The organism is Gluconobacter sp. P5B12, from assembly GCF_018812035.1.
In the GTDB taxonomy this organism is placed as follows: domain Bacteria; phylum Pseudomonadota; class Alphaproteobacteria; order Acetobacterales; family Acetobacteraceae; genus Gluconobacter.
Genome location: NZ_JACRVV010000002.1, coordinates 1 through 57,671 on the forward strand (window position 1 = coordinate 1; position 57,671 = coordinate 57,671).

Here is a 57,671-nt window from a genome sequence, read left to right on the forward strand (position 1 = left end):
GCCCCAACCGACGAAGCGCGGGCCACCCCATCCACCGCCCCAGCCACCATATCCAGGACGAAAGCCCCAACCGGGGCCTCCACGATAGCCGTAGCCACCACCCGGACCACCCCGGAAGCCACCTATCCCAGGGCCGCCACGGAAGCCACCTCCCGGGCCACCACCGTAACCGCCACCACCACGAAATCCGCCCATCCCGCCACCTCCACCATGGAAGCCACCACCGCCCGGACCACCCCCACGCTGCGCCATTGCCGAAAACGGTGCAGCGCCGATCAACGCAGCAAGAACCAAGGCTCCAGCAGATTTTTTCGTGATGTTCATGGCTTGTCTCCTTGGAAATAGCCGCTTTCAGCTTTCCATATCGTCAGAACTCTGGTCCCTGAAAAGGGCTCTTTCAGGGCATGAAACAAGTCGTTTCACGTGAAACACTTCTGTCACCGACGCCTGCGGCCACCCCGCGCTCCGATATGGCCACCAAGGCGTTGCAGGGCATCCCGCAACTCGTCATCTTCAATCTCAGGAACATCAACCTGAACGGGCTTGGGCCTTGGCGGCTTCGGCCTCTCAAATGCTGTCATGTCCTGAACAATCTTCAACCGAAGAATGAGATGCTCTCCCCGCAGACCACAGGCTGTATTGATCCGTTCAATGATCTGAGGTGCGAGATGCTGCAGTTCCATGGCGATCGGCCCCGAACATGCCAGCGTCAGAGACCCTGCCGACAGTCGGCGCGGCTCAGTCACACGAGACAGACGTGGACCGATAAAATCTTCCCAGTCCATGGAAAGCCGAACCAGAAGCGGAGACTTCTTCTTGAACGCCGGTTTGGTAATTCCCGGCACCAGAGCGCCGATCTGCCGCGCTCCTCCACGCTTGGGAATCCATGCGGGCTTTTGGTCCATGCCCGCTGCCCGACCACGAAGGTTCTTGTCCGGACCGTGATCCTTCGTCATATCCCTCTCCGTGACTCCTGATGCTTCCGACCTGCTCCGCTGGTACGACACTCACCGCCGCACCCTTCCCTGGCGCAGCCTCCCGGGGCAGCGGCCTAACCCCTATGCCGTATGGCTGAGCGAAATCATGCTTCAGCAGACGACCGTAAAGGCTGTCATAGCCTATTACGAACGCTTTCTCACGCATTACCCGACCGTGCAGGAACTGGCCGCAGCCCCACAGGAAGACGTTCTCTATCTTTGGGCCGGGCTCGGCTACTACGCCCGTGCCCGTAATCTCCACGCCTGCGCCAAACGCGTTGCAGAACTCGGGCAATTCCCGGACACAGTCGAAGACCTCCTGAAGCTTCCAGGCATCGGGGCCTATACCGCACGCGCCATCGCCGCAATTGCCTTCGGCCGCCCCGTCGTACCGGTCGATGGAAATGTCGAGCGCGTGACATCACGCCTTTTCGGCATAGAAAACCCTCTCCCCGCCTCGCGCCCGCTTCTGGCCAAACAGGCAGCGCTCCTCAACCAGTCAGCAGAAGCACAGGATCGTCCATCAGACTTTGCCCAAGCCCTGTTCGATCTTGGGGCCACAATCTGCACACCCCGCAACCCATCTTGTCTGACATGCCCCTGGCGTCCATCCTGCCTTGGCCATACCAAAGGAATAGCGTCCACCCTTCCCCGCAAAGCGCCCAAACAGGCACGTCCCACGCGTTACGGCGTGCACTTTGTCCTTCTGGATACAAGTGGGCAGGTTTTGATGAGAACGCGCCCTGAAAAAGGTCTTCTCGGCGGCATGGACGAATTTCCGGGGACGGAGTGGCGCGAGACCCCCTGGACTGAAGCTGATGCCATGAACCATGCCCCAACACTCGGGCCGTGGGCTCTACGGGGAGAGGTCACTCATGTCTTTACCCATTTCACACTTAAGCTCATGGTTTACGCAAAGACCCTCCCTGCGGGACATAATGCAGGGATCGACCCATCCTTTGGCGCGTTTCGGTCAACAACACGCGCAGCATTGCCAGGCGTTATGAAGAAATGCCTCGCCCTTGCAGTTACTGATATGGAGAAAAAATGAGCCAGACTTTTCCCAAAACCCAGGTGTGGTTCATGGACTGGCACAGCCGCGTTCTGGATCATGACCCGATCAGCGACTATTTTTCTCCGACGCCCTTCCAGCCTGGCGTCTATCCCGGCATATCCGCAAAGATTGCCCCTCCCCTAAATCTTCCTTGCGACATCACTTTTGAAAAGCGCGTTTCAATGCCGCGGCCGTTGCCCGTACTTGAAGCTCTGGACGCGGGAAACGGTCTGATTATTTTTCAGGAGAAAGAACTTAAAACTTTCCTGATAAGTGCCCCTGTTCCCGGCAAAGGCAGAATTGGCACAGACTCTACGAACCCTGGGGAATGGGAACGTTTCCTGCCCATGACGGAAGACACCATGCGTGGCCTGTCCACTCTCTTGGTTTCTCAAGCCGCAAGCCTGATCGACGTGGAAACAGGCAAGGTTCTTTCCACCATCAGGCCCGGCGAAGGCTTCCTTTGGATGCTGGGAGACACGTCTATTCCCCTCACAGCCAACATCCAGAATATTGAACAGATCGGGAGGCTGCCAGCACGGCATGAAGCCGAAATCTCGTTTATTCGAAACGATGATCAGCCTCCTCTCCGGGTTCACGTCAGACGACCTGGCTGACACATCAAGACACGGATTTCACGATTGTCGTGAGGTTTTAGGATTTTGCAGACCTTTCAGGGCTGAACCTGCGTTGCTTTTCCTGAACACCCTTCAGGGAAAGCAGCGACAATGCCTCAGACTCCGTCCTCTGACCTCAAACATCTCCTCCCTTCCGAACTGGATACGGGAACAGTCGAAAAGGGCCAGATCACCTTCGGTAACTGGCGCGGAGACGCCGACGTCCCTGAAGCACAGCCCCCTCATGCACTCCCCCCGTCCGAGCGGGTTGGGTTCGCCGTTATGGGACTGGGACGGCTGACTCTTGGAGAAATTCTTCCATCCTTCCTTCAATGCCGCCTCGCCAAACCTGTAGCGCTTATTTCCGGTCGCAAGGAAAAGGCCAGATCCGCGGGACATGATTATGGCATCAGGGAAGAGTCACTTTTCACCTATGATGAAATCCACAAGCTGGCAGACAGGCCCGATATTCAGGCCGTTTATGTCGTCACCCCCAACGCACTCCACGCTGGCCAGGTCGAAGCCCTCGCAACAGCAGGCAAACATGTCCTGTGCGAGAAGCCCATGGCCAACTCAAGCGAGGACGCCAGACGCATGATTGAAGCCTGCCATGCCGCAGGTGTGAAACTCATGATTGCCTATCGCTGCCATTATGAACCCTTCAACCAGCTTGTCAGAAAACTGGTTCAAAGCGGGGAGCTCGGCCGGCCCAAACTCGTCGAAGCCATCAACACACAGATGCAGGGAGACGCCGATCAGTGGCGCCTCAAACCTGAACTGGCTGGCGGAGGAGCCCTTCCGGATATCGGCCTCTATTGCCTCAACGGCACGCGCGCGGTGCTCGGAGAAGAACCTGAGAGTCTGTTCGCACAAATGGTCAGCCCTCCCGATGATCCACGCTACAGAAACCTGGATGAAACATTCTCTTTCATGCTCCGCTTCCCGTCAGGCGTCATTGCCAACTGCGCGACCAGCTATGGCGCACACGAAAGCAAAGACCTTCGTATCCAACTGGAGAAAGGGTGGATCACTCTGGAAAACGCCTTCGCCTATACAGGCCACCGCCTGCGGATCGGACGACGCCAGGGCGACCATAAAGCCGTCAGCGAATGGCACATCCCGGCCGGAAACCAGTTTGCTCTGGAAATCGACCATTTTTCCGAATGCATTCTCAAGAACCAGACACCCCGGACGCCCGGTGAAGAAGGCCTGCGGGACCAGAAACTGATGGAAGCGCTCTACCATTCCGCCAGAACCGGTCAGATGATCCATCTGCCTAAAAACGCGTTGTAAACTCACTCCCAACCACGCTCACCCCTGGCATGAGATGGAACCCCTCGCCGCTCAGGCAGTTAGGATATCTGCTATGTTCAAACTTTCTTCTGCCCTTTCCGTCCCGACAGCCCTGTGCCTTGCAGCATTTGGCCTTGCTGGCTGTGTCTCTGAACCGATGAGTCCGCCGGAACAGCAACTCGCTTCTGCGGGGTTTGTTAGACACCCAGCCAATTCCCCATCACGCCGGGCCGAGCTTCAGCTCATGCCACAGCATGTCTTTCTGACCCGGACTACACCGGAAGGCCTGCGTTACATCTACGCAGACCGGGACATCTGTGACTGCGCTTATATCGGCACGCAGGAAGCCTTCGAGAAATATGCAGCCCAGCAGCCTCATGGCGTTCCCACACTGGGCAAAACTGCCTCAACGGCTGCAGAACAGACGCCCCTCAAGGCGGCCACTCACTGATCATGGCTCCTGAAGCGCGGAAGACATGATTTTCACCGTCGGACATTACCTTGCGGAACGTCTCACCCAGATTGGCCTGAAGCATCATTTCGCCGTAACGGGAGACTGCAATCTCGTCCTGCTGGATCAGCTTCTCGCGCACGGTGGCATGAAGCAGATTTATAGCTGCAATGAGCTGACTTGCAGCCTCTCAGCGGAGGGCTATGCCCGCGTCAACGGTGCAGCAGCCGCAATCATCACCTTTGGCGCTGACGCCATTTCTGCCCTGAATGGCATTCGCGAAGCCTATGCCGAAAATCTGCCGGTCATTCTGATTTCAGGAACACCCAACACGCGTGACCCGAGGTCAGATCTTGCCCCCCTCCGCCAGATCGGGATGGTCCGCCACATTACCGTAGCCGCAGAAATCATCACTTCGGCTGAAACGGCGCCGGCACAGATCGATCACGTTATTCGAACGGCACTGCATGAGAAAAAACCCGCATATCTGGAAATTGCCTGTCATATCGCAGACCAGCCGTGCGTAAGACCCAGTCCGGTTTCCTCACTCTGCTCCCATCCGGCGCCAGATTTGGAAAGCCTGAATGAAGCTGTAGATGAAAGTCTCTGCTTCCTCGAAAAACGGAATAGAATCGTTATTCTTGTCGGCAGCAAGCTTCCGGCAGCTGAGGCACTTGAAAACACAACAGAACTCGCTGACGGCCTTGGGTGCAGCATTACGGTTGTGAGTGCTGCCAAAAGCCTCTTCCCCGAAGAGCATCCGGCTTTCCAGAGCATTTACTGGGACGAAGTCAGCAATCCAAGGACAGAAAAGATCATTCATGAGGCGGATGGAATCATCACGCTCGCCCCAGTCTGGAATGATTATTCCTCCGTAGGCTGGCAGAACCTTATTCACGGCGAGAACGTTCTGGAGATCAACCCAGATCGTGTCACGGTCAATAATCGCACTTTCAACGGCTTCTGCCTTAAGGACTTCGTAAGGGAAATTGCCCATCGCTCTCAGGGCAGGCCGGCCTCTTCAAAGGAGGACTATCAACCCTGGTTTTTTCCTTTAACGACCCCGATGACCAACGATGAAACAACACGTCAGAGCAACATACGTCGCAGATCTTTTCCAAGAGGAACGCAAGCCGAGGACGAAATGCCGTGGCAGCCCCAACGTCTAATGGCCACCACGTCCTCATAGTCGATCCGTACCGGAAGTCCTCTGGGTATAGCGCGCATCATTATTGCTCTCGCAACGCTCTACGTCATCAAAACCGAAATTCACGCGACGGCTTATATAACCAGAGCTACACGCGGACCCTGCCCAAACCTGCAGAAGCCATCAGAACCGTCCGGCCTACTCTGCATTGTTAATTAGCTGAGACAGGCGCGCTGCTTCCACAAATTCACCCCATCACGGGAAAGCTGATCCGCCTTCCCATCCCGAAATCACCACCAACAGACCGCTACAGATTTAGTCCGAGGGTAGAATCTTTATATCTTCGACCCCGCCGATAAAAACCTGCGTCTGATAATAAATGCTACCAACGGTGCCATCTGCCTTGAGCCGTCCGACAGGGACTTTTTTGGCCAGACCTGAGGCCCGAACCCGACGGTGCATGAAATACTGCTCTGCCGTCTGGGACGTCCCCTGTAGCAAGTCGTTTGCCGTGCTTTCGTGAATGGCGATGATGAGCGTCGTTGGATCCCGATAATTATCGGCAGAATCTAGATAGACCATATTGTCTTGTCGGCCGACGCGCTGGACAGTCATCTCAAATGTGCCAACAACACCCGTCGGGTCTGCCGCTGCCGCCGCAATAGCCGTTTTGGGTGTGTACACATCCGGTGAACACGCAGCCAGACTGACACCCAAGACGCCAAGAGCAATGGTCTTTTGAAAACGCGCTATCACTGTCCAGTCCCCATCATCAAGCACAGCCAAAATAACTGTATCTTTTCGTAACAGATACACAGACTAACCGCTTAAGCGACAAGGCCAAGACCTTATCCCGCGAAATTTCCAAGAATTTTAACGCTGCGAAGCCTTCAGAGAAGACGTGCGAATTTCATGAACAAAAACGTCACACTCATAAAAACGAAGCAGACAAAACCGGCCTCAACAGTTCCCCACGCTCCCTGAGCCAGAAACATTCCCCCGGTATTCATTCCGAAAAAACCCGTCACGAACGTAGCGGGAAGCATCAATGTCGTTCCCACGGAAACGATATAGAGCCGTCGGTTGGTTTCTTCCGCCTGATTAGAGCCCAGTTCGTCCTGCAATGACCGGGCACGATCCTGAAGCGCGATAAGATCGTCCAGAGCAGCGTGAACCTGACGTTCCGCACGATCCCGCAGTTCATCTTCCGCCCAGTCTGGGAGATCCAGATCTTCGTCTTTCAGAACGCGATCAATTGGCGTCACAACACGACGCAGCTCCGTCGCCCGACGCCGCACCTTACCAACAATACCGCCCAGATGACCAAGATCAGAACGATGCTCGATCAGTAGAAGAGCATCTTCCGCACGATCCAGATCATCATCAAGCTGGCCAAGCTGGCGCCTGACTGTTCCCGTGAACTCGCGCAGAGCACGGTCAATGATTCCTGCAGGCGTCGGCGGAATATGGTCGGCTTTCAAAGACCGGTAAGCAGCGCCAAGAACCGGGATCGGATTACGCCGGGTTGTAATCAGGAGATCCGGCCGCATCGCAAAGCGCCATGCACAAATCTCCCTGTCATCTTCCGACAAGGCATCATCAAAAGCTGGCAGTGCGCCCCAGATCAGGTCATCCGCTGCTTCAAGCGCAATCCCATATTCCGTTTCTGCCAGCATCCCGCACACGTCTTCAGGCAGATCTGGCAGATGTGCGACGAACGACCGTGCTGAGCTGTGGACCGTATCAAAGTGAAGCCAGAACCAGCCCTGAGACGTCAGCTCATGGCCGGGCGTCAGAAGATCTTCAACTTCTTCCTGCCCCAGAGGTCGCAGGTCTTGTCCAGGCACAGCATGGACAGCCCATACCAGCCCATTCGCAAACGCAGGCTTCCCCGTCTCCTGATATGCAGGATCGATCACCGTGAAAGGAAAATTGTAGGTGGAGTTCTCTGACACGGCATCCTCCTGTTCTTCAGGGGGTATTCTGGACCTTCGTCGGCACTGAGCAACACGACAGAAGGTGATCTGCCGTTCTCTGACATGGCCGCACAGCAGACGCAATATGCTCTTTATGGCAACTGTTACGCTGGCCGGGAGTTAACAGATTATTCCTGGAAGAGCCAGCTCTTCACCATCAAAGGAAATATCATCATGACTTTTCGCCTCAAAGCTTCCCTGCTTGCCACTGCTGTTCTGATGGCCGCTCCTGCCGTGTCCTCAACAGCATTCGCACAGGCCATCAGCAGCCCAAGTAACGACCAGACGCAAACGGCCAACACCGCAGCGCAGAAGGCCCAGAACTCTACCATCGATCAGCCGTCCAATCATCTGCCAACCAATCCCAACACGATTGAAGAGCAACCGGATCAGCCCGCGCCCAAGGCTCCCCATGCCATGTCGGACACCACCAAGCAGGGCAAGACGGAATACAAGCACCACCTGAAGCGGACACATCAGCCGCACCTGACGGTAAAAACCAAGCCTGACACCACACAGCCGAACTGACACAGGTCAGGTGCGACGGAGCCACACTTTGCGTGGCTCCGCCAAATCTCTATACCTGCTGCCATCAAAGACGGGCAGTAAGGGCCAATCATGACCACGCAGGACTACAAGGTACACGACATCTCCCTGGCAGACTGGGGCCGTAAGGAAATTTCCATCGCTGAAGGCGAAATGCCCGGCCTGATGGCACTTCGCGAAGAATACAAGGACTCCCAGCCGCTTAAGGGCGCCCGCATCGCTGGCTGCCTGCACATGACCATCCAGACCGCCGTTCTGATTGAGACGCTGACGGCCCTTGGTGCCACGGTCCGCTGGTCGTCCTGCAACATCTTCTCCACGCAGGATCACGCCGCAGCGGCCATCGCCGCCGCTGGTATTCCGGTTTTCGCCTGGAAGGGCCTGACGGAAGAAGAATTCAACTGGTGCATTGAACAGACCATCACGGGTCCGGACGGCTGGACGCCGAACATGATCCTCGATGACGGCGGCGACCTCACGGTCATGATGCACGACAAGTTCCCGGAACTCCTGAAGGACGTTCGCGGTCTTTCTGAAGAAACGACGACGGGCGTGCATCGCCTCTGGCAGATGGCCAAGGCTGGCACGCTGAAGGTTCCGGCCATCAACGTGAACGACAGCGTCACCAAGTCCAAGTTCGACAACCTGTATGGCTGCCGTGAGAGCCTCGTGGACGCGATCCGTCGCGGCACAGACGTCATGATGGCTGGCAAGGTTGCCGTAGTTGCCGGTTATGGCGACGTGGGCAAGGGTTCCGCTGCTTCCCTGCGCAACGCAGGCTGCCGCGTTCTCGTGACCGAAGTCGACCCGATCTGCGCCCTGCAGGCCGCCATGGAAGGCTATGAAGTCGTCACCATGGAAAACGCAGCTCCGCGCGGCGACATTTTCGTCACCTGCACGGGCAATGTGGACATCATTACGATCGACCACATGCGCGAAATGAAGGACCGTGCGATCGTCTGCAACATCGGTCACTTCGATAGCGAAATCCAGGTTGAAGCCCTGCGCAACTATCGCTGGAACAACATCAAGCCGCAGGTTGACGAAGTCGAGCTGGCCGAAGGCCGCCGCATCATCCTGCTCTCCGAAGGCCGTCTCGTGAACCTTGGCAACGCCACAGGTCACCCGTCCTTCGTGATGTCCGCTTCCTTCACCAACCAGACGCTGGCCCAGATCGAACTCTGGACCGCCAAGCCGGGCCAGTACGAGGTGAAGGTTTACACTCTGCCAAAGGCTCTGGACGAAAAGGTTGCTGCCCTGCACCTCGCAAAGGTCGGCGCCGAGCTCTCCAAGATGTCCACGAAGCAGGCTGACTACATTGGCGTTCCGGTTGCCGGTCCGTTCAAGCACGAAGAATATCGTTACTGAGCGGAACAGGTGACACGGGGTAGGCGTTGTCTACCCCGACACTGTTTTTCAAACCGTCAGGAGAATTTCCTATGGGTCTTTTCAGCTCGATCATGTCCAAGATTTTCGGACATGCAGAAGCAGCCACGCCGACAACTTCCGGCACGGCTGATGCACAGGCTTCCGCTGGCGCTCCGGCTGCCGCAGCCCCAGCGACACCTGCAACTCCAGCTGCACCAGTAGATGTGGATGCCGTTCTTTCGGATCTGGCATCCAAGGCTGGCCAGCCGCTGAACTACAAGACCTCGATTGTGGATCTTCTGAAGCTGCTCGGCCTCGACAGTTCCCTGGAATCACGCAAGCAGCTTGCAGGCGAACTGCACTACACGGGCAGCACGGATGACTCAGCAACGATGAACGTCTGGCTCATCAAGCAGGTCTATGCCGAGCTGGCCAAGAACGGTGGTAAGGTTCCTGAAGGCTGGGCTCACTAAGCCTTTCCAACAGGATCAGTTACGAAAAAGCCCGGATGTTCTCATCCGGGCTTTTTTTATTTTTCACTGCGTAGAAAAAAAATGGGCCGCGAAGGGGACAGTGTTAAGGCAGACGTCTCGATATCAGGCGCCCTCCCCTGACGCAGCTCTGCCAGAGACTGGTGGAAAACCCTGATCCTGACATCCCGTGAGCCATCTGCGTGACGCCAGCGTTCGAACGCCAGAACGGTATTCGGGGCCGTAGAATCCGGTTGATCGGGAAAAGACCAGTCCAGCCCGAACAGGGCCATCATGGCAGCCAGATTGGTATCGTGGCCGGCCAGAACAAGCACCTTCGTGGAAGGCGATATCCCGGGGATAGACCGAACCGGGCGATCAGACAAAAACGCACGAATACTTTCCGCCATCACCCCGTTTCTGGCGCGGGCATATTCGGGCAGACGCCTCAGAAGATGATTTTCTGCCTCATGCGCGGGCATAACAGCTTCCAGAACGTGCGGCGCATCTTTGTCAGCCACCTCGAAGTCAGCCAGAGACAAACCTTCTGCATAAGTCAGCAACAGACTTTCTGCGGCCATGCCTGCCGTTACGAAGCCACCCTGAAGATTTGGTGCTCCTTTTTTCCACTCATTCTTCGTTGCACCTAAAAAGCATTGCGGCGACGAATTACTCTCCGAGCATGCTTCCGGCGCCATGAGCGACTGAACGGCTTTCAGAGCGTTATGAGAGGCCGGTTCGGGCAATGTCTTCGTGGCGGCTGCAAATTCTTGCTCCAAAACTCCACGATCAATCTTGCCTGCCTGAGTGCCAAGCGCATTAAAAACCGGATCGACACCTGTCGTCGCCCAATGGGCCTTTATGGCGCATCCTGGGGCTATTTCTTTGGCCCAGACGTCCCCCGTCTGTCGCGTCCGATGATCAGCCGTATCAGCCCAGACAACAGTCTCCTGCTCCAGGATCTGACACGTCTCGGCGCCCTGAAACAGAGCGCTTGCGCTATAGTTTCTCTGAACAGCCTGCACCATCGCTGCCAACGCTGCGGCACCGTGCTGTGTCATTTCTCCAGGCGCTACAGACCATACCTGCCAAGTATGACCCGTCCGATGCTGCATTTCCTGCGGTGAAAGTGTCGGACTGCGGATCCCGTGTCGGCCGAGAAAAACGGTTTTTTCGAGAACGTCTGGCTGCGCCTGAGAGGCACAGCCCCCCAAGGCGAACAGAAGAGCAAGCGAAGACAGTCGCCGCATCATGGCATCGTTGCCGTCATGTTGAAGAACACGCTCCGGCCAGCAATACGCCAGAACAGTGGGGCATCGCCATAAGACTGATTACCCGCAAAGTCGCTAATGGCACGGTTGTTGAACAGGTTGGCAATTTTGATGCTTGGGGTCACGTTACTGAAAAACGAGCCAATATGATGAATACGCCAGCCCATGGCGAGATCCGCCGTCACAGTGCTTCCAATTTTATACTGATTTTTGAAGACCGTATTGTCTGCCTCATCAGTCGTGCTGTCCAAGCCCCAATGCGTTCCGGCATATTTCCCCATGATTGAGAAATAGGGCCCGTGCTCACTCTCATAGAGCAGCCCGAAAGACGCCAAAGCGTTTGGACTTTTAGCAACGCGAACATTGCTGTGCTTATATTTTGCGTCATTGACGCTGTAATTTCCATAAAGGGAAAAACCGTAACCAATGACATATTGCCCTTCGAGCTCAATTCCTTGGTAAACTGCACCACCGCTATTCACATATGTCGATGTCGTACCGATATTGGGAACCTGAATCTGCGCCGAGGCAATATAATTCGAGAAATTGATGTAATATCCATCCAGAGAAAGCATCCAGTTGCGGCCATGATATACCGATCCCACCTGATAATTCATGGTGGTTTCAGGCTTTACATTTCCAACGGAACTAACCTGAAAAACAGACAGTGGTGGCGCGAGAAAGCCCCGTGCAACCTGAGCATAAGCACTCCAGTTTTTCATAATACGTTGATTAATTGCAATGGATGGTTGCCATGATCCATAGCTTTGCGTGTCTTTCAGTGGGAGCTTTGTCCCCTTATTAAGGCCTGCATCATAATCTCTTTTGAAAATGGAATATTTTACACCCGGCTTAATTGTCGCTCCTGCCCACGGATGAAAATTCAGCTCCAGATAAGGTTGAATTGTCGTGTTCAGGTCTGAAATATCATAGCTATATGCTGAACCATTTTTACCAAGAACCGGAACGGAATTCTGGCTCAGCTCAATGGCATACGTGTAGCGACGATCTTTTTGAACGTCAGCCCAAACTCCCAGAAGAATATCGCCGTAAGACGTATGCCCTTTCAGACGAAGGGTATCGCCATATGTCCGATACGCCGCATCTGCGTATTTTCCAGGAATATCGTTTTTATAGGTCGCCACCTTTTTTCCGGCGGCACTATAAAATGTCACACCGTTTGCTGCGGTATCACCCTGACTTGCGTCTGTGCTTTCAGAATAATCATGCTCAAAGCCACTGGTGTAAATCTGATTTTCTAATGTGAGCCAGGACAGAAGCTTTGTTTCAAGGGAGATATAATCAAAATCAGATGTATAAACGCTTGGCTGATACCCGTAATAACACTGCTTCGATGGGTCATTGCATAACCCGTAGTTCTTTCCATATTTTTTATAATCGTCCAGCGTGGCGCCCTAGGTCGTGTACTGCCATTCCTTGTTATACGTCGTTTCAATCGTAAGCGTTGTTTCTGGCGCCAGATCGATAACATCCTTGAACATCAGGTTGCTGCGACGCTCAGAAGAATTGGTCAGATAACCATTGGTTTCCTCGTGCTGCATATCGATAAAAGCACGGCCCATTCTGGTTTTGCCTGTATCGAACTCAATACCACCTGCGCGAGTATTGAAACTACCGTATGTCCCGTAAAGCGTTGTCCCCATCCGCGCCGCTGGATTTTTGGACGTAAATCCCATGGTTCCGCCGAACGTCGCATTTCCAATCGTTGACGCTGTGCCAGGCCCACGATCAATCTGCGCCTCCCCCAAAAAGTGAGAGATAAACAGTGAGGACGTCGTATGGCCCATATCGGAAGCGTTTCCGAAAGGAATGCCGTCGAATGTCATATTATATTGGCCGTCCTGAAAACCACGCAGACTCATGGTTTCAGCTTTTCCCATTCCCGGCCCATTCGGGTTCTGAGAAAATACGCTTGGCTGGAATTGAATAATATCATCAACGCTTGCGAGCGGAATAATATTATTTGCTAAAAAACCCGACCGAATTTTTGATGTCGGCTGCGTAATGTCCAGTGAAACCGTTGCGGGAGCGATACATTCAGCATACCCAAGAACTGTGAGCTTTTCGACCTTCGGCTTTTCTTTGGAAGCATTCTTTTCGGTGTCAGCCTGCTTGAGCTCTGCCGCGTTGGTCGTTGAACCAAAAAAATATCGCCGCAGCCATAACGCCTGCCTGCAGGACGAATTTTTTTCTGGTACTGATCATTGGAATTGTGCGCTCCCGTGGAATAGAGAACGCTCATTACTGTTACTACCCAGCGCTGAGAACAGTAATTACCAACCTGTAATATAAACTTCATACGAAGTACCAAAATCTGTCATAAACATGATGAAACATTTTGGTGTTGGAATGTATCAGGGTAGCGGTCGCTTGTCCGCGATGGGGTCAATCTTCGGCTCCGTCAATGGGCCGGAATCCACTACAACAACCAGATCTCCCGCGATCGGGGTCGCCTCCCGGTCCTTGGGCAGGAGTGCCGCAAAGCGTGGATCATAGCTGGCCGCCTGTTCGTAAAGCGCATCTATCAGACCATAATGATCCATGAAGCGGTTCATCGTCGCTGGAATTCGGATACACCCTTCAGACGCAGAGTGACCAAGTCTCCACTCGAGAAACTGTGGGTCCGTAGCGTGAATTTCCAGCCGGATCTGCCCGGTTTCATGTTTTGGGAGCCAGCCCTTCATTGCCGTCTGCCAGCCCATATCCCAAACACGAGATCCTTTGGCACCAATCCCGCGGATACCATATTTGTTTTTTGTGCCTTCAGCGCGATAGCCCAAGCGGTCGGCTGAATTTTGGAAAACGCCTGTCGGAGTAATGTAATAGTATTTCCGGCCTGTTGTTCCTGTTGAAACAGGAGTGCCTCCTAGGGAAACCCAAGGTTCGTCTGGTAATGCCAGAACAAAATCAAGATGCTGAATACGCTCATTCCGATCCACAACCATAATCAGTTGAGGACGTGATACAGGCTGATTGGCCTTTGCAACTTCAGCCTGAGCAAGAGAAACAAAAGCGTCCCGACGGTCCTGCTTATACGTGGTGAATCCCTTCACCGTCTTCGCCATCATTTTTACAAGGCGTGCGGCTTCCTTATGAGCTTCCGTATTGCTGACAATAGGAAGAGGCGGAATCTGAACTGAAGGAACCACCGGCGTCGCATCTGTCACTGGATTATCAGCTGGCAGAGGAACAGATACATCTCCGTTTTCCGTCGGCGTAGCGGGGGTTGGGTCGGCATGTGCGCAGGCCGACAACAAAGGACCGCCACCGCATAATGCGGTTGTCACGACAAAAAGTCTGGCAGAGCGATACAATGTGGAAACAGGCCGCATGGACAGGATTACCCTCGGTTCATAATGGTTCAATGAACGCGGGGGATCGGCAGAACCGTCCAGCGTTCAGCGGGAGACGCCACGCCTTAACGCGCCATCTCCCCAAAAAGTCACAGGTCGAGCAAGAGGCGTCTTGGATCTTCAACAAGCTGCTTCACTCTAACAAGAAAACTGACTGCTTCCCGACCATCGACAATTCGATGATCGTAGGAAAGTGCGACATACATCATCGGCCTGACAACAATCTGACCATCCCGCACAACGGGTCGATCCTGAATGGCATGCATCCCCAGAATACCCGATTGCGGAGTATTCAGAATCGGCGTGGACAGAAGTGAGCCGAAAATGCCTCCGTTCGTTATGGAAAACGTTCCAGAAGAAAGCTCATCAAGCTTGAGAGACCCAACTCTCGCACGCTTTCCATAGTCGGCGATCCGACGCTCCAATTCGGCGAAGCTCATCTGATCGGCTTCATGCAGAACCGGGACAACAAGCCCCCGTTCCGTTCCAACGGCAATGCCCAGATTGACGAAATCGCGATAGACAATTTCATCGCCCTCGATCTGGGCATTAAGTGCCGGATAATCCTTCAACGCTCCAACAACAGCCCGGGCGAAAAATGACATAAAGCCCAACCGGGCACCGTCATGCTTTTTTTCAAACTCTTCACGATATTCTGCCCGCAGCGCTTTTGCCGCTGACATATCAATTTCATTGAACGTCGTGAGAATGGCAGCCGTATTCTGAGCCGCTTTCAGATTCCGTGCGATAGTCTGACGAAGGCGCGACATGGGAACACGACGCTCGCGACCATCATCTGCCCTTGGCGCTGAGGGAATTGGTGCTTTGGCCGGTGCAGCAACGGGTTCCGGCTTCGGAGCAGCAGCAGGCAAAGGTTCGGGGACAGGCGGCGTTGAAACCGGCTCAGGCTTTGCCACTTCAACAGGCGCAACGGGAGCGACAGCCGGCGCTTCAGCCGTTTCGTCCACTTCTCCCAGAAGACCCCCTATTTCCACCTCTGTGCCAACCGCGATGCAATTCTCCAGACGCCCGGCAGACGGGGCCGTCACCTCAACGCTGACCTTATCTGTCTCAAGTTCGAGAATGGTTTCATCGTGCTGAACATAGTCGCCAGACTGCTTCAGCCACCGCGCGACGATTGCGGTCGTCAGGCTTTCCCCTAGCGCCGGTACCCGGATTTCGACCGCCATCGTCACTCCTTACTTGCACAAACATCCCGATCAAGGGATGGATCTCTATAAAATTCCCGTTCCGTCGGACATACGACAGGATCACAAAAACAGGATAGTGCATCTTGCGGCCAAACGGGAGCCAGGAACTATCCCTATGCCGGGACTTTGAAAAGAAGAGCAAAGGACACCGTCATGCCCCTTCCCTCGGATTATCCCGAATTTATTGCATCCGATCATCTTTCTGGAAGAACGCGCGACATTCTCGTCACGCGCCTTGAGGACGACCTGTTACAGGCGCCACGCGTCCTTTCCCCAAAAGCCTTTGCGGTTCTTGAGGCCATCCTGCCGGTTCTGCTTCCTCAGGAAGATATTCTGGGAAACAGTCCCCTTAATCTGGCCGTCCGCATAGATACCGCTCTTGCCGGACCACGCGACGGCTGGCGGTTTGCCGAACTTCCTCCAGACGTCACAGCGTGGGAGCAGGCATTACTGACTCTGGATGATCTTGCCCAAGCTCAGCACAGCATGCCGTTTCCGGCGCTTAATGCTTCAGCGATTGGTCAGACGCTCGACGAACTCGCGGAAGGACGCCACGGCATAAACGCGGCGAACCGCCTGACTCCTGAGCAGATGCAAAAATGGTCATTCGATCTCCGGGCAGACGCGATTGAATGCTTCCTTGCCGATGCTCGTGTTCAGGATGCACTGGGAATTTCCGCCAACCTCAACGGTGGGGATAATGTGTTCCAAGGGTTCCAGACTGTTGAGGCCAATGAGCGGGAATCCTTTGAACCCTCACCCAAAATTCCTTCAGCCAAACCGTGAGACAAGACCCTTCCATGAAGACCTATGCCGAAACAGAGATTCTGGACGTCATTGTCATTGGGAGTGGCGCAGGTGGCGCTCCTCTTGCCGCTCGTCTGGCCCAGGCCGGAAAGAGTGTCCTGGTCCTTGAAGCTGGCCCGAGCTTTTCACCCTCCCGTTATACATCAGACGAGATCGAGGCGCGCGAAATCTACTGGCTGCATGAACGTCTGTCTGGTGGCCGCAATCCTCAACCTTTCGGTGGAAATAACAGTGGCACTGGCGTGGGCGGCTCCCTGCTACATTACGGCGCTTTTCTACCCCGCCCTCATGCTGGCGATTTTCGGCTTCATACTGAAACCGGCCGCAGTGTGGATTGGCCCTTTTCTTATGAAGAGCTCCTCCCTTACATCGAAGAGGTTGAAGCTTTCATTGGTGTCTCGGGGCCATCCAACTATCCGTGGGATCCTGCCCGGCGTTATGCTTATGCCCCCCCACCAGCCAATCCGGCTGCGATGAAGATGCGGGACGCCTGCGATGCCGTTGGCATTCGTCATGCTGATGGGCCAACGGCTCTCATTACGCGCGATTTCAATCAGCCTCATTTTGGAACTCGTAAAGCGTGTGCAAATTGCGGCGCATGTCATCAGGGCTGCCGCAACGGGGCCAAGTCAGGCGCAGACAATACGTGGCTTCCACTTGCTGTCGCGCATGGTGCTGAAATTCGCTCTGGATGCCACGTCCATACAATCGAGACCAATCAGGCTGGGCGCGTCACCGGTGTCGTCTACACTCGAAACGGTGAAAACGTCCGTCAACGCTGTGAGCGCCTTGTTCTGTCTGCTGGTGCTGTCGAAACGGCAAGACTGCTGCTTCACAACGAACTGGCAAACAGCTCCGGACAGGTCGGTGAAAACTACATGACCCATATCTCGACGCAGATCTGGGGAGAAATTGATGAGGAGGTACGCCCGAACCGGGGTTATCCGTCCCTCACAATCACAGAAGACATGATGCGCCCTAAAGATGCCGATTTTGCGGGGGGCTATCTTATTCAGTCTCTCGGAATGATGCCCATCACCTGGGCCTCCAATATTGCACGTGGGTCAAACCGTCGTGGAGCAGATCTCGTAAGAACATTGGCCGGGTACAACCGCAGTATCGGCATGGGGATTCATGGTGACTGCATGCCCAGCCCTGAAAACCGGGTTGTTCTGTCAGACGAAAAGGATGCCCTGGGTCTGCCAAAGCCACTCATTACCCACAGCTACGGCCCAAACGAACTGGCAATGCACGCTCATGCATCGCGTCTGTTAACGCGCATGTGGCAAGCCATCGGAGCCAAGGATCTACGTCTTCTTGATCGGGCAGCCCATATGATGGGAACGGCACGGATGGGGACGGAGTCTGGTTCAGCCGTCGTTACCCCATACGGCCAGAGTTTTGATATCGACAACCTCTGGATCAGCGATCATTCAACCTTTCCCAGTGCGACGGCCGCCAATCCGGCCCTGACCATTATGGCCCTGTCTTTGCGCACCGCAGATGCCATGTTGAAAAACTGATTTATATCAAAGTGACACCCCGAAGCGCACGAGGCTTGACACCCCTTTATGCGCTCCGGTAATTCGAGCGTGACTTCTTGGTGGCTATCAGCTGCCCGGTCTCCTTTCCTAACCGGATGATGCCCGTTTGCGATGCCCGGCCCTTTATGGGTGTCAGACATCCCGAACCACTGCTTCCGATCCAGTTCTTGCATCAAGCAGGCACATCCTCCCCCATTAAGGTCTGCCCAACGGGCACATAAGGCGCGCCTTTCATGCATCTCGCCGAACTCAAGAAAAAATCTCCGGCCGATCTGCTGGCTTATGCAGAGGAACTGGAGATCGAGAACGTCTCGTCCATGCGCAAGCAGGACATCATGTTTGCCATCCTCAAGACCCTTGCCGAGCGCGATCAGGCGATCTACGGCGAAGGGACGCTGGAAATCCTGCCAGACGGTTTTGGATTCCTGCGCAGCCCGGAAGCAAATTACCTTCCCGGCCCTGACGACATCTACATTTCCCCGACCCAGGTTCGTCGCTTCGGCCTCCGCCCCGGCGATACCGTCGAAGGTCAGATCCGTGCACCGCGTGACGGCGAGCGTTACTTCGCTCTGCTCAAGGTCAACACCATCAACTTCGAAGACCCGGACGTTGTCCGGACGCGTATCAACTTTGACAATCTGACGCCGCTCTACCCTGAGCGCCGCCTGAAGATGGAAGTTGAGCAGTCCGAGCCAGCCGCCAGCGAGTCTTCTCCGCGTAGCAAGGGCAAAAAGGACCAGCGCGACTACACCCCGCGTGTAATCGATCTGGTAACGCCAATCGGCATGGGCCAGCGTGCCCTGATCGTTGCTCCGCCCCGCACGGGTAAGACCGTGATGCTCCAGAGCATCGCTGCGTCCATTTCAGCCAACCATCCTGAAGTCTTCCTGATCGTTCTTCTGATTGATGAGCGTCCGGAAGAAGTGACGGACATGGCGCGCTCGGTGCGTGGTGAAGTCGTGTCCTCCACCTTCGACGAACCGGCAACACGCCACGTTCAGGTGACGGAAATGGTTCTCGAAAAGGCCAAGCGCCTCGTCGAGCACAAGCGCGACGTGGTCATCCTGCTGGACTCCATTACGCGTCTTGCCCGCGCCTACAACACCGTCGTTCCTTCATCGGGTAAGGTGCTGACAGGTGGTGTGGACGCAAACGCCCTACAGCGCCCCAAGCGCTTCTTCGGTGCGGCCCGTAACATTGAAGAAGGTGGCTCACTCACCATCATCGCAACGGCCCTGATCGATACGGGCTCGCGCATGGACGAAGTGATCTTTGAAGAGTTCAAGGGCACCGGTAACGCCGAACTCATCCTGGATCGCAAGCTTGCAGACAAGCGTACCTTCCCGGCCATCGACATCACCAAGTCTGGCACACGTAAGGAAGAGCTTCTTGTTGAGCGCGGTGAGCTTTCCAAGATGTGGGTCCTGCGTCGCATCCTTGCCCCGATGGGCACGATGGATGCCATGGACTTCCTGCTGGACAAGCTCAAGTACAGCAAGTCCAATCAGGACTTCTTCGACGCGATGAACAACTGATCCTGTTGTTTGCATCACAAAAAAAGGGGAGCCATGGCTCCCCTTTTTTATTGGGCTTTCTCACTCACCCTTTTCGAGATTGAGGAGAATTCTCTTGTCTACAACACCATTCAGGCCCGAATAGCCTCCAAGCCCGTTTGTTCCCACAACACGATGACACGGGATCAGAACAGGGATCGGATTCGCGCCCATTGCTCCGCCTATGGACCGGGCTGATCCACCAGCCTGAGCCGCAATCTGGGCGTATGTTCGGGTCTCTCCGTAGGGGATTTCAAGGATTGCCTGCCAGACCTTCTGGCGATACGGCGTGCCATATGGAGAGAATGGCAGACTGGAAAAATCTACCTTTTCGCCATCGAAATACTGTTCGAGCAGATCCCGAACTTTTACGAGGAGCGGAGTCTGCTCCTGATCGCGTCCCCATCCCCAGTCGAGGGCGACAATACGCCCTTCGTCTTCACTGATGGTCAGGGCACCCAAGGGGGAATAACAGGATAGCTGTGGCATACAGTTAGGCTGCCCGATGCCTCGGAAAGCGTCAATCATGCTTCCCTAAAAGAGTCCCGGTAAAAAAAACGTATGCATGCCCTGCATATTCCGGGAGGCCGATATTCTCAAAAAACATATGGTACTATTTTCGTATCCTTTCCTGAAATACTCTGCAATCTGTTGGGAAATAGCCATTCGTGTGTCAAAAACGCGACAGGATGCCCCATATGCAGGTCATTAGTTTTTGAGAACAGTTCTCATCTACTTGTTTTCAGATTTTTGCCAGCATAACGATCACGGAAACGTCAGAAGCCCAGTTTTCTATAAACAATAAGATAAGGAGTAGTAAGTTCTCGTGATGCTGGTTTTCCAGGCAACTTGAAAAACTGATGATTCCTTACCTGTAAGGCATCTATCAGGACTTGAGCGGTCCGGAATGTCAGCAATAAGAACAGTCTTTGCAAAAAGGACAGTCGGATCATGGTCTCTGGTCTACTGACGCCGATCAACGTTACGAAGAAGCGCCTTCTAGGCTGCGCAGCCGCACTGGCATTCTGCGCAGCTTCCCCTCTTGCCCTCGCTGAGGACACCGGTACCGCCATCACCAACGCCGACCAGCATCCAGGAGACTGGATGAGCTATGGCCGGACCTATTCCGAGCAGCGCTACAGCCCGCTGGACCAGATCACAAAGGACAATGCCGGCAACCTGAAGCTTGCATGGCATTATGATCTGGATACCAATCGTGGGCAGGAAGGTACGCCGCTGATCGTCGATGGCGTCATGTATGCCACGACCAACTGGAGCAAAATGAAGGCTCTGGATGCAGCAACAGGCAAACTGCTCTGGTCCTACGATCCAAAAGTTCCCGGCAATATCGCTGACCGCGGCTGCTGCGATACGGTCAACCGTGGTGCGGCTTACTGGAACGGCAAGGTCTATTTTGGCACGTTCGACGGTCGTCTGATCGCTCTGGACGCCAAGACCGGCAAGCTGGTCTGGAGCGTTTACACGGTTCCAAAGGAAGCACAGCTCGGTCACCAGCGCTCTTACACGCTTGATGGCGCCCCGCGTATTGCCAAGGGCAAGGTCATCGTCGGCAACGGTGGTGCAGAGTTCGGCGCCCGTGGCTTCGTGACGGCGTATGACGCTGAAACGGGCAAGCTGAACTGGCGCTTCTTTACCGTTCCGAACCCCGACAACAAGCCGGACGGCGCCGCTTCTGACGATGTGCTGATGTCCAAGGCTTACCCGACATGGGGCAAGGGCGGCGCATGGAAGCAGCAGGGCGGCGGCGGTACCGTCTGGGACTCGCTGATCTATGACCCGGTCACAGATCTTGTCTATCTGGGCGTCGGTAACGGCTCGCCATGGAACTACAAGTTCCGTTCTGAAGGAAAAGGGAACAACCTCTTCCTTGGCAGCATCGTGGCCATCAATCCTGATACCGGCAAATACGTCTGGCATTTCCAGGAAACGCCGATGGACCAGTGGGATTATACCTCGGTTCAGCAGATCATGGCGCTCGACATGCCGATCAATGGCGAAATGCGCCATGTGCTTGTTCATGCGCCAAAGAACGGCTTTTTCTATATCCTCGATGCCAAGACCGGTAAGTTCATTTCCGGCAAGCCTTACACCTACGAGAACTGGGCCAATGGTCTGGACCCTGTAACGGGCCGTCCGAACTATAACCCCGACGCTCTGTGGACGCTGAACGGCAAGCCTTGGTATGGTATTCCGGGCGATCTGGGTGGTCATAACTTCGCTGCCATGGCTTACAGCCCGCAGACGAAGCTGGTTTACATCCCGGCCCAGCAGGTTCCGTTCGTCTATGACCCGCAGAAGGGTGGCTTCAAGGCTCACCACGACAGCTGGAATCTTGGTCTGGACATGAACAAGATCGGCCTGCTGGACGACAACGATCCGCAGCATAAGGCTGACAAAGCCCAGTTCCTGAAAGATCTGAAGGGCTGGATCGTGGCTTGGGATCCGCAGAAGCAGCAGGCAGCGTTCACGGTTGACCACAAGGGTCCGTGGAATGGTGGCCTTCTCGCCACGGCTGGCGGCGTTCTGTTCCAGGGTCTCGCGACCGGTGAATTCCATGCCTACGACGCTACGACAGGCAAGGATCTGTTCAAGTTCCCAGCCCAGAGCGCCATCATTGCTCCTCCGGTGACCTATACGGCTCACGGCAAGCAGTATGTTGCGGTTGAAGTGGGTTGGGGCGGTATCTATCCGTTCTTCCTCGGTGGCGTAGCCCGGACCTCCGGCTGGACCGTCAACCACTCACGCATCATCGCCTTTGCTCTTGATGGCAACGATAAGCTGCCTGCCAAGAACGAGCTTGGATTTGTTCCGGTGAAGCCGCCTGAGAAGTGGGACGAAGCCAAGACCAAGGACGGTTACTTCCAGTTCCAGACCTATTGTGCAGCCTGCCACGGCGACAACAGCATCTCTGGCGGCGTTCTGCCTGACCTGCGTTGGTCCGGTGCGATCCGCGGGCCTGAGAAGTTCTACAAGCTTGTCGGCAAGGGTGCTCTGACGGCCTACGGTATGGATCGTTTCGACACGTCCATGTCTCCGGCTGAAATCGAAGACATCCGCAACTTCATCGTAAAGCGCGCCAACGAGTCCTACGCAGACGAAGTCAAGGCCCGAGAGAATGAGGCAGGCGTCCCGAACGACGAATTCCTCAACGTCCCTCAGGGTTCGGTTGCGCCTGCAACGCCGGACCATCCGTGACGGGAAACCGTCACGCTGAAAGGAATGACGTGACATGCTCAAGGCATTAACTCGGGACAGACTGGTATCTGAGATGAAACAGGGATGGAAATTCGCGGCCGCAGTCGGCCTTATGGCAGTGTCTTTTGGCGCTGCCCAAGCCCAGGACGCTGATGACGCCCTGATTCAGCGCGGTGCCTACGTGGCCCGCCTGTCTGACTGCGTCGCCTGTCATACCGCACTACACGGCCAGCCTTATGCTGGTGGTCTGGAGATCAAGAGCCCGATTGGCACGATCTACTCCACCAACATTACGCCGGACCCAAAATACGGTATCGGCAGCTACACGCTGGAAGACTTCACGAAGGCGATCCGCAAAGGCATCCGTAAGGACGGCGCAACGGTCTATCCGGCCATGCCGTATCCTGAGTTCGCCCGCCTGTCCGATGACGACATCAAGGCCATGTATGCCTTCTTCATGCATGGCGTGAAGCCGGTTGCCCTTCAGAACAAGCAGCCAGGTATCTCCTGGCCGATGAACATGCGCTGGCCGCTTGCCATCTGGCGCGCAATGTTCGTTCCAACCGTCACGCCGGGTCTCGATAAGAGCATTTCCGATCCGGAAGTGGCTCGCGGCGAATATCTGGTGAATGGCCCGGGCCATTGCGGCGAGTGCCATACGCCTCGTGGCATGGCCATGCAGGTCAAGGGTTACACGGCCAAGGACGGCAACGCTTATCTGTCTGGTGGTGCACCAATCGACAACTGGATTGCTCCAAGCCTGCGCAGCAACAGCGACACAGGTCTGGGTCGCTGGTCTGAAGACGACATTGCCCAGTTCCTGAAGAGCGGCCGTATCGATCATTCTGCCGTCTTCGGTGGTATGGCTGACGTGGTTGCCTACAGCACCCAGCATTGGACCGACGACGACCTGCACGCCACAGCCAAGTACCTGAAGAGCATGCCTGCCGTGCCTGAAGGCAAGAACCTTGGTCAGGACGATGGCAAGGCAACAGCCCTGCTGGAAGCCGGTGGCAAGGGTGATGCAGGTGCAGAAGTTTACCTCCACAACTGCTCCATCTGCCACATGAACGACGGTACAGGCGTCAACCGCATGTTCCCGCCTCTGGCTGGTAACCCGGTTGTCATCACGGACGATGCAACCTCGATGGCCAACATCGTGACCTTCGGTGGCATTCTGCCTCCGACGAACACAGCACCCTCTGCTGTTGCCATGCCAGGCTTCCGCGATCATCTGTCTGACCAGCAGATCGCAGACGCCGTCAACTTCATGCGCAAGAGCTGGGGTAACCAGGCTCCGGGCACGCTGTCTGCTTCGGATATCCGCAAGCTCCGCACGACGGGCGCTGCGGTTTCCACCGCAGGCTGGAATGTCTCTTCCAAAGGCTGGATGGCTTACATGCCACAACCTTACGGCGAAGGCTGGACCTTCTCCCCGCAGACTCATACGGGCGTGGACGAGGCTCAATAAGCCTCTTCTGACCCTATCGGTCTGAAAGAAACGGGCGGTCCGGAAACGGGCCGCCCGTTTTCTTTTGTGCAGGCCGATTTCACATGACGACGTCCTGCATTACATAAAGGGGCATGAACCCCTTTTCCTCCTCGGACCCCCAGGTCATTTTTGCTCTGGCCACAGGCGCAGGCCGCGCGGCAATCGCCATCATGCGCGCCAGCGGACCGGGGAGCGCCTCTGTTCTCCAAAGCCTATGCGGGTCCTTGCCCGAGCCTCGGCGTGCCAGCCTCCGGAGCCTTCGCCATCAGGGCGAGGTGATGGATCATGCTGTGGTGCTCTGGCTGCCAGGGCCAAAATCCTACACCGGAGAAGATGGGTTCGAGCTGCACCTGCATGCAGGCCCAGCCGTTATCGCTCGTGTCGCGGACGCACTGACCGATCTGGGCGCACGTCCTGCGGAGCCAGGGGAGTTTACGAAACGCGCCGTGCAGAAGGGCCGACTGGATCTCCTGCAGGCAGAAGCCATTGCAGACCTCGTCGATTCCGAAACTGAAAGTCAGCGGAAGCAGGCTCTCCTGCAGGCAGACGGCGCTCTTAGCCGCCTATATGACGGATGGGCTCAACGGCTTCGGCTGGTGCTGGCCCATCAGGAAGCTCTGATCGACTTTCCTGATGAAGACCTTCCCCCCGAGGTGGAACACACTCTTCTGGCCGAGATGTCCGCTCTACAGAGCGAGATGGCCGCTCATCTTCAGGACAACCGTGGAGAACTGATGCGGCAGGGGCTGACGGTCGTGATCGCAGGCTCGCCAAACGTAGGAAAATCAAGCCTTCTCAATGCGTTATCCGGATATGATGCTGCTATTGTGACCCATCGTGCGGGGACAACCCGGGATGCCATTGCAGTGGACTGGGTTCTGGATGGCGTGCGTCTTCGTCTGATCGACACAGCTGGGCTGCGAGAAACGGAAGATGAGATTGAGGCGGAAGGTATTCGCCGGGCACTGTTTCACGTGAAACAGGCGGACGTTATTCTGCACCTCATCGGGCCAGATAAAGCAGCCGATGCTTTGTCTTCCGATGAAATTGCAGTCCGAACAAAAATCGACATCGCACCAGCCCCCCAGGACATGCTAGGCATCAGCACCCAGACGGGTGAAGGTCTGTCAGAACTGCGAGCCTTCCTGACCCAACGGGTCTCAGCGATGACGGCCAATGCCGGAGCGCCGCCTTTGACCCGTGCGCGCCACCGTGCAGGCATTCAGGAAGCTGTTGCGCACCTGGATCTCGCCCGAGGTGCCACGTGGCCCGAGTTGCGCGGAGAAGAGTTACGCCTGTCCATGCAGGCTCTGGGACGTCTGACAGGACGTGTTGATGTTGAATCCCTGCTCGATGCAATTTTCGGGCAGTTCTGTATCGGGAAGTAAGTTTTGAGCGATTTCGATGTCATCGTGATCGGCGGCGGCCATGCTGGTTGTGAAGCAGCGGCAGCGTCAGCACGCTTTGGGGCCAAGACGCTCCTGCTGACGCACAAGCTCGAAACCATCGGGGCTATGTCTTGCAACCCAGCCATCGGCGGGATTGGCAAAGGGCATCTCGTGCGTGAGATTGATGCACTGGATGGGCTGATGGGCAAAGCCGCTGATCGCGCTGGCATCCATTTCAAGCTGCTCAATCGCTCCAAAGGGCCGGCTGTGCATGGTCCTCGCGCGCAGGCAGATCGCTCCCTTTACAAAACGGCCATTCAAACCCTTCTGGCAGAAACACCCAACCTGACCATCATGGCAGGTGCGGTTGGTGATCTGATTGAAGAAAACGGACATATTCGTGGTGTGATCTGCGAAGATGGTCGGTCTTTCCGCTGTGGCGCCGTGGTGCTCACGACGGGCACGTTCCTGCGCGGTGTCATCCATGTCGGCCACGAACAACAGCTTGCGGGACGCATCGGTGAAGCGCCCGCTACCAAGCTGGGAGAACGGCTAGAAGCTCTGAAGCTTCGTATGGGCCGCCTCAAGACTGGCACACCACCACGCATTGCCCGAGACAGCATTGACTGGGAGAACCTGCCTGAAGATCGGGGGGATGAAGTTCCAGAACCGTTCAGCCCTCTGACGAGCAGCATCACCAACGCCCAGGTCTCATGCCGGATCAGCCAGACCACACCGGAAACGCACCGGATCATTAACGAGAACCTGCACCGTTCAGCCATGTATGGTGGTGCGATTGCAGGCCGTGGGCCACGCTATTGCCCGTCTATTGAGGACAAGGTTGTCCGTTTCGCAGAGCGGTCTTCCCATCAGGTTTTTCTTGAGCCCGAAGCGCTCTCTGGAAATCCCGGGGGTGATCTTGTTTACCCGAACGGTATCAGCACCAGCCTTCCCGCTGATGTTCAGGCCCTCATGATCGCTTCGATGCCAGGGCTGGAAAAAGCGCGGATCGTCACAGCCGGATACGCTGTGGAGTATGATTACGTCGACCCGCGAGAACTGATGCCCTCACTTCAGTTGCGCAGCCTGCCTGGCCTCTACCTGGCGGGGCAGATCAACGGTACGACAGGCTATGAGGAAGCGGGCGCTCAGGGCCTTCTTGCTGGCCTGAATGCCGCTCGCGCGACCGCCGGAAACGATCCGCTCATTCTGGATCGGAGCGATGCTTATCTGGGTGTCATGATCGACGACCTGACATTGCACGGCATCAGCGAGCCCTACCGCATGTTCACGTCACGGGCCGAGTATCGCTTAAGCCTCCGGGCTGACAATGCAGACCTAAGACTTACGCCAAAAGGCATGGACGCTGGCTGCATTCTATCTGAACGCGCTGAAGCCTTTACCGACATGAAAACCCAGATTGACGCAGCCATGGCACTGGCAGCATCGACGACCTTCCTGCCCCAAGCCCTCAAGGACGTCGGGTTTGAGGTCTCTCTGGATGGGCGACGACGCAGCGTTCTGGATGTTCTGGCCAGCAACGGCGATCATTCGAAGGTATTGGATCTAGCGCCATGGTTTGGTGCCCTGCCTCTCCGTATCCGCCGCCATGTGGAAACGGAAGCTCGCTACGGCGGCTATCTCCAGCGGCAGGATCGCGAGATCAAGCAGCTTGCATCTGAAAGCGCCATCGCTCTTCCGGACAATCTGGATTACAACGCTATCGGCGGCCTGAGCAGTGAGATGCGTGAGCGTTTTACTCAGGCACGACCAACCAGCTTTGCAGCTGCGCAACGTGTGCGAGGTGTAACCCCCGCTGCGCTGGTTGCCCTGCTGGCCCATGTAAGGACCCTGTCATGACCACCGTTTCACGTGAAACGCAGGAGAGACTGGAACGCTTCGCAGACCTGCTCGTGCAATGGAATGCGAAGATCAATCTGGTCAGCCCAAAAGATCTGGGCCAATTGTGGCCACGCCATATTCAGGACAGCCTGCAACTCGCAGACATGATTCCTGCCGGTGCAACCATTACTGATCTGGGCTCAGGCGGAGGCTTTCCTGGCCTTATTCTGGCAATCGCAACAGATAATCCTGTGACGTTAATTGAGTCCGATCAGCGGAAATGTGCCTTCCTCCGGGAAGCTGGTCGCATCTGCGGAGCCAAAGTCACGGTCATTCCGAAGCGCATTGAAGCAGCAACCCCGCCAGAAGCCGACATCATTACAGCCCGTGCGCTGGCCCCGCTGGTCAAACTGCTCGGATGGGCGCGTCCTTTGCTGAAAGAAAACGGATTTTGTCTGTTTCTCAAAGGCATAAAGGCGCAGGATGAGTTGACCGAGGCAAGCCGTGACTGGCACATGACATCTACCATTCTTCCCAGCCGCACCGACCCCGGCGGAGCCATTATCAAGGTCAGTGATTTCAAGCGTGTCGTCTAATTCCGTATCCCCCACCACTCGCATCATTGCCGTCACCAACCAGAAGGGTGGTGTTGGCAAAACCACGACCACAATCAATCTAGCTGCTGCGCTGGCACGGAAACAGCGCGTCCTGCTCGTTGATCTGGACCCTCAAGGCAATGCCTCGACCGGGTTGGGCATTGAGTATGATCAGCGGAATATTGGCACGTATGCCGCCCTGATGCAGGAAGCAGAGCCACACGCTCTCGCACAGCCGACAGAGTTCGAAAATCTTTCGATTATCACCGCCAATAATGAGCTGGCTGGTGCTGAACTTGAGATGATCGCAGATGAGCGTCGTGAATATCGTCTAAGGGATGCTCTGCGCTCCCTTGAAGGCGACTACGATACCATCCTGATCGATTGCCCGCCCAGCCTTGGCCTTCTCACGCTCAATGCCCTCGTCGCTGCAGACAGCGTTCTCGTGCCGCTACAGTGTGAGTTCTTTGCGCTGGAAGGGATCAGTCAGCTTGTGCGCACCATTGACCGTGTGCGTCGTGCCTTCAATGCAGATCTGCATCTCGAAGGCATTGTGCTGACCATGTACGATCGGCGGAACAACCTTTCAGAACTCGTGGCACAGGATGCACGAGGTTTCTTTGGTGAGCAGGTTCTCGAAACGCTAATCCCGAGAAATATTCGTATTTCCGAAGCCCAGAGTCATGGCAGCCCGGTGCTGAACTATGATGCACGCTCCACAGGCGCAGTCGCCTATGTGGCACTGGCGGACGAACTTCTGAAGCGAACCGAGAACAGGACAAAGGCGTAAGCTGTGATGGCCAAAAAGGATACTTCTCCGCGCCTCGGTCGTGGTCTTGCCGCCCTTCTGGGCGATCAGGCTCCCCAGCTGGCCCGTGCTACGCGCGCCAATGCGCCTGTTCAGCAGCATACGTCCCTGCCTGTTGATGTGCTGGAGCCCAGCCCCTTTCAGCCCCGTCAGGACATGAACCCTGAGCGACTGGAAGAACTGGCCAATTCCATTCGGTCCCGCGGCGTTCTGCAGCCCCTCCTCGTCCGACCAGACCCGGCCAACCCTGAGCGATACCAGATCATCGCTGGCGAGCGGCGGTGGCGCGCCTCTCAGCTTGCCGGACTGCATAGTGTCCCCGTGCATGTGCGCCAGCTGGATGACACGGATGCCATGGCAGCCGCGCTTGTGGAAAACCTTCAGCGCGCCGATTTGAACCCGATCGAAGAAGCTGAAGGCCTTCAGCGGCTCATCACAGATTATACCCTGACGCAGGAAGAACTGGCCGGCGCCGTCGGAAAATCCCGACCTCACATCACCAATACCATGCGCTTGCTGAACCTGCCGCCAGAGATCCGGACCCATGTTCGCCGCGGTGAACTCTCAGCCGGACATGCCCGTGCCCTTCTGAGCCATCCAGACCCGATAGCTGCGGCCAAAACTGTTTTGGAAAAAGGACTGAATGTCCGCCAGACAGAAGCTCTTGTCGCTGAGAAATCAGAGAAGAAAGCCGTTCAGAAAAAGCGCCGGGACGCAGAGATTGTCCAGATTGAAGAAGATCTGGCTCTCCGGCTGGGACTTAAAGTCCACATCGCTTACGACGGAAAAAAGGGCGGCTCGCTAAAGATCGATTACCGATCTCTTGAACAGTTTGAGAGCCTCATGCGTCTTCTCAACCGGGAATAAGAGGCGGTTATCAAAGGGAGCCATCATTTTTTTGGATTTTATTCATTATAATCTGAAAAAACCCCTTGCAAGCATTCCCGCTTCCCCTTTATAAGGCGCCTCACCGGAAACGGAGCGACGGGCACATAGCTCAGTTGGTAGAGCAGCTGACTCTTAATCAGCGGGTCCAAGGTTCGAGCCCTTGTGTGCCCACCAAGCTCCGTTTCCGGTCTTACCTTTGAAAATATGCATCTCAAAGTATTTTATCTGGATTTTCAAATCTGGTTACTCTCGCTTTTAGAAAGCATTCGCTCGAACGTTTTCACAAAAATTAAAATAATAGCCCCTTAGAAGAGCTTTCTTTGGTGATAATGAAATATTCCTATCGTCTTTTTTGACGACAAAAAGACGATAGGAAAACGCTTTAAAGAATTTCTGCTCTGCCTTATTCGCAGTTCTGACATACAAGCTTCTGCAAGAATACCATTACGCATCCTATATTTTGGCTGCACTCGGCGGCTGCCTGATGCAATGGATCATGGATGTGACGCGCTCGCTTAAAGAAAAAGAATACCTGACCAAGACCTCCTCAGAGGCATCCCCGGTTTATCCCCGAAAATCTGGCAGTTCGTTAACAGCCACAACACGCCACAACCCATTGATACGCTCGATAATCGAAATCGACAGATTTTGAATAGTGAAGCGCAGAGCAATATCAGGGTGGATGGCAAGAGCGTGTGAAAGTGCCGCCCGGATCGCGCCACCGTGGCTCACAACAACCATATCCTGACCAGCATTTGCGTTGGCAAGATCTTCCAGGCCATGGGAGACGCGCGCACAAACATCCAGCATGCTTTCTCCGCCCGGCGGAAGCTCACTGGCTGACAAAGACCAGAATGGATTGGGCGGCAGCGTCAGCAGAGAGAGAAACTGATCGTGCGGCGTTCCGTGCCACTCTCCGATAGATTGCTCAATAAATCTTGGATCAACCGTGACGTCAGCGTGGGTAAACGCTCCTGCGCAGCGTATCTGTGCGGCAGTGTCACGTGCCCTTTGAAGCGGTGAGGTATACCAGACAGCATCAGACGGCAGACGTCTGGCCAAAGCAGCGTATCCACCCTGCTGGCTCGCCATCGCATCCATGCAAAGCGGAACGTCCATCGCGCCATACATGGTCTTGCGCGCACTCGCCTCTACAACGGCATGTCTGATCAGCCAGAAGCGGGTAATACCGCGTGGCAGTTCAGGCGTATCAAGAAAGTGTCCATGAGGGACGGCTTGGTCTGTCTGTGTCATGAGAGAGGCGCGTAACGGGGAACAGGGTTGGCGTCCAGAAGAACGTCCCAGTTTTCCAAAATGAGCTCAAGTTTGGCAAGCACCCGTTTCGCGTCTGCACACTCCCGCTGCAAGCGCTGCTTTTCATCCAGACCTTCGTGCGATGGCTCGCCTGAGACCAGACGCGCGCCGCCACACAATCTCAAAGCTCCGGCATGACCAGTCACCAAGGGATGTGGAACCGGAACAGGCTGGCCAAGAACACAGAGAAGTGCTGGCTCGCCCTCCCCTACCCATGGTGAAAGATCTGCATTGAGCCACCGATGCAACTTACGCGCATCTTCCAGTCCGAGAGGCGCATCCGGATTTTTGGGATCTTCCACCAGAAATGACAGAATGGTCGGCACAGCGTCCCACCGACCATCATCAGTAGGTTTCCCGACTGGCAGTAACGTGCAGGTAGGACTGGCCTCTACCAGCTTAACAGCCTCGGTCATGAAATCATTGAGTCTCTGGCGGATCAGGGAATCAGGAAGCGAGAAGAGCGCATCCATTTCAGCGAGAGCCGCATGCCAGCGTAGGGCCAGACCAATATTGTGACCATTATTCAACGCGTGCCTGTCAGCCTGCTCAGGCCACTCGTCCCGATTTCCATAAGACTTCAAGCCTTTGGGGAGCGAAAGCGATGACATCTTCTCCAGGATCACATCTGGCACCAGAAGTGCCCCACAGAACGGTGGTCCAGTAAAGAATTTTGACCCCGTGATCATAACCAGCAGACCATCTTTAACCCATTCTGAAACACGCGATGGGCTAAGGCGTGCCTGGCAGGCATCTACAACAACACTGAGATGCTCTCCCAATTCAGTCTGCAACTCTGCAACCGTTTCCATATCAGGTGCAGCAAGACCCGTTTTTGACTGATCCAAACGATGCAGCAGGACGTGTCGGCCAGCCTTCACTTCTCGTCGGGCCAACTCCCTACATTCCGCATTAATGTCTTCAAGCAGACGCGAGGTTCCATCCTCATTCCGAATGGGAACGCCAAACAGTTGTGTGTCTTCGGGGAATCCCTCAATCAGTTCCCCCTTTCCGACTGTCGTAGAGCATGCGCTATCACCCGCGAAGTGACGCCCACGAGCGGCCAAGGGCACCCCACTCCCTGTCTCATCAGGAGCCAGAAGAATGGAACTGACTGGTCGATCTGTTCCGGCCGCCACAAGAGCAAGCACAGCAAGTTCACAATCCGTGCCGGATGCGGACAGAAGAACGGCATCTTCCGGCAAACCATAATGCCGCCCGATACCTGCACGCGCACTTCTGACAATGCTTTCCTGCACGAGATCCGGGTCCTGCTTTGACAGGAGCGCATTCATCATCATGCAGCGCGCAAATTCAGCCCCCCCAAAACCTCGTTCTGACAAAGAGGATGCCGTGGAAGAACCAAACGTCACGGCCCATGGGCGTGGGCGATGAGAACAAGAATACTTGTTCAGGCCAGTTTCGGGGTCAACGGCCAGGCGAGAATCCCCGCCACTACTCATCAGTGTTTCTGCCGGGGCCATAACGTGCCACAGCCGCACAAGAACGGGTCTGAGGCGCTTTGCGTCATCTTCGGTGAATTCCGGAGGATTTGACAGGTGGTGCTTCAGGCTAGTCCAGAGTGCCAGAAGCGTTGTGCTGTCCGGAACGTCTCCCGCACAAAGAGCCAATTCCCGTGGAAGCGGATTGACCGCATTCGTATCGAGCGCATGAAACAGCGCTGCGACACGGGCAGCAGCAAAGCTCGCAAGACGGACATCTGCCCCATTATGCAGAAGTCGAAAGAGTTCAACAGCCTGGCGAAGAAATGTCGGCGCTAAACCGGGCGTCCGCAAACATGGTTCACCTAGTTTCAGACATGCTCGCCCCGTTACTGAACTTGGTTCAGACAGGAGATTCTCACCCAACTGAAAAGACTGCTCCAGCGAAATATCAAGCTCGGGCATAAGCCCTGCAGCCACGACCCGCAGATCCGGACGTTCCAAAACGTCTACAAGCGATCGGGTCAGTATATCAGCCAGCATACCTCTAATCTCCTGCCTAACAGGAATGTCTGGGTAGCTCATTACGGAACTCGGGGCGAGGCCTTAATGGTTACGGCAATTGGTTTCACTAAATATTACCACAAGCAAAATTTGCGCCTCTTGTACAACACTGTAAGATACTTCTTCGTGACGGGGCTGAAGCTCCTACCGTGATGTTAAGAGGTTGAAATGCGGATATTGTTGACAGGCGGTTGCGGCTTCATAGGTTCGGCCGTGGTGCGTCATATTATCAGGAACACTGAACACAGCGTTCTGAATGTGGACTGCATGACATATGCAGCGTCCGAAGACACCGTAGCCGAAGTCGCTTCTGATCCGCGTTATTCCCACGCACGGGCGAACATCGTAAATGGCGTTGAAATGCAACGCCTTTTTGAGGAATATCGCCCGGATGCCGTCATGCATCTGGCTGCTGAAAGCCATGTAGACCGCTCGATTGATGGTCCTGGCGTTTTCATCCAGACAAATATTGTCGGCACTTACTCTCTCCTGGAAGCTGCCCGGAAATACTGGAGCAATCTTGGAAATGATGAGAAAGCGGCTTTCCGCTTCCATCACATTTCAACGGATGAAGTGTTTGGCCATCTAGAGCCAAATGATCCGCCTTTCACCGAGACGACCCCTTACGATCCACGCAGCCCCTACTCCGCATCAAAAGCCTCTTCCGATCATCTGGTTCGTGCCTGGTATCATACCTACGGTCTGCCAACTTTCGTCACCAATACGACCAACAACTACGGCGTCTGGCACTTCCCGGAAAAGCTCATTCCGCTCGTGACCATCAATGCCATCGAAGGTCGTGAATTGCCGGTGTATGGCAAGGGTGAGAACATTCGCGACTGGCTGTTCGTTGAGGACCATGCTGAAGCTCTCGTTCGCGCTGTCGAAATTGGCAAGCCCGGTGAGACCTATGCCATCGGTGCCCGTCAGCCGCGCACGAACCTCGAAGTCGTCAAGAAGATCTGCGCCGTTCTGGATGAACTCCTGCCAGACCCGGAAGGCCCGCGTGAGCGTCTGATCCGTTATGTGACAGACCGTCCCGGCCATGATTTCCGCTATGAAATCGACCCGTCCCATGCCGAAAAGGAGCTGGACTGGAAAGCCAAGAACGATTTCGAAACTGGCATCCGCAAAACGGTTCAGTGGTATCTCGACAACCGTGACTGGTGGGAAGGAATCCGCTCCAAGCGTTATACGGGACAGCGACTGGGAACACGCGCATGAGCACGATCGAGACGAAGCCCATGAAGGGCATTATCCTGGCTGGCGGTTCGGGCACACGCCTGTATCCCATGACGCTTGCTTCCTCAAAGCAGCTCCTGCCGGTCTACGACAAACCGATGATCTATTATCCCCTTTCCACGCTGATGCTGGCGGGAATCCGGGATATCATGATCATCACGACCCCGCATGACATGCCGCAGTTCCAGCGTCTTCTGGGCGATGGATCACAGTTTGGCGTGAAGTTTGAATACCGGGTTCAGCCGTCCCCAGACGGTCTGGCACAGGCGTTTCTGATTGCCGAAGATTGGATCCAGGGCGCTCCTTGCGCACTCGCTCTCGGCGACAATCTGATCTTCTCCGAACATCTGGGTGTGCTGCTGCGCGCAGCATCGAACCGGCCGGAAGGCGCAACCGTCTTCGCCTATCAGGTCCGTGATCCTGAGCGCTATGGCGTGGTCTCGTTTGATGAAAGCGGCCGAGCTCTAAAAGTCGAAGAAAAACCAGCTCAACCGGAATCCCATTGGGCCGTCACAGGTCTGTATTTCTATGATCATCGCGTTGTGGATTTCGCCAAGAAGGTGAAACCCAGTCCCCGCGGCGAACTGGAAATTACCGATCTCAACCGTATGTATCTTGAAGAAGGTACTCTGCAGGTTGACCGCCTTGGTCGTGGCTGTGCCTGGCTTGATGCTGGTATGCCAGATAGCCTGATGCAGGCTGGAACCTTCGTTCAGACCATTCAGTCCCGTCAGGGCATGCTGGTTGGCTCACCTGCTGAAGTCGCGTTCCGCAACAAGTTCATCAACGCTGACCAGCTTCGTGCCCATGCAAAAAAAATGGGCAAAACAGAACTCGGCCGCCTTCTGCTTGAACTGGCAGACCACGCTTCCTGAACTGGATGTCCAAAACGCTGTCTGAATTTCCCAGACAGCGTTTTTTCTGTCCCCTTTCTGTTTTGTCTCCGCTCCCGGACATCGTTTATAAAAAGGAATTCGTCATGAAGGTTGAACGTCTCGCCATTCCAGACGTCATTCTCGTCACGCCGCCACGTTTTAGTGACAATCGGGGTTTCTTTTCGGAGACCTACAATCTCGATCGTATGACAGAAGCGGGTATCAACCTTCCGTTCGTTCAGGACAATCAAAGCCTGTCCTGCGAAAAAGGCGTTGTTCGTGGACTTCACTGCCAGCTTGCCCCCTATGAGCAGGGAAAGCTGGTTCGTGTAACACGTGGCGCGATCTGGGACGTCGCTGTGGATGCTCGCACAGGCTCACCAACATACGGTCAATGGGTGGCCGCTGAGCTTTCTGCTGAAAACTGGTCTCAGCTCTGGGTGCCGCCGGGCTTTCTGCATGGCTTCGTGACTCTCGAAGAGAACACGGAAGTTCAGTATAAGTGCACATCGCTTTACAGCAAGGTTTCCGAGCGGGCCGTCATCTGGAACTGTCTCGACCTGAACATTGATTGGCCCATTTCCGAAGAAGAAGCCGTCCTTTCCGACAAGGATAAGGTCGCTCCACACTTCTCCGCAGCCAAGGGCTGGTTCTCTTACGAAAAGTGAGTCGCATTATGTCCAGCACAGGTCCTATCCTTGTCACGGGCGGCAATGGCCAGCTTGCGACGTCTCTTGCGAACATCGGGGGTGATCAGATCATCCGTGTTGGGCGCCCGGAGTTCGACTTCGACAAACCGGAAACCATTTCCGCAGCGATTGAAAAATACCGCCCTGAAGCTGTCGTAAATGCAGCTGCCTGGACGGCCGTTGATCTGGCAGAAACGGAAACAGCTGGAGCCGAGCGCGCCAACTGCTCAGGCCCCAAGGCGCTCGCGGAAGCCTGCGCAAAGGCCGGCATTCCGTTCATCCATGTTTCAACGGACTATGTTTTTTCTGGTGACAAGGGATCTCCTTACACGGAAGAGGATCCTACAAGCCCTGAAACAGTCTATGGCAGCACCAAAGCTGACGGCGAACAGGCTGTTCTGGCGGCAAACCCGAAGAGCATCATTCTTCGGACCTCCTGGGTTTACTCCGCTCACGGCAAGAATTTCGTCAAGACCATGATCAATGCCGGCGCTAAAAATCCGGCGCTCAAGGTTGTTGGCGATCAAAGCGGCAACCCCACCAGTTCTGACGATCTGGCTGATGCTATTCTCGCTATTCTGGCCCTCATCAAAAAAGATGGCTGGAAGCCGGAATTTGGTGGCATCTATCACGCCAGCGGCACAGGCGAAACGACATGGCACGGTCTGGCTGTTGCCGCGCTCGAAGAAGCAGAAAAGCATGGTCAGACCATGCCAACAGTCAGTGCAATCCGGACGGAAGACTGGCCGACCCCTGCCAAGCGCCCGCAGGATTCCCGACTGGACTGCTCGAAACTGCATCGTATTTTCGGTGTTCGTCTGCCAGAATGGCGTGAGAGCGTGGCGCGGACAGTCCACCGGCTTTTCGCAGCAACCTGAGAATAAGGGGTCATCCCAGCAACCTTGCAGGATGACCCTAGTTTCCTGACCCGTTTCAACCAAGGATATTATGTCTTCTCCCCACTCCGGCATTCGCCGCTGGAATCCACAGATGATACGGGGAGGAGCAAGCCAGACCGCCGACAGGACAGACCGTGTCGCCATTCTACTGTCCTTGCATAACGGCGAAACCTATCTCAACGCTCAGCTCGACAGCATTCTCGCCCAGACCCACACGGATTGGGTCCTTTACTGGCGTGATGACGGATCAACTGATGCCTCCCGTGTGATCATGCTCTCATTTGAAGAGCATCGCGGTCACGGGCGTTGCATCGAAATTACATCCGTCATGGGCAATATGGGCGTAACGGGGTCTTATCTGCATCTTCTGGATTCCATTCCTCCAACGCCATTCGTAGCGTTCGCGGACCAGGATGACGTCTGGCAGCCCAAAAAGCTGGAATGGGCGCTGGAATGGCTCCAGAGACAGCCGCTCGATGTGCCCGCTTTATATTGTGCCCGTCAGTATCTGACAGATTCTTCGCTCAACGTGTTCAGTAAGTCGGCGTCCCTCAGCAGAACCCCTGACTTTGCATCCGCTCTGACGCAAAACATCGCAACCGGGCACACAGTTGTTATCAACGCAGCGACATATGAGCTTTTATATGAGCGACTACCTCCGCCCTTCATCCTGCATGACTGGTGGGCTTATCTCGTTACGATGGCCTCTGGCGGCAAAGTCTTTTTTGATGAGCGGTGTGTCAGCTATTACCGCCAGCACGCGCGCAACACCGTAGGAGCCAAACGCTCGCTTCTCAGCCGAGGCTTAAGTGCTCTCAGACGCGGACCCGGCGTCTTCATGACGATCTTTGAGTCCAATGTTCAGCATCTGCTCCATGAGCCAGATATCCTGACAGAAGACGCACAGACCCTTCTGTCAGAACTGGCCGGAGCCCGGACGTTAAGAGCCAGAATTAAAATCCTCTGGAGGCGAAGAGAACTTCAGCGCCAGACACGTTGTGAGACCGCTATTTTCCGTCTCTGGTTTCTTCTCGCGGGCCGACAGCCGACTCAAGGCTGAATATGTAGCTCGCGCCGCATGGCGTCCATGAAGGCCCCGTCATGCTCAGGACTGAACGGGCGCGCAGACGCATAATCATAAGCGATACTGGCTGCCTTGATGCGCAGGTCTTCAGGTTCTGAGGCATACCGCGGAACAATATGCGTATGAAGAGACGGTGCCAGATTGCACCATGTTTCGTAATTGATGCGGCTTGAAGCGGTAAGAGCCAGAAGAGCATCACCGACGGCAGCAACATCCAGAAGATATTGAATCCGCTCCTCACCTTTCAGGTCATTTAGGGAAGACACGACAGGATCAGCCAAGAGTTGGCAGTATCCTGCAAGCGGCTGCGTCTCACCGATCACCAGCCAACCAGATTTCATACGCCCAATGACAAACGGGTTGCTGCCACTTCGCGCGGCAACAACCCGTTTTGCAATAACATCCAACATGTATGTTTCCCTTCAAAAAGGGAAAGCTATCATGCAGCGGAGCGTGCGTCCTCTTCATCGTCTTCCGGCACAATGCGCTTGTTATCGCGAGTAGGCCGGAAACGGTTTTCCACCAGAGCGTCTTCAATATCTTCGAGAGAGGCACCTGATGTCTCTGGCACAAAGAAGAAGACAAAAATGACAGAAGCCAGATTGACGAAGGCGTAAAACCACATCGTCCATGTCAGACCAATTCCCTCTGCCATCGTAAGCGCTGTGCTGGTGACAAGCAGATCAGCCCCCCACAGAGTAGCTGCATGTAGCGAGGTTGCCTGACCACGCATGGACAGCGGGAACATTTCAGCGCCCAACAGCCAGCCACAGACCTGAATGCCACCAGAGTTGAACATCATGAACAACAGCAGGAACGCCACGATCAGATAAGACCCCGCGCTGCCTGCGGCCGGGTGAAGCATGAACATGATACCCAGACCAACCAGCGAGAGTGCAGCCCCCGGGCCCATGATCAGCATCAGGCGACGCCGACCGATCCGGTCTACGAAAAGACAGCCCAGAATGGTCATGATGCAATAAACGATCGCGACACCAAGCGAGGCCCAAAGCGCCGACGATGCGCCGAAACCAGCATCATTCAAAAATGTTGGGGCATAGTAGATCATCATCTCCAGGCCACCACACTGGGTGAAAAACGCCACGCCCAGTGCTGCGACCAGAGCCGGACGAACCCATGGCTGAAAAAGACCACACCACCCTCGGTTCTCCTGCTTGATACCCTCTGCATTCTCACGAATGGCTTCGACTTCCTTGCGAACAGCCCTTTTTGTGGTGCGGATACGGCTAAGATGAAGAATGGCATTCTTCATGCCTTCATTCTCAGCAGACCAGCGCGGGCTTTTCGGCATGAAGAACATGGATACGAAGACGAGGGCAGCCGGTATGGCGGCAATCCCCACCATAGGGCGCCAACCCCAGTTTGTGCGCTGGGTAAGACCGATAATGTTAGCAATCAGAATACCGAGACCGATGGCCACATTGAACATCGTCACCAGGCTTCCCCGCCGTTCTTGGGGAGCCAGTTCCGAAATATACATCGGCACAACCTGTGTGGAACCACCAACGGCAAGTCCAAGCACAAACCGTGCGGCAATGAGGCTCCATACATCCGGAGAGAAAGCACATGCTGTCGCGCCAAGGACAAAGACACCACTAACCAGACATGTTGTGGTGCGGCGCCCGAATTTCTCTGACAAAGATCCGGCTATAAAGGCTCCGAATACTGCGCCAAGGAGAATAGCCGAAGCTACACTTTCCTTCATTGTGGAGTTCAGATGAAAATCATCACCAATCAAAGGCAATGTGCCTGAGATGATGCCCGTGTCGTAACCGTAGAGACCACCACAGATTGCAGCAACCATAGCTGCAAGCATCAGGATCAATTTCGCGTTTGGTGAGACCTCAACCTGTGAGAGGTCTATCTGTTCACGAGCAGGTCGAGATGTTTTTGTATCATTTGGCATAATGACATTAACATATCGCAATCTATTCAGTTTTTCTGCATTTTTCTATTTTTTTGAAAATTAAGTGACTTTCCACTTATTCTAGCCATGAAAATCAGAACTCTATATGAATTCCAGGATTGCTCCGGAGGCCCTCGATGCTAACGCCTACACCTGATACCACCCGTGATGTCCCATACATCTCTGGCAGAGCCCTGATCATCATGCATATTGGTCTTGTGGCTTTTATCGTGCTTGTGTCCTCGTGTGCAGGAACACTCAACTAGCCTTGAAACGCGTCCAAACGTTCGCCAATCCGTAAAAAACTCCTGCTCCCAACCCAATCCAGAATGGAATAGGAATATCCGTTATCCAGGACAGCATCAGACCGCCCCAGGACAGGACAAGAGCGAGCAATACCGAAACCAGTAGTCCCATCGCCGGGCATAGCCCTAGCCTCAATGCCGTAGCCGCCGGGCCAATCATGAGACTGAAGGCCAGCAATGCGCCGGAGACCTCAGCACAGGCTGAACAGGCCAAAGCTGCTATAGCCATAAACCCCAGGGACGTCAGACGCACAGGAACACCACGCGCACGCGCTACTTCTGGCGTTAGGCTCGAAAACAGAAGCGGCCGCCCAAGAAAAACCAGCCCTGCCAGACAAAGAGCCGTCACTCCAGCCAGAATAAACAGCGTTAGAGTGTCAATTCCGAGCACATCCCCAAATAGCAGTGTCGTCGCCATGCTGGAGGCTCCGTTGGCCTCATGCAGGAACCAGGTGCCCACGCCAAGGCTGGCAGCAAGCACAAGGCCAATCGTGCTGTCTCTCTGAGGGGGAATTTTACCGCGTCCCTCACCTTCGCTTCCTATGGCAAGGCCTGCCAGAAGGCTGAAAGCAATCATCCCGAAGAGAGGCGAAACGCCAAGCCAGACTGCCCCTGCGGCTCCACTGAAGCCAATATGGGACAGAGCATGGGCGGCAAAAGCCTGTCGCCGCAGGCTCAGAAACCATCCCACAGTTCCTGCGAGAACAGAGACGAGCGTGCATCCCAGAAATGCATGCCGCATGAATTCAAATTCGAACATGCAACTCGCCATTTTCCAGAGCCAGAACGCGCGTTACCTTTCCTTCCAGCGCGGCAGTTTCATGAGATGTCATAAGGATTGAAACGCCAAGGGTCTGGGTGAGTGATACCAGCAGGGAAACAATCTGCTGCTGCGCGTCGTGATCCAGGGCGGCAAGGGGTTCGTCCAGAAGAAGCAGACCCGGTTGACCAGCAAGTGCCTGCGCCAGACAGACACGCTGTCGCTCTCCCCCTGACAGATGTCCCAGAGGCCGTTTTGAGAAAGAAAGTGCTCCAGTCAGGGCAAGAAGCCTCTCGGCCTCCCTTTTTCTTTGACCAAAACGAATAGGCACACCCCAGCGCGCACCATCCATGGCAGCCATCACATGACTGATCGCCGGGATCATGAGAGCCGCATCGCTCAAGCCCTGCGGCATGTATCCAATGCGTTCACAGGTCATTCCGGGTGGGAGGCCATCAATCAGGATCTGTCCTTTTTCGGGCCTTACAAGATCCAGACAGGCCCGCAGAACAGTCGATTTTCCTGCACCATTTCGGCCTGACAGAAGCGTAATGCCTTCAAGAGGTACGGTCAGGGAAACCTGATTTAAAACACGTGTCTGGCCTGCACAGAGGGTAACATTCTCAAGAACAAGGTTATCGGGACTGGCCATCAAGTGCCTGCTGAACGGACTGAAGGATCGACGAGACCCAGTCTTGCCATTGCTGGCTGACAGGGAGCGTCTCTCCTATCATAACCAGCGGCAGACCGCTGCCCCTAGCCCGCTCTATCATACGGTCAATCTGTGGAGACCTGACGGCAGGATTGACGATCAGAAATCTGATCTGTCTGCTATCGATTGCAGTTTCCAGTTGAGCCACATCGCGCGGAGACGGTTCGCTATGATGCATGATCGACAGGGCAAACCCGGGGTCAATGATCCTGAGTCCCATCGTCTGGATCAGATCAGCTCCCACCGGTTCCATGACACCGATGATAGTCCCGTCGTGTTTCTGCCTGATGGCCGCTGTCTGGCCAGACAAAGCATCAACCTGTGTCAGAAAGCTTGTGAGGCGACTGCGAATATCCGTCTGATCCAGGCCTCGCGCTATAAACGCGTCCGCCACGGCTGACGCCACCTTACGCACGGCGCTCAGATCGAGGAACAGATGCGGATTATCCCCTGCGCGCCATCCCGCTTCTTCGGCCGCAATAATTCGTGTTGCTGATGAAGGAGAAAAATGGACTGCCCAGTCATCGTAGGTCGCGCCATTCAGAACGATGACGCTGGCATGAGCCATGTTCCGCGCCATGGACGGCGTTGGCGTCAATTCATGTGGATCGATGCCCGGAGTTGAAATTAATGACTGTGTCTGGACGGCTGGTCCACCAATCTGCGCTGCAATATTACACCAAGCTGCCTCAACGCAGACCACAGGCAGCGGAGCAGCATATGCAAAAGGCGCAGTCAGAAGCGAACCAGCCAGAAACAGGGTTCGGACACAGCGCATGAGTTTCCCCGGACGGATGGAAAGGAAAAACGTTATAAGATAACATTCTTCCTTTGGCTATCCTCTGGACGGCGGCCTTACGTAAAGTTCGGTTGCTGCGGCAAGAACCTTACGCTGATACGCCATATTCAATGGCACGGTCCGCGAATGGTAATCTCCAATGGCGCGCATGAGATTCCCGTGTTCATTATCCAGAGCGGTGCGAAGGATCATCGCAGCGGCAGCAACATTGAAACAAGGCTCAAGGGCCAGTCGCGTTGCAATCTGGGCAGGGCTCTGGTGCAGCATGGATGAAATAGGAAGGATCCACCGCGAATTGATCTGCATGAGACCAATATCCACTGATCCATCCTTATTCTGGCTAACCTTGCCCATCACTCCACCCTCAACCCGCTGGATTGCGGGAAGAACACGGGGAGGAATGCGATAATGCAAAGCCGAAGCAAACATACAGGCTAGGAAACCAGCGGCCATGAAACCCTGTCATCTTTATTAAAGAAGCTCATAGTCTAGCATCCTCTGACCCTACCTGCCATCCTGACATGACAAGCCGAGAGAATAAGAGCAACAGGAATGAATACACAGGACACTTCCGCAACCCTGACCTTGGATGCTCTGTCCATACCCTATCAGCGTCGCATTTATGACTATGATCCATCCGCGGGGAAACTGGGTATTGCCGCCGCCAAAGCCCTTGGTCTTTCCCCGGATCATGTTCTCAAAACCCTGATGGTTCAGATTGATGGTCGCCCTGCCTGTGTTGTCCTGCCCGCTGATAGAGAGCTGGATTTTACACGTGTTGCGGCGGCATTCGGAGGACGAAAGGCTAAAATGCTGTCCCGCCCAGAGGCAGAACAGCGGACAGGGTACAAAATTGGTGGTGTCAGTCCGTTCGGCCAGCGCAGTATTGTACCAACAGCTTTTGATCAAAGTGCAATGGATGGACCGCCCATCGTCATCAATGGCGGAGACCGGGGCCTTCTTCTGGAACTTGGACCTCAGGATGCTCTCATAGCGACGAACGGTCTGATTGCAGACCTCGTTCGCCCACTGCCCTGAATTTGGACACAGACCTGATCCTTCATATTGAAAGGGTAAGGTCTGATCCGGCAATACGCACTTCGTGTGTAGAAACACAAAAATCGCAGAGCATAATTTCAGATTTTTTGGGAGAAACTGGTGGAGCCAATCGGGATCGAACCGACGACCTCCTGAATGCCATTCAGGCGCTCTCCCAACTGAGCTATGGCCCCACGTGTTTCATCTACAGCCCCTTTGGGGTGGAGCCGGATGAGCGCGGTATATAAGGATGTTTTCATCGTGACAAGCCATAAAAACACTTTTTCAGGCTAGAATCACGTTCTCCTGACGCAGCTTCTCAAGAAGCGAAAGCCGTGGAAGCCCAAGGATAGCATCCTGATCGCCCGAAATTTTGGAAAAGAGCTGAATACCCAAGCCTTCCAGCCGATAAGCCCCTACGCAGGACAGTATCCTGTCTCCCTCTTCCTTTAGATAGAGCTCCAGAAATTCATCGGAAAAGGCGCGCATCGTCATTTGAGGAGTAGCGAGTGTCTCCCAGATTTTCTGTGTCCCCCGATACAAAACAACAGCCGTCTGAAGAATATGCGTGCGGTTTCGAAGGCATTTAAGATGCGTCTTTGCCTCATTGAGATCCTCCGGTTTCGCAAAGGCTGTTCCGTCCAGATCGAGGATCTGGTCAGCAGCGATAATCAGACTGGTGTCAGACGATACATCGGCCGCAAGCCTCGCTTTGGCATCCGCGAGAGCCAAAGCCGTGTCTCCCAGAGATTTTCCTTCACTTTCACACTGCTGGCGCAAAGCCTCTTCATCCAGATCTACCGGTCGAACCTGAATGATCAGACCACTCTCTTCCAGAAGTACTCGCCGGGCACTCGAGCCACTTGCGAGGATTATGGAATTATTGAGCAAGGTCATAAGATGCGACTCCAAACTATCGACGGCGAGCACGAGTACCAGTACTGCGTATGACCCGGTGAAAAGATTGTGTCAGTACTGGGGTACATGGGGACAGTACTTGAAGTTTGCGGGAAAGTACCGAGTACCGTGGATTGTTGGGTACGCCCCCAAATTTTGGGGGTTGTACACAGGGGGTCTGTGAGCAAATCGGGATAGAATCCTGCACCCCCTTGTCCACTGCGGGTTTTGCAGTTGTACACAGTGTGAGTAAGACGGGGTACATTTTTAGAGAGCCGGGTACCCCGGTATCCACAGGGATCATCCTATCCTCCAGGATTTCTTTCTTATTTCTTTCATGGTTAGTGAGCGGCATGAATTCGGAAAACGCACCCCTCTCCCCATCCTCGAAACCGCTCCTGAGAGCTCTCAAGGGTGAAGCTGTCTGGCCCCCGCCGGTCTGGCTCATGCGGCAAGCAGGGCGTTACCTTCCCGAATTTCGTGCCATGCGTGACAAGGCCGACTTCCTGACGCGCTGCATGACTCCGGACATGGCTGAAGAACTGACCCTGCAGCCGATCCGCAGGTATGGAATGGACGGAGCAATTCTGTTCTCGGACATTCTCATTCTGCCCTGGGCAATGGGTCAGTCTCTTGAATTCATTGATGGTCGGGGCCCGGTTCTTGGCGCCATCCGTTCTCAGGCAGATCTGGAAAAACTTGATCCCAAGCGTGTACAGGAAGCCACGGCGCCTGTGCGGGAGACACTGTCGCGACTGAGTAAATCGCTCCCAGATGTCACGACATTGCTCGGCTTTGCTGGTAGCCCCTTTACGGTCGCCTGTTACATGGTTGAGGGCGGCGGATCGCGGGATTTCGCCAATACCCGCAAAATGATGCAAACTGATCCAGCGCTGTTTGACCGTCTGATTGAAACTCTGACGATCAGCACGGCAGAGATGCTTTGCGGCCAGATTGAAGCAGGGGCCGAAGCTGTCATGCTCTTCGATTCCTGGGCTGGAATTCTTCCTCCCAATGCGTTCCGTCGGTATGTGATCGAACCCACCCGGCAGATCGTGCGTCATATCCGGGAGAAGCATCCGGGAACGCCGATTATCGGTTTTCCGCGCCTTGGAGGGATCATGATACGCGAATACGCAGAAAAGACCGGGATCAATACGCTGGCGCTCGATACAGTGGCTGATCCGGCGCAGATTGCGGAGCTGGTACCAAACGTGACGCTGCAAGGAAACATGGACCCGATGGTCCTGTTTTCTGGCGGTGAGGCCATGGTGCGTGAGGCTCAGGGTATCCGGGATGCGCTTCGCGGACGTTCTCATGTTTTTAATCTGGGACACGGCGTCATGCAGCACACGCCCCCTGAAAATATCGGTGCTCTGGTTGAAGCGGTGCGCGCAATATGACCACGGCTCTGGATGCAGCAGGCCAGCTGAAACTGGTCATCTTCGACTGTGACGGCGTACTCGTGGACAGTGAGCGTGCGTCCTGTCGGGCCACAGCAGAATTCGCTCGGTCGCTTGGTCTCAAGATTTCAGACGATGAGGCTCATGACAGGTTTTCAGGTAAGGCACTCTCTCAGGTCGTGAAAGAATTAGAGCATGAAACGGGACATGCTCTTCCTAAAAATACGGCACTCAAAATGAGGGAAAATCTTGTACGCCTGATGCAAAAAATGGCAGAACCTGTAGAGGGTGCGCCAGAAATGCTGCAGGGAATACGTGGTTTACAACTGCCGTTTCGTGTTGGTTCGAACTCATCTGTCGTAGAGATGGACGCCAAGTTTGAACGGACGCAGATGACCACGTTTTTCGCGAAAAACCGGGTCCATTCAGCAAATGACATGGATGAGCCGAAGCCGTCTCCTGAGGTTTATCTGTACGCTGCAAAAGCAGAAGGTGTTCTGCCAGAAAGCTGTGTTGTGATTGAGGATAGTGACACGGGTGCTGAAGCCGCCCGGCGTGCTGGTATGAGTTGTGTGCTTCTTCGTTCAGAAGACCTCCCTCTGCCGGCATTTTGGCCAACGCCAGGCTTCGTCAGGATCGGTCATCTCTCCGAACTGGTACCGCTGCTTCGCAAGACACTTCAAAGCCAGAAAGAGAACTGATGGACTTTGTTGTTGATCACCTGAGCTGGTTCCTGTCCCTCCATATCATGGCCTTCACAGCCTGGATGGCGGGGACATTCTATCTGCCACGCCTTTACGTGTACCATACCCAGACAACGCCTGGTACTGCGGAGAGCGAACGTTTCAAAATCATGGAGCGCAAGCTTCTCCGTCAGATCATGACGCCTGCGATGATTGTTACCGTGCTCGTGGGGGGCATGATGTCGTCGGTGCCGGGTCTGGTGGACTGGAACAGCGGCTGGTGGTGGACAAAAGTGATCTGCGTTCTCGGCCTCATGGGGTTTCATGGGGCATGCAGCAAATGGCGTCGTCTGTTCGCAGAAGACCGTAATCCGTATTCCGAGAAATATTACCGGATCGCAAATGAGGTACCGACCATTCTCATGGTGATCATTGTCATCATGATCATGGTTCGGCCCTGAGACACGTCGCCTGTACAGATACGGCCTTAGAGAAGGCCGTATTTGACGCCAGTCATTTCTTCAGAAATTGCCCAGAGGCGTTTTGCAAGCGTATGGTCTGACGCAGCCTCTGGCAGCCCGGCGTCACCCGGGAGACCGGTTCTTTCTCCCTTGCCCAGAGGCCCATAATAACCTCCGTCCTGCGCTTCAGGAGATGCCAGAGCATAGAGAAGCGGCCAAGCCCCCTCCTCCACTGTCTGTCCCATCATATGAAACACAGGGCCGGCGCAGCTTCGGGCAATTTTACGACCCCAGCGACCAATCGGTGTACCATTCCGATCAAGCGAGCCGTTATTGGAGACAATATCGCTTGCTGCCCAGCCGGGATGAGCAGCCCGTGAATGAATGGGCCAAGGAGCTTTCTTGGCCCGACGGTCTAGTTCCAGAGCAAAGAGCAGATTTGAAAGTTTACTCTGCCGGTAACGTGCCATCGGATTGTAGCGGTGCCGGGCATTCAGATCACCAAACGGAATTTCACCCTTCAGGGCAGCAAGAGACGCGACAGTCATGATTGTCGCATTGCCCGCGGCTAATAGAGGGAGCAGCCGTCCGGTCAGAGCAAAGTGACCAAGGTGGTTGGTACCAAACTGAAGTTCAAACCCGTCTTTCGTGGTGAGCCGGGATGCAGGGCCCATGATGCCAGCATTATTGGCAAGAAGCTGAATGGGGCGTCCCTGCTCGCGCAAAGCGGTGGCAAAAGCTGCAATAGATGCCAGTGAGGCAAGATCCAGCACTTCAAAGCGGCCCTGCACACTTGGAACACGTTCATACAGGCGGTTAAGAGCCGCCCTGCCCTTCTCCAGGTTACGCCCACTTAGAATGATGGAAGCGCCACGTGCAGCCAGTCCACAGGCAATTTCGAAACCCAGACCGCCTGTAGAGCCCGTAATGAGCGCAGTCTGACTATCCAGACGGTTCAGATTATCAAGAGACCAGCTGGTCTGGGAAAGACGGGTCATTAGTGTTGTCCTTTTTCGTGGGCTCCGGCGGCTGAACGCTTTTCATCTTCTTCAGCCTGTTTGATGGCTTCTTCAGTCAGTCGTTTCTCGTTCTTTTTGAGAAAGAGAAACGCTCCTCCCAGACAGCAGGCTCCTACGACGGCCAGAGCAATTCCAACCGGCCCGGTGATCTTTTCGATCTGCTTACCGAGTTCATAAGTGATGAAGGCATAGCCCCCAGCCCAGAAGAGACCGCCCAGCGCGTTGAAAAAAAGAAACGAATGCCAGGGCATTCGGTTTGCTCCAGCCAGAAGAGCAACGAACACACGCAGAACAGCGACAAAGCGTCCGAGGAAGACAACAATCCCGCCGTGTTTGCGAAAAAGATAGCGGCCGAGCATCAGGCGCTCATCAGTCAAGCCGACTTTCTTGCCGTGTTTCTTCAGGATGCTGTAGCCAAAATGGTGGCCGAGCAGATACCCGAAATTATCGCCCATGATGGCGCCTGTCACAGCGGCAAGGGCAATCCATCGAATCTCTAGATGGTGCGTACTGCCTGCATAGAGGGACGCAGCGATGATGATGCTTTCCGCTGGCAGTGGCAGGCCCATGCTTTCCAGCATGACTGTCACGCCGATAACGCCGTAGCCATATTCCTGGAGCAGGTGATCGAGAAATTGCGTGAGATGAAACAGTGTCGTGATCCTGTGCGAATATGGCGGAAGGCAAAACCGCCAGCTACGATATTAGGACATCAGACACGGGATGAAAAATGACTGAGCTTTGCCCCCCTCACGTAGCCGGAAACTGGCCCTCCTGGGTTGGCCCTGAACTCGTGGCTGGCCGCACTCTTTCTTTCTCTGAACTCAGAACGGTTGAAGACTGGGTATTCTGGCAGGAGACCCGACCAGAAGAGCAAGGCCGCACGGTGATCGTCGGACGACGTCACGATGGAACACTCGTAGACCTGATACCGCCAGAGAGAACTGTCGGAACCCGTGTTCACGAATATGGTGGAGGAGCGTGGGATGTCCGCCTGAAAAACGGATATCCAGAAGTTGTTTTCAGTGATCGAAAGGTTGGCGGTCTGTGGTTCAGTAACAGAGAGGGCATGTTTCAGGCGTTATCTGGCGATCGTGCACCGGAAATGCGTTATGCTGATCTGACATGGGATACAGCCGGAGACGGTGTTTTCTGTGTTCGTGAAACGCATGACGAAGGTCTGCCAACAGCGGCGCTTGTCCATGTATCACAGTCGGGCCAGGAAACGGTTCTGGTAGACGGGGCTGATTTCTATGCAGCCCCTCGCCCCTCGTTGGATGGTGCCTCTCTGGCTTGGTTCTCCTGGCAGAATCCGGAAATGCCATGGACAGTCACCCGACTGTCTGTGGCACCTATTGATCGACCTGGCCTCAAGCTTGGACGAGCCATAGATCTGAGTGGTCAGACACCCTGCAGCATCATTGAACCGCGTTGGGGAGCAGATGGTTACCTCTATGCGACATCAGATGCTCAGGGCTGCTGGACGCCTGTTAAATTCGTGCATGATCAAACGGGATGGAAAGAGCAGTTTTTCCCAGAGGCTGGAGCTGAGATTGGTCTGCCGCATTGGGTCTTCGGACAAAGAACACTCACACCACTGCCTGACGGTCAGCTTCTCGCATTAGGAATTCGGGAAGGCCTCACTGGCGTTCTGCTCTTTGCAGATGGACATTGGAAAACTGTTCAGATGGGAGCGCCCGTCAACGTTCCAGAACGTCTGTCGAATGGACAGTTTGCCTGGATTGATGCCCCCGAAAACGCTCCACCTGCTTTGGCTATTGGTGACATGGATGGGAATTTCGAGCGTTTTCGCTCAAGTGTTGTGCTGCCTGATACGATTACGTCTGACGACATTGCCAAGCCTTCTCTGTTCTCTTTTCCAACAGCCGATGGATCGAAGGCATACGCGCTCTTCTATGAACCAGCGAGCAGCACGTCGCATCTAAAAGAAGGCGAAAAACCGCCTTTGGTTGTTATGGCTCATGGTGGTCCAACAGGGCGTGCCAATTCAGGCTTTGCTTTCAAAGTGCAATGGTGGACCTCCCGCGGTTTCGCTGTTCTTGATGTCAATTACCGCGGTTCAACAGGGTTTGGTCGCAAATACCGGGAAGCTCTAGACGAACAATGGGGTGTTGCAGATGTCGAGGATTGCCTGGCCGGTGTTCAGTCTCTGATTGAACAAGGTCTGGTTGATCCAACACGCTGCGTTATTCGCGGAAGCAGTGCGGGAGGCCTGACGGTTCTGTCAGCACTGGCACAGTCTGATCTTTTTGCGGCAGGCGCCTCTCTTTATGGCGTTACCGATCTAAGGGCCTTGGCAGCAGAGACGCATAAATTCGAAGCACGCTATCTGGATGGTCTGATTGGGCCTTATCCCGAAAAGGAAGCTGTGTATCTGGAACGTTCTCCTCTCACACATGCAGAGAAAATTTCCGTTCCTGTCCTGTTCCTGCATGGTGGTGCTGACAAGGTAGTGCCTCTCGCACAGGCTGAAGCCATGAGAACAAAACTGGCACAGTCTGATCTCCATGTTTATCCGGACGAAGGTCACGGTTTTAGAGCCCGTGAAGTTGTCGAAGATGCTCTTGAGAGAGAGCTGAGATTTTACCGAACTGTTTTTGCCACATCCGCTGATCCGGCCTTATGAATAAAGAAATCAAAATAGAAGACTTTATAAAAATTCGATTTTATTCCGGAATGGTGTGTCTAAATGTTCTGAATAAGAAATATTCAATTGGAAAGAATGAAATTGCTTTGCCGCGGGCGGCGCAAACATCATGCATGCCCTGCCCTTGCGTTTGATCCCGGCACAGGAGAGACTCAGCTTAACCGGTTGCGCATTTATCTGTTGGATGCGCAACCTGACATCCAAGAAATCATCTCATCGGACCTTCTATGAAACATCGCAAACTTGGACGCACCGGTCTTCAGGTCAGTGAAATCTGCCTGGGCACAATGACTTTCGGTCAGCAGAATACGGAAGCCGAAGGGCATGCGCAGCTCGATATGGCGCTCGATCAGGGGATCAATTTTATTGATACTGCTGAACTTTATTCCATTCCCCCACGTGCTGAGACCTATGGCGCGACTGAGACCATTGTTGGAAGTTGGCTAAAAGCTCGCGGCGGCCGTGACAAACTTGTTATTGCGAGCAAAGTTGTTGGACGCAGTTCTTCACCGTGGTTTCGGCCCGGCGGTGAGGAAGCCCGTTTGACGCCAAAGCAAATTCACTATGCTGTTGAAGGCTCTTTGCGACGTCTGCAGACGGACTATCTTGATATTTATCAGCTTCACTGGCCAGACCGTAAAATCGGATTGTTTGGTGAAGGTGGGACGACGTTTCGGGACGTGGCGGCAGCTAATGAAGTTCCGATTGCTGAAACTCTTGGCGCATTGGGTGATCTGGTCGCACAAGGTAAGATCCGTCATGTCGGTGTTTCCAATGAAACAGCGTGGGGTGTCTCACAATTCCTTGCGGCTTCGCAGAATGGTGGTCTTCCGCGGCTGGCATCCATTCAGAACGCCTACAATCTCATTAACCGGACGTTCGAAATTGGTCTGGCAGAGATGTGCCTGCGGGAAGATGTCGGGCTTCTGGCCTACTCTCCGCTGGCTCAGGGATATCTGACGGGGAAATACCTGAACGGAGCACGCCCTGCTGGCGCGCGCACCACGCTCTTTAATCGTGGTCAGCGTTACGAGAAGCCCGGTGTGGATGCTGCCATTGAGGCCTATCACGCATTGGCCCGTGAGGAAGGACTGGATCCGGTTCAGTTGGCTGTGGCTTTTGTGACGTCGCGTCCGTTCGTGACATCCAATATCATTGGGGCCACCAGCACGGATCAGCTTCAAACAATTCTGGACTCAACCCGTCTACAGATCACGCCTGAACTGGAAGCCAAGATCAACGCCATTCACCAGGTGCATTCAAACCCCGCTCCCTGAATTTCAACGATGCGGGCATGAGATCATGCCTGCATCTGTCAGGGGGCTGTGTGCGGCCCGAGCCGTCCAATGACGCGGAAAGCCGTCAGAACTGCAAACGTGCCAAAAATAACGACACCAAGAGACTGCCCAACGAGAATACCAATAGGGCCATAAGCTGAGCCGAACCACACAAACGGGATGGTTCCCAGTGTGGCGCGTCCCCAGTTGAAGCCGGTTGAATAGAAAGGGTGCCCAAGGTTGTTGAACGCCGTATTGGCGACAAAAAGCAGCCCGACGAACATATAGCTCAGGACCAGCCAGCAACAGAACAGGCGTACGATTTCCGCCCCAATACCCTGAACGTTGAAAAGCTGGAGAATGACATTGTGCCCGGCAGCAAGAACAAACCAGGTGGTTCCAACACAGAGCGCTGTCAGCTTCAGTGCGGCCATCAGGGCTTCACGCACCCGATCAAATTGTTGGGCACCAAGGTTCTGCGCCATGATGGGTCCGACAGAACCTGTCAAAGCAAAAACCAATGAAAACGCAACAGGCACAATGCGGTCGATAGTTGCCTGCCCTGAAACAGCATCCAGCCCAAACTGTGCCATGGCATGAGTTACGAACAGTGCGCCTGTTGGTGTGGCGAGATTGGTTGCAATCGCCGGGACGGCAATGCCGCCAATTTTTCGCATGGCAGGCTCAAAGGCTTCTTTCTTTGGCCATTCCAGCATGGCGTGCCCCCGAAGGTTCAGGAAGCCGCTCGCTGTAATGGCACATCGCGCCAGAATGGTGCTGATGGCTGCACCTTCCAGACCGAGATGCAGCACAAAGATCATCAAGGGGTCCAGCAGAGCTGAAACAAGCGCACCTGTCAGGGTAATGCGCATGGACCGTTTGGCATCACCAACTGCGCGCAACAGAGCTGACAGAGCCATTCCCAGACACACTAATGGAAGAGCTGGCGACACTATGTGCAGGAAGGTCGCAGCGTTTTCCAAAGCTGCTCCCTGAGCTCCAAGCAGCCTGAGAAGTGGCGTGGCAAAAACCGCCGTGAGCGTGCCGAGAACGGCCGCGATGCCAACCATGACAGCAATGAAAGCAGATGCGAGACTTCGGGCCTCCGCATGCTGGCGAGCGCCGATCAGACGACCAATGCAGGCGCCAAGTCCAATGGTCATTCCAATGGATACTGAAATCTGAAGAAAGCTTAGAGACGTCGCAAAAGCGATGGCAGCCGTCAGGGCAGAATCATGCAGGTGGGAGATGTAGAAGTAGTTCAGAAGATCGACAGMAAAAACCGCCATGAGGCCAATGGCCCCGGTTCCCGCCATGGTGATGACATGACGCATGATGCTGCCATGTACGAATCTCGCCGGCTTTATGGGAGAATCGTCAGGAATTCTGGGCTTGGATGGGTCATCTGATGGTACTGGCATGTCGGCATATACTGCCTCGTCCCGTGACAAAGAACCAGTGCCTGAAGTGCTTTGTTGGGAAGGTTTTCTGTCTGCCAGAAAGGAAAGGGAGCGTGGGAAGAAGAAGGAGGTTTTCCGCGAGTGTAAGGGTTTCGTTAACGCATGGTGTGGAACTGTCAGGTCAGATAACACCCGGGCGTGAGGCCCGAAGCCCAGTTTCTGCCGGAGTCCGCCATGTCGATCATCAATTCTCTCAACACGGCTGTCAGTGGCCTCAATTCCCAGTCACATGCTTTCAGCGATCTCTCCAACAATATCGCGAATAGTCAAACGACAGGATATAAAGCTGCAACAACAAGCTTTGCCGATTATGTGACGAGCAATGATCTGGCAAGCGACGGGGAGTCACTGAGCGACAGTGTGGCTGCGACAACCAGGCAGCATACTGACAATCAGGGTATGGTTGTTTCTTCCACAAATACGCTGGCGCTCGCAATTTCAGGCAACGGATTCTTCAACGTTGTCCAACCCACAGGAAGCACGACATCCAGCACAGCGCCGACGTTCAGCAGCCAGCAGTTTTATACGCGAAATGGTGACTTCTCACAAAATAACCAGGGATATCTGGTCAACACCTCGGGTTATTATCTGGAAGGGTATCAGGTGGGTTCAGAGGGCGCTTTGAGTAGCACTCTGTCACCTATAAAAATCTCTGATTCCGTTGCATTTCAGCCGACCAAGAGCACAACTGTTTCTCTGTCTGCTGCGATTGGCAGCACCTCTGGGGCAGAAGGAACCAATACATCTACGGCAACAGCCTATGACAGTAAGGGAAATGCTCAGGAGGTGAGCCTGAACTGGAACCAATCCTCCACGGATCCCTTGGTTTGGACTGTCAGTAATTCAGCAGATTCGAGCAATTCAGCCACAGTGAAGTTTAACAGTGATGGTTCTCTGGCGTCTGTAAATGGAGCGTCCCAGTCTACGGGTTCAGCGGCAACCTTTTCATATACGGGGCTGCCGCAGGATATGACTGTCAACCTGGGAACCATCGGGAGCACGTCCGGTGTGAGCCTGGCAACAGACAGCAGTAATTATAGCACCAATCCCACAATGACGACGGACAGCGTCACAAGCGGTACCTTCACGGGTCTGTCTATGCAAAGCGACGGGTCTGTGATGGCGACATTTGATAATGGGCTTTCCCAGCTTCTTGCAAAAATACCGCTCTCGACGTTCGCAGATCCTAATGGACTCTCTGCCCAGAACGGGCAGGCTTATACAGCAACGGCGTCATCTGGTGCACCGACAGTCAATGCAGTGAATACGAATGGGGCAGGGACGCTCAGCACCAGTTCCACTGAAAGCTCGACGACAGACCTGACCAGCGATCTTACCAAACTTATCGTCGCGCAGCAGGCTTATGGAGCGAATACAAAAATCGTGACCACTGCAAATCAGCTTCTGCAGACCACTTTGGCGATGATTCAGTAAGACCGGGTGAGGGGAACTCTATATCATGGGGCTGACTGATTCACTTTCAATCGCCGTCTCTGGCTTGCAGGCCGTCCAGTATGGAATGTCTACGGCTTCCCAGAACGTGGCCAATGCGTCTACTGCAGGTTACATCAAAGAAGTCGCAAACGTTCAGTCTGTCGTAAATGACGGGACGGGCGGCGGCGTACGACGCGCAGCAACCAGTCTGGCTACAAACGCACATATCCAGACTGCTTTATATTCCCAGAATTCAGATGTTTCCCAATATACGACAACAAGCAACGCGCTCTCTGTCGTCACGGCTCTACAAGGTTCAACCTCTGCAGATTCTGGTAGCAGCGGGACACTTTCTGATCAGTTGGGAAATCTTCAGTCAGCTCTTATTTCTTTGACCAGCTCCGCGTCCAGTTCGACCACCCAGAGCACAGTTATTTCTGCGGCCAATAGTTTTACCCAGTCGTTGAACACTCTTGCAGACACTGTGCAGGAGCAACGTCAGAACGCACAGGATAGTGTTGTCTCGTCAGTTTCGGATATCAATACCAACCTGACGACTATTGGCTCTTTGTCTACCAAGATCATGGCTCTTAAAGGGCAAGGGCTCGATACTGCGGATATTGAAAATCAGCGCTTTACGGCCTTGTCATCGCTCTCCAGTGAATTGGGTGTGAATTGGAAGGTTTCCTCCAATGGAGACATGTCCATTACCACGGAAGACGGTGTCACGCTCCCTACACACAATACGTCTTCGGGTTCAGCAGATGCCATTTCGAGCACGTGGCCTTTGACGACAGCCTCAGCGCAAATTTCAACCAGTATGAGCTACCCGGGTAACTCCGACGCTAATGCGATTCCAGCAATTACGCTGAACGGAAAAGATATTACTGGTCATCTGACGGGTGGAAGCCTCGGAGCTGATATAACGCTGCGAGATATCACGCTCCCAACGATGCAAGCGCAATTTGACTCTCTAGCCTATACCGTAGCCAGCCGCTTCGATGCGCAGGGCATGTCTTTATTTACAACATCAAGTGGCAATATTCCCGATGCGTCCCAGACGTCCATTGTGCCGCGGGGAAGCGCTGGTTTTGCTCAGAATATTCAGGTTTCCCAGTCCTATCAGGACGATCCATCGCTTCTTGTATCTGGTGAGACCGCAAGTAGCAGTGTTGTCCAGAACATTCTGTCTTATGCGTTTGGAACCAATCAATCAGATGGCACAGGACAAGTAGCCGCCCCTACCAATAATTTAGGTGTGACGGGGAAATTGTCTACCGGATATAGTGGAAGTCAAAGTCTTGTGGCTCTTGCGACGTCTTTGACAGCCAACCAGGCCGCGACAGCTAATAACGCAAGTAGCAGTCTTTCTTTTGCACAAACAACGCAGACCAATCTCTCTTCAAGCCTGGCAGGAACATCAACTGTCTCTGTCGATACTGAAATGGCAAATATCGTTACACTACAGAACGCCTATTCAGCCAATGCGAAAGTTATTTCTTCCGTACAGTCCATGTTCACCGCCCTTTTAAACGCTGTTGGAAGCTGATTATGACTGGAATTACGGCATCTTTTGGTTATAGCGGATTATCGAATCAACAGACGCTAAACCTGGCTTCGTTATCCCAGATAAAAGATAATCTTCAGGAACAAGCTTCTACGGGCGTGAAATCCAGCAACTACGCCCAGCTTGGAGACACACGTGCGCAGGCGCTGGCGCTTCAGCCTGCAATCACTCAGGTTTCGTCCTGGAACTCCAACGTGACCATGGCACAAAACAGATTAACGGTCACGCAGAGTGCAGTCAGCCAAATTTCGACGATCGCAGATAATTTGAATGAGACACTTTCAACCCTTGTTGGGAATGTTTCCTCAACGTCCATAAGCTCAGCGTCCGAGCAGGCTAAATCAGATTTATTATCCTTGGGCAACCTGCTGAACATGCAGGAAGGCGGAAGTTATATTTTTGCAGGGTTACAGTCTTCTACTGCCCCCGTAAGCACCATTCTAACTAACTCTAATCTCTCGTCTTCTATACAGGAAGCTGTACAAAGCATGGGAAATGGTGGTGCCTCAGATGTTCTGTCTGAGACGCTTTCTCTGGCGGGACAAACTAGCCAAAATCAACCGTTTTCCGCAGCGCTTTCGACTAATCCGGTCACAGCATCCCAGCAAAACCTGAAAATTACTGTTGGGAGTAATCAAACGGTCTCCGCAGGTATCGTTGCGACACAAGGAAGCACTTCTTCGAAAACATCAACAGGCTCACCAATCCGGGATCTCATACGAAACCTGATGGTGGTTGCTGCTCTTGGTTCTGATGATGCAGGGACCGCAGATCATACACAGCTGGTTCAAGGATTACAGACGACGAATGCCGGTGTCATCGAAGGGCTATCCGATATCAGTGGGGGCCTTGGAATACAGCAGAACAGCTTGACCAGTCAGAGTACGATGCTGGCACAGATGAAAGCCGCTCTGACCACCCAGCTTGGAACCGCAAAAGATGCAGATCTGGCGCAGGTTTCCGTCCAATTGAATGATACCAGCAATCAACTCCAGGCATCATATTCCATTATCGCAAATATGAAGGGTATGACGCTTGCAAGTTATCTCTGAACTCTGTTGAAAAATTGACCCTGACGTCGCATATCTTCGTTACTTTCCTAAGAGGAGATTGGTGACGATGAGTGCAACGCAAGGCCAGCCGGAACAGCATGAATTCAGTGCAGAGGTGGGGCGCCTGCTCGATCTTGTCGTGCACGCGCTTTATTCGGATCGAGAGATTTTTCTGCGTGAACTTGTTGCGAACGCAGCAGATGCGACGGAC

Annotated in this window: 54 protein-coding genes, 2 tRNA genes and 1 pseudogene (1 of these 57 running past the window's edge); 34 read left to right on the forward strand and 23 right to left on the reverse strand. The window is 54.5% G+C overall.

Annotation, left to right across the window (positions count from 1 at the left end):
• Together KP702_RS04045 and KP702_RS04050 are read right to left on the reverse strand one after the other, a co-directional pair.
• Positions 1-324, reverse strand: a pseudogene (locus tag KP702_RS04045) (hypothetical protein); the annotation flags it as partial.
• Between the two features lie 113 nt (positions 325-437).
• Positions 438-956: a DciA family protein gene (locus KP702_RS04050; protein ID WP_064275159.1), complete on the reverse strand. Its 519-nt coding sequence runs from the start codon at positions 954-956 to the stop codon at positions 438-440.
• 10 nt (positions 957-966) lie between these two features.
• On the opposite strand from KP702_RS04050, the gene mutY reads away from it, so the two are divergent.
• The 5 genes from mutY to KP702_RS04075 all read left to right on the forward strand — a co-directional run bounded on the left by mutY (position 967) and on the right by KP702_RS04075 (position 5,581).
• Entirely contained in the window at positions 967-2,028 is a 1,062-nt protein-coding gene (gene mutY, locus KP702_RS04055) for an A/G-specific adenine glycosylase (protein ID WP_202206851.1), read from the forward strand.
• Positions 2,025-2,648 carry a hypothetical protein gene (locus KP702_RS04060; RefSeq protein WP_202206852.1) on the forward strand — a complete coding sequence of 208 codons (624 nt, stop codon included), beginning with the start codon at positions 2,025-2,027 and terminating at the stop codon, positions 2,646-2,648. The genes mutY and KP702_RS04060 overlap by 4 nt, the downstream gene beginning before the upstream one ends.
• A 111-nt stretch (positions 2,649-2,759) precedes the next feature.
• On the forward strand, positions 2,760-3,941 hold the full coding sequence (locus tag KP702_RS04065; RefSeq protein ID WP_202206853.1) for a Gfo/Idh/MocA family protein: 1,182 nt from the start codon (positions 2,760-2,762) through the stop codon (positions 3,939-3,941).
• A 73-nt stretch (positions 3,942-4,014) separates the two neighbouring features.
• Positions 4,015-4,392 (forward strand): hypothetical protein, encoded by a 378-nt coding sequence (locus tag KP702_RS04070; protein ID WP_202206854.1) that lies wholly within the window; start codon positions 4,015-4,017, stop codon positions 4,390-4,392.
• Between the two features lie 25 nt (positions 4,393-4,417).
• Positions 4,418-5,581, forward strand: coding sequence for a thiamine pyrophosphate-binding protein (locus KP702_RS04075; protein ID WP_202206855.1), 1,164 nt, complete (start codon positions 4,418-4,420; stop codon positions 5,579-5,581).
• Between the two features lie 273 nt (positions 5,582-5,854).
• Here KP702_RS04075 and KP702_RS04080 read toward each other — a convergent pair whose 3' ends face one another.
• Positions 5,855-6,325 carry a hypothetical protein gene (locus KP702_RS04080; protein WP_202207286.1) on the reverse strand — a complete coding sequence of 157 codons (471 nt, stop codon included), beginning with the start codon at positions 6,323-6,325 and terminating at the stop codon, positions 5,855-5,857.
• Between the two features lie 104 nt (positions 6,326-6,429).
• On the reverse strand, positions 6,430-7,494 hold the full coding sequence (locus tag KP702_RS04085; RefSeq protein ID WP_046900389.1) for a transporter: 1,065 nt from the start codon (positions 7,492-7,494) through the stop codon (positions 6,430-6,432).
• A 195-nt stretch (positions 7,495-7,689) separates the two neighbouring features.
• On the opposite strand from KP702_RS04085, the gene KP702_RS04090 reads away from it, so the two are divergent.
• The 3 genes from KP702_RS04090 (at position 7,690) to KP702_RS04100 (ending at position 9,902) form a co-directional block, all read left to right on the forward strand.
• The gene (locus KP702_RS04090; RefSeq protein ID WP_202206856.1) at positions 7,690-8,043 is read left to right on the forward strand and encodes a hypothetical protein; all 354 of its coding nucleotides are present in this window, start codon (positions 7,690-7,692) and stop codon (positions 8,041-8,043) included.
• Positions 8,044-8,133: 90 nt separating this feature from the next.
• On the forward strand, positions 8,134-9,429 hold the full coding sequence (gene ahcY / locus KP702_RS04095; RefSeq protein WP_202206857.1) for an adenosylhomocysteinase: 1,296 nt from the start codon (positions 8,134-8,136) through the stop codon (positions 9,427-9,429).
• Positions 9,430-9,500: 71 nt separating this feature from the next.
• Entirely contained in the window at positions 9,501-9,902 is a 402-nt protein-coding gene (locus KP702_RS04100; RefSeq protein ID WP_086634721.1) for a DUF3597 domain-containing protein, read from the forward strand.
• A gap of 56 nt (positions 9,903-9,958) precedes the next feature.
• Here the strand turns inward: KP702_RS04100 and KP702_RS04105 are convergent, their stop codons facing one another.
• From KP702_RS04105 to sucB, 5 genes are all read right to left on the reverse strand, one after another.
• Complete coding sequence (locus KP702_RS04105) at positions 9,959-11,152, reverse strand: histidine-type phosphatase (RefSeq protein WP_215768553.1); 1,194 nt, start codon at positions 11,150-11,152, stop codon at positions 9,959-9,961.
• Positions 11,149-12,576: a TonB-dependent receptor gene (locus KP702_RS16110; protein WP_306795928.1), complete on the reverse strand. Its 1,428-nt coding sequence runs from the start codon at positions 12,574-12,576 to the stop codon at positions 11,149-11,151. The genes KP702_RS04105 and KP702_RS16110 overlap by 4 nt, the downstream gene beginning before the upstream one ends.
• Before the next feature lie 9 nt (positions 12,577-12,585).
• Complete coding sequence (locus KP702_RS16115) at positions 12,586-13,350, reverse strand: TonB-dependent receptor plug domain-containing protein (protein WP_306795929.1); 765 nt, start codon at positions 13,348-13,350, stop codon at positions 12,586-12,588.
• A gap of 195 nt (positions 13,351-13,545) precedes the next feature.
• Entirely contained in the window at positions 13,546-14,523 is a 978-nt protein-coding gene (locus tag KP702_RS04115) for a L,D-transpeptidase (protein ID WP_202206859.1), read from the reverse strand.
• A gap of 110 nt (positions 14,524-14,633) precedes the next feature.
• Positions 14,634-15,734, reverse strand: a complete 1,101-nt coding sequence (sucB, locus tag KP702_RS04120; protein ID WP_202206860.1) for a dihydrolipoyllysine-residue succinyltransferase — start codon at positions 15,732-15,734, stop codon at positions 14,634-14,636.
• Between the two features lie 174 nt (positions 15,735-15,908).
• Between sucB and KP702_RS04125 the strand changes: the two genes are divergently transcribed.
• The 3 genes from KP702_RS04125 to rho all read left to right on the forward strand — a co-directional run bounded on the left by KP702_RS04125 (position 15,909) and on the right by rho (position 19,641).
• A complete protein-coding gene (locus KP702_RS04125; RefSeq protein WP_252348551.1) occupies positions 15,909-16,541 on the forward strand; it encodes a gluconate 2-dehydrogenase subunit 3 family protein in 633 nt (210 codons plus the stop codon).
• Positions 16,542-16,555: 14 nt separating this feature from the next.
• Entirely contained in the window at positions 16,556-18,085 is a 1,530-nt protein-coding gene (locus KP702_RS04130) for a GMC family oxidoreductase (RefSeq protein ID WP_202206862.1), read from the forward strand.
• A gap of 254 nt (positions 18,086-18,339) precedes the next feature.
• The gene (gene rho, locus KP702_RS04135; protein WP_046900397.1) at positions 18,340-19,641 is read left to right on the forward strand and encodes a transcription termination factor Rho; all 1,302 of its coding nucleotides are present in this window, start codon (positions 18,340-18,342) and stop codon (positions 19,639-19,641) included.
• A gap of 60 nt (positions 19,642-19,701) precedes the next feature.
• Here the strand turns inward: rho and KP702_RS04140 are convergent, their stop codons facing one another.
• Positions 19,702-20,187, reverse strand: a complete 486-nt coding sequence (locus KP702_RS04140) for a methylated-DNA--[protein]-cysteine S-methyltransferase (protein ID WP_202206863.1) — start codon at positions 20,185-20,187, stop codon at positions 19,702-19,704.
• A gap of 423 nt (positions 20,188-20,610) precedes the next feature.
• On the opposite strand from KP702_RS04140, the gene KP702_RS04145 reads away from it, so the two are divergent.
• From KP702_RS04145 to KP702_RS04180, 8 genes are all read left to right on the forward strand, one after another.
• The gene (locus KP702_RS04145) at positions 20,611-22,875 is read left to right on the forward strand and encodes a PQQ-dependent dehydrogenase, methanol/ethanol family (protein WP_215749579.1); all 2,265 of its coding nucleotides are present in this window, start codon (positions 20,611-20,613) and stop codon (positions 22,873-22,875) included.
• 34 nt (positions 22,876-22,909) lie between these two features.
• A complete protein-coding gene (locus tag KP702_RS04150; RefSeq protein WP_215749581.1) occupies positions 22,910-24,346 on the forward strand; it encodes a cytochrome c in 1,437 nt (478 codons plus the stop codon).
• Positions 24,347-24,459: 113 nt separating this feature from the next.
• Positions 24,460-25,755, forward strand: coding sequence for a tRNA uridine-5-carboxymethylaminomethyl(34) synthesis GTPase MnmE (mnmE, locus tag KP702_RS04155; RefSeq protein WP_215768555.1), 1,296 nt, complete (start codon positions 24,460-24,462; stop codon positions 25,753-25,755).
• A gap of 3 nt (positions 25,756-25,758) precedes the next feature.
• Complete coding sequence (gene mnmG, locus KP702_RS04160; protein WP_215768556.1) at positions 25,759-27,615, forward strand: tRNA uridine-5-carboxymethylaminomethyl(34) synthesis enzyme MnmG; 1,857 nt, start codon at positions 25,759-25,761, stop codon at positions 27,613-27,615.
• Positions 27,612-28,193, forward strand: a complete 582-nt coding sequence (gene rsmG / locus KP702_RS04165; protein ID WP_046900403.1) for a 16S rRNA (guanine(527)-N(7))-methyltransferase RsmG — start codon at positions 27,612-27,614, stop codon at positions 28,191-28,193. Before mnmG ends, rsmG begins: the two co-directional genes overlap by 4 nt.
• Positions 28,183-28,983, forward strand: a complete 801-nt coding sequence (locus KP702_RS04170) for a ParA family protein (protein ID WP_046900404.1) — start codon at positions 28,183-28,185, stop codon at positions 28,981-28,983. Before rsmG ends, KP702_RS04170 begins: the two co-directional genes overlap by 11 nt.
• A 6-nt stretch (positions 28,984-28,989) precedes the next feature.
• Entirely contained in the window at positions 28,990-29,868 is an 879-nt protein-coding gene (locus KP702_RS04175; RefSeq protein WP_202206868.1) for a ParB/RepB/Spo0J family partition protein, read from the forward strand.
• A 119-nt stretch (positions 29,869-29,987) separates the two neighbouring features.
• A tRNA-Lys gene (locus KP702_RS04180) sits at positions 29,988-30,063 on the forward strand.
• A gap of 390 nt (positions 30,064-30,453) precedes the next feature.
• On the opposite strand, the gene KP702_RS04185 is transcribed toward KP702_RS04180, so the two are convergent.
• Complete coding sequence (locus tag KP702_RS04185; RefSeq protein ID WP_202206869.1) at positions 30,454-31,143, reverse strand: histidine phosphatase family protein; 690 nt, start codon at positions 31,141-31,143, stop codon at positions 30,454-30,456.
• Positions 31,140-33,188: a hypothetical protein gene (locus KP702_RS04190; protein WP_202206870.1), complete on the reverse strand. Its 2,049-nt coding sequence runs from the start codon at positions 33,186-33,188 to the stop codon at positions 31,140-31,142. The genes KP702_RS04185 and KP702_RS04190 overlap by 4 nt, the downstream gene beginning before the upstream one ends.
• 189 nt (positions 33,189-33,377) lie before the next feature.
• On the opposite strand from KP702_RS04190, the gene rfbB reads away from it, so the two are divergent.
• The 5 genes from rfbB to KP702_RS04215 all read left to right on the forward strand — a co-directional run bounded on the left by rfbB (position 33,378) and on the right by KP702_RS04215 (position 37,974).
• Entirely contained in the window at positions 33,378-34,433 is a 1,056-nt protein-coding gene (gene rfbB / locus KP702_RS04195) for a dTDP-glucose 4,6-dehydratase (protein WP_202206871.1), read from the forward strand.
• A gap of 20 nt (positions 34,434-34,453) precedes the next feature.
• Entirely contained in the window at positions 34,454-35,326 is an 873-nt protein-coding gene (rfbA, locus tag KP702_RS04200; RefSeq protein ID WP_202207245.1) for a glucose-1-phosphate thymidylyltransferase RfbA, read from the forward strand.
• A 104-nt stretch (positions 35,327-35,430) separates the two neighbouring features.
• Positions 35,431-35,994, forward strand: coding sequence for a dTDP-4-dehydrorhamnose 3,5-epimerase (rfbC, locus tag KP702_RS04205; protein WP_202206872.1), 564 nt, complete (start codon positions 35,431-35,433; stop codon positions 35,992-35,994).
• A gap of 8 nt (positions 35,995-36,002) precedes the next feature.
• Entirely contained in the window at positions 36,003-36,893 is an 891-nt protein-coding gene (gene rfbD / locus KP702_RS04210) for a dTDP-4-dehydrorhamnose reductase (RefSeq protein WP_237389868.1), read from the forward strand.
• Between the two features lie 70 nt (positions 36,894-36,963).
• Positions 36,964-37,974 carry a glycosyltransferase family 2 protein gene (locus tag KP702_RS04215; RefSeq protein WP_237389869.1) on the forward strand — a complete coding sequence of 337 codons (1,011 nt, stop codon included), beginning with the start codon at positions 36,964-36,966 and terminating at the stop codon, positions 37,972-37,974.
• On the opposite strand, the gene KP702_RS04220 is transcribed toward KP702_RS04215, so the two are convergent.
• The 6 genes from KP702_RS04220 to KP702_RS04245 form a co-directional block, all read right to left on the reverse strand.
• Complete coding sequence (locus tag KP702_RS04220; protein WP_202206874.1) at positions 37,965-38,408, reverse strand: HIT family protein; 444 nt, start codon at positions 38,406-38,408, stop codon at positions 37,965-37,967. The two genes, KP702_RS04215 and KP702_RS04220, sit on opposite strands and share 10 nt — an antisense overlap.
• A 29-nt stretch (positions 38,409-38,437) precedes the next feature.
• On the reverse strand, positions 38,438-39,925 hold the full coding sequence (locus KP702_RS04225) for a sugar porter family MFS transporter (protein ID WP_215768557.1): 1,488 nt from the start codon (positions 39,923-39,925) through the stop codon (positions 38,438-38,440).
• Between the two features lie 258 nt (positions 39,926-40,183).
• Positions 40,184-40,990, reverse strand: a complete 807-nt coding sequence (locus KP702_RS04230; protein WP_202206876.1) for a metal ABC transporter permease — start codon at positions 40,988-40,990, stop codon at positions 40,184-40,186.
• A complete protein-coding gene (locus KP702_RS04235) occupies positions 40,977-41,642 on the reverse strand; it encodes a metal ABC transporter ATP-binding protein (RefSeq protein ID WP_202206877.1) in 666 nt (221 codons plus the stop codon). Before KP702_RS04235 ends, KP702_RS04230 begins: the two co-directional genes overlap by 14 nt.
• Positions 41,626-42,480 (reverse strand): metal ABC transporter solute-binding protein, Zn/Mn family, encoded by an 855-nt coding sequence (locus KP702_RS04240; RefSeq protein WP_202206878.1) that lies wholly within the window; start codon positions 42,478-42,480, stop codon positions 41,626-41,628. Before KP702_RS04240 ends, KP702_RS04235 begins: the two co-directional genes overlap by 17 nt.
• 57 nt (positions 42,481-42,537) lie before the next feature.
• Entirely contained in the window at positions 42,538-42,954 is a 417-nt protein-coding gene (locus KP702_RS04245; protein WP_202206879.1) for a lytic transglycosylase domain-containing protein, read from the reverse strand.
• A 99-nt stretch (positions 42,955-43,053) separates the two neighbouring features.
• Here KP702_RS04245 and KP702_RS04250 point away from each other — a divergent pair, with 99 nt between their 5' ends.
• Positions 43,054-43,539: an aminoacyl-tRNA deacylase gene (locus KP702_RS04250; protein ID WP_202206880.1), complete on the forward strand. Its 486-nt coding sequence runs from the start codon at positions 43,054-43,056 to the stop codon at positions 43,537-43,539.
• Between the two features lie 118 nt (positions 43,540-43,657).
• Here the strand turns inward: KP702_RS04250 and KP702_RS04255 are convergent.
• A tRNA-Ala gene (locus tag KP702_RS04255) sits at positions 43,658-43,733 on the reverse strand.
• 91 nt (positions 43,734-43,824) lie between these two features.
• Positions 43,825-44,436 (reverse strand): Maf family protein, encoded by a 612-nt coding sequence (locus KP702_RS04260; protein WP_202206881.1) that lies wholly within the window; start codon positions 44,434-44,436, stop codon positions 43,825-43,827.
• Between the two features lie 353 nt (positions 44,437-44,789).
• On the opposite strand from KP702_RS04260, the gene hemE reads away from it, so the two are divergent.
• The 3 genes from hemE to hemJ are packed head-to-tail and all read left to right on the forward strand — an operon-like array spanning position 44,790 to position 46,983.
• Positions 44,790-45,839, forward strand: coding sequence for a uroporphyrinogen decarboxylase (gene hemE / locus KP702_RS04265; protein WP_202206882.1), 1,050 nt, complete (start codon positions 44,790-44,792; stop codon positions 45,837-45,839).
• Positions 45,836-46,540 (forward strand): HAD family phosphatase, encoded by a 705-nt coding sequence (locus tag KP702_RS04270; RefSeq protein WP_202206883.1) that lies wholly within the window; start codon positions 45,836-45,838, stop codon positions 46,538-46,540. The genes hemE and KP702_RS04270 overlap by 4 nt, the downstream gene beginning before the upstream one ends.
• Positions 46,540-46,983, forward strand: a complete 444-nt coding sequence (hemJ, locus tag KP702_RS04275) for a protoporphyrinogen oxidase HemJ (RefSeq protein ID WP_373687830.1) — start codon at positions 46,540-46,542, stop codon at positions 46,981-46,983. Before KP702_RS04270 ends, hemJ begins: the two co-directional genes overlap by 1 nt.
• Before the next feature lie 26 nt (positions 46,984-47,009).
• Here the strand turns inward: hemJ and KP702_RS04280 are convergent, their stop codons facing one another.
• Together KP702_RS04280 and KP702_RS04285 are read right to left on the reverse strand one after the other, a co-directional pair.
• The gene (locus KP702_RS04280) at positions 47,010-47,981 is read right to left on the reverse strand and encodes an SDR family oxidoreductase (protein ID WP_215768558.1); all 972 of its coding nucleotides are present in this window, start codon (positions 47,979-47,981) and stop codon (positions 47,010-47,012) included.
• Complete coding sequence (locus KP702_RS04285; protein ID WP_202207248.1) at positions 47,981-48,583, reverse strand: DedA family protein; 603 nt, start codon at positions 48,581-48,583, stop codon at positions 47,981-47,983. The genes KP702_RS04280 and KP702_RS04285 overlap by 1 nt, the downstream gene beginning before the upstream one ends.
• Positions 48,584-48,732: 149 nt before the next feature.
• Here KP702_RS04285 and KP702_RS04290 point away from each other — a divergent pair, with 149 nt between their 5' ends.
• The gene (locus KP702_RS04290; RefSeq protein WP_202206885.1) at positions 48,733-50,649 is read left to right on the forward strand and encodes a S9 family peptidase; all 1,917 of its coding nucleotides are present in this window, start codon (positions 48,733-48,735) and stop codon (positions 50,647-50,649) included.
• Between the two features lie 248 nt (positions 50,650-50,897).
• On the forward strand, positions 50,898-51,947 hold the full coding sequence (locus tag KP702_RS04295; protein WP_202206886.1) for an aldo/keto reductase: 1,050 nt from the start codon (positions 50,898-50,900) through the stop codon (positions 51,945-51,947).
• A gap of 38 nt (positions 51,948-51,985) precedes the next feature.
• Here KP702_RS04295 and KP702_RS04300 read toward each other — a convergent pair whose 3' ends face one another.
• Positions 51,986-53,281: an MATE family efflux transporter gene (locus KP702_RS04300; protein WP_215768559.1), complete on the reverse strand. Its 1,296-nt coding sequence runs from the start codon at positions 53,279-53,281 to the stop codon at positions 51,986-51,988.
• A gap of 300 nt (positions 53,282-53,581) precedes the next feature.
• On the opposite strand from KP702_RS04300, the gene flgE reads away from it, so the two are divergent.
• The 4 genes from flgE to htpG form a co-directional block, all read left to right on the forward strand.
• A complete protein-coding gene (flgE, locus tag KP702_RS04305; RefSeq protein WP_202206888.1) occupies positions 53,582-54,841 on the forward strand; it encodes a flagellar hook protein FlgE in 1,260 nt (419 codons plus the stop codon).
• A 25-nt stretch (positions 54,842-54,866) separates the two neighbouring features.
• Positions 54,867-56,390, forward strand: a complete 1,524-nt coding sequence (gene flgK, locus KP702_RS04310; protein WP_215768560.1) for a flagellar hook-associated protein FlgK — start codon at positions 54,867-54,869, stop codon at positions 56,388-56,390.
• A gap of 2 nt (positions 56,391-56,392) precedes the next feature.
• Positions 56,393-57,460, forward strand: a complete 1,068-nt coding sequence (locus KP702_RS04315; RefSeq protein ID WP_202206890.1) for a flagellin — start codon at positions 56,393-56,395, stop codon at positions 57,458-57,460.
• A 67-nt stretch (positions 57,461-57,527) separates the two neighbouring features.
• Positions 57,528-57,671, forward strand: the 5' end (the start) of a protein-coding gene (htpG, locus tag KP702_RS04320; RefSeq protein ID WP_215768561.1) for a molecular chaperone HtpG. The gene runs 1,722 nt beyond the window's last position; 144 of the gene's 1,866 nt are visible here — the first part of the coding sequence; it begins with the start codon at positions 57,528-57,530; its stop codon lies beyond the right edge, outside the window.

Coding starts and splice junctions, on each gene's coding strand:
- KP702_RS04050 (WP_064275159.1), bottom strand. CDS start 956: ATGACGAAGGATCACGGTCCGGACAAGAACCTTCGTGGTCGGGCAGCG.
- KP702_RS04060 (WP_202206852.1), top strand. CDS start 2,025: ATGAGCCAGACTTTTCCCAAAACCCAGGTGTGGTTCATGGACTGGCAC.
- KP702_RS04065 (WP_202206853.1), top strand. CDS start 2,760: ATGCCTCAGACTCCGTCCTCTGACCTCAAACATCTCCTCCCTTCCGAA.
- KP702_RS04070 (WP_202206854.1), top strand. CDS start 4,015: ATGTTCAAACTTTCTTCTGCCCTTTCCGTCCCGACAGCCCTGTGCCTT.
- KP702_RS04075 (WP_202206855.1), top strand. CDS start 4,418: ATGATTTTCACCGTCGGACATTACCTTGCGGAACGTCTCACCCAGATT.
- KP702_RS04090 (WP_202206856.1), top strand. CDS start 7,690: ATGACTTTTCGCCTCAAAGCTTCCCTGCTTGCCACTGCTGTTCTGATG.
- ahcY (WP_202206857.1), top strand. CDS start 8,134: ATGACCACGCAGGACTACAAGGTACACGACATCTCCCTGGCAGACTGG.
- KP702_RS04100 (WP_086634721.1), top strand. CDS start 9,501: ATGGGTCTTTTCAGCTCGATCATGTCCAAGATTTTCGGACATGCAGAA.
- KP702_RS04105 (WP_215768553.1), bottom strand. CDS start 11,152: ATGATGCGGCGACTGTCTTCGCTTGCTCTTCTGTTCGCCTTGGGGGGC.
- KP702_RS04115 (WP_202206859.1), bottom strand. CDS start 14,523: ATGCGGCCTGTTTCCACATTGTATCGCTCTGCCAGACTTTTTGTCGTG.
- sucB (WP_202206860.1), bottom strand. CDS start 15,734: ATGGCGGTCGAAATCCGGGTACCGGCGCTAGGGGAAAGCCTGACGACC.
- KP702_RS04125 (WP_252348551.1), top strand. CDS start 15,909: ATGCCCCTTCCCTCGGATTATCCCGAATTTATTGCATCCGATCATCTT.
- KP702_RS04130 (WP_202206862.1), top strand. CDS start 16,556: ATGAAGACCTATGCCGAAACAGAGATTCTGGACGTCATTGTCATTGGG.
- rho (WP_046900397.1), top strand. CDS start 18,340: ATGCATCTCGCCGAACTCAAGAAAAAATCTCCGGCCGATCTGCTGGCT.
- KP702_RS04140 (WP_202206863.1), bottom strand. CDS start 20,187: ATGATTGACGCTTTCCGAGGCATCGGGCAGCCTAACTGTATGCCACAG.
- KP702_RS04145 (WP_215749579.1), top strand. CDS start 20,611: ATGGTCTCTGGTCTACTGACGCCGATCAACGTTACGAAGAAGCGCCTT.
- KP702_RS04150 (WP_215749581.1), top strand. CDS start 22,910: ATGCTCAAGGCATTAACTCGGGACAGACTGGTATCTGAGATGAAACAG.
- mnmE (WP_215768555.1), top strand. CDS start 24,460: ATGAACCCCTTTTCCTCCTCGGACCCCCAGGTCATTTTTGCTCTGGCC.
- rsmG (WP_046900403.1), top strand. CDS start 27,612: ATGACCACCGTTTCACGTGAAACGCAGGAGAGACTGGAACGCTTCGCA.
- KP702_RS04175 (WP_202206868.1), top strand. CDS start 28,990: ATGGCCAAAAAGGATACTTCTCCGCGCCTCGGTCGTGGTCTTGCCGCC.
- KP702_RS04185 (WP_202206869.1), bottom strand. CDS start 31,143: ATGACACAGACAGACCAAGCCGTCCCTCATGGACACTTTCTTGATACG.
- KP702_RS04190 (WP_202206870.1), bottom strand. CDS start 33,188: ATGCTGGCTGATATACTGACCCGATCGCTTGTAGACGTTTTGGAACGT.
- rfbB (WP_202206871.1), top strand. CDS start 33,378: ATGCGGATATTGTTGACAGGCGGTTGCGGCTTCATAGGTTCGGCCGTG.
- rfbA (WP_202207245.1), top strand. CDS start 34,454: ATGAAGGGCATTATCCTGGCTGGCGGTTCGGGCACACGCCTGTATCCC.
- rfbC (WP_202206872.1), top strand. CDS start 35,431: ATGAAGGTTGAACGTCTCGCCATTCCAGACGTCATTCTCGTCACGCCG.
- rfbD (WP_237389868.1), top strand. CDS start 36,003: ATGTCCAGCACAGGTCCTATCCTTGTCACGGGCGGCAATGGCCAGCTT.
- KP702_RS04215 (WP_237389869.1), top strand. CDS start 36,964: ATGTCTTCTCCCCACTCCGGCATTCGCCGCTGGAATCCACAGATGATA.
- KP702_RS04220 (WP_202206874.1), bottom strand. CDS start 38,408: ATGTTGGATGTTATTGCAAAACGGGTTGTTGCCGCGCGAAGTGGCAGC.
- KP702_RS04225 (WP_215768557.1), bottom strand. CDS start 39,925: ATGCCAAATGATACAAAAACATCTCGACCTGCTCGTGAACAGATAGAC.
- KP702_RS04230 (WP_202206876.1), bottom strand. CDS start 40,990: ATGTTCGAATTTGAATTCATGCGGCATGCATTTCTGGGATGCACGCTC.
- KP702_RS04235 (WP_202206877.1), bottom strand. CDS start 41,642: ATGGCCAGTCCCGATAACCTTGTTCTTGAGAATGTTACCCTCTGTGCA.
- KP702_RS04240 (WP_202206878.1), bottom strand. CDS start 42,480: ATGCGCTGTGTCCGAACCCTGTTTCTGGCTGGTTCGCTTCTGACTGCG.
- KP702_RS04245 (WP_202206879.1), bottom strand. CDS start 42,954: ATGGCCGCTGGTTTCCTAGCCTGTATGTTTGCTTCGGCTTTGCATTAT.
- KP702_RS04250 (WP_202206880.1), top strand. CDS start 43,054: ATGAATACACAGGACACTTCCGCAACCCTGACCTTGGATGCTCTGTCC.
- KP702_RS04260 (WP_202206881.1), bottom strand. CDS start 44,436: ATGACCTTGCTCAATAATTCCATAATCCTCGCAAGTGGCTCGAGTGCC.
- hemE (WP_202206882.1), top strand. CDS start 44,790: ATGAATTCGGAAAACGCACCCCTCTCCCCATCCTCGAAACCGCTCCTG.
- KP702_RS04270 (WP_202206883.1), top strand. CDS start 45,836: ATGACCACGGCTCTGGATGCAGCAGGCCAGCTGAAACTGGTCATCTTC.
- hemJ (WP_373687830.1), top strand. CDS start 46,540: ATGGACTTTGTTGTTGATCACCTGAGCTGGTTCCTGTCCCTCCATATC.
- KP702_RS04280 (WP_215768558.1), bottom strand. CDS start 47,981: ATGACCCGTCTTTCCCAGACCAGCTGGTCTCTTGATAATCTGAACCGT.
- KP702_RS04285 (WP_202207248.1), bottom strand. CDS start 48,583: ATGCTGGAAAGCATGGGCCTGCCACTGCCAGCGGAAAGCATCATCATC.
- KP702_RS04290 (WP_202206885.1), top strand. CDS start 48,733: ATGACTGAGCTTTGCCCCCCTCACGTAGCCGGAAACTGGCCCTCCTGG.
- KP702_RS04295 (WP_202206886.1), top strand. CDS start 50,898: ATGAAACATCGCAAACTTGGACGCACCGGTCTTCAGGTCAGTGAAATC.
- flgE (WP_202206888.1), top strand. CDS start 53,582: ATGTCGATCATCAATTCTCTCAACACGGCTGTCAGTGGCCTCAATTCC.
- flgK (WP_215768560.1), top strand. CDS start 54,867: ATGGGGCTGACTGATTCACTTTCAATCGCCGTCTCTGGCTTGCAGGCC.
- KP702_RS04315 (WP_202206890.1), top strand. CDS start 56,393: ATGACTGGAATTACGGCATCTTTTGGTTATAGCGGATTATCGAATCAA.